Genomic DNA, 57,671 nt, shown 5'->3' on the forward strand with positions numbered 1-57,671 from the left:
CTGTTGCCGTACCGGACACAACAGGACTCTCCCAGACACACATTCCGTCCTGATAGTAGTATGCATGTTGTGATGAAAGATCTACTTCAACAAATGTATTGCCCCACTGAGGCATGGCGCCCTGAGCAGCCGCAACTGCATATACAGGCTGTCTCACCACCGCCTGAAGAGCCTGTATATTGGCCGTAAGAGCTGCAGTCTCGCCTGCAAGATCAATATAATAGCCATAGCTTGTCGTAAGGGATTTTTCTGTTCCGTCTGCGCTAATCCATGTCTGCAGACCCTTGGTATCATACATGTCCTTCAAACTCTGAACATATGCTGCCACCTGATTCTGGTCAACAGTCAGGATATTTCCTTCATTTCCTGTTATCCACGAAGCTATAGTCATGCTGTCAAGGACAACCGTTTCTCCGGTAGCCATCTGATATGTAACTGACATACCGTTAACAGATGACATTTTTTGACCTGCAGCCATAGCCTCTCCGGGTGACTGAGCTACTGCATTGATGGACGACATATCCATATTGGTATTGACGCCGTTTATCGCAGCCACCTGAGCCAGCCTTTCTTCATAGGACAACTCTTCACCGGATCCCGACTGTCCATTTGCCGGCATCCCCCCTATACCAATGTTACCACCCGAGACATTATCTGCAAAAGCAGTGATATTCACCATGGCGCTTACAGATAATGCAATAATGATTGAACGAAAAACTGATTTCTTCATTCCTGCCCCCTCTTATCGACATTACAAAACAAGCCTAGCATAACTCTTTTAAATCTCACTTGTCTATGGCTTTTAAGTATTCTTCTGTGGTCATAAACTCAACGTGCAGAGGCGAAAGTCCCTCCAGCACCTTTACCACTGCAGTTTCCGTCTCATCATCAAGTCCGGCACAGGCATCTGTGAGATAGATAAAATGATATCCCAGATCCGTTCCCTGGAAAAATGTCGAAAGCACACAGCATTCAGCCACCACACCTGTAAGCACTATAGCACCGCCGTGCACCATGGCCTTGTCCGCCGCAGCCCTTACATAAGGCTGTGAAAAGCAACTGTAAGTACACTTATCGTAATAAGGAAACTCTTCCACGTATCTGGCGATCTCAGGTATGAACTCGTTCATAACCGGATCCTCGTTTATTTCCCTGTTAATCTCATTGTAGTGAGACCATACTCCCACTGCATCCTCCTGATCTGCCGCAATGAACCGGGTCAGCATGGCTGATGGAGCATTATTCTCCATCTCTATCACTTTATCCAGCAATTTTGATATGTTCCAGACCGCTCCGGTCACATTTCCACACGCCCACGGCTGCCCCGACTCATAAACCTTCTGCATGTCTATAACAAGAATCAGATCCTCTTTCTTCACGCTATCCCCTCCAAATCATTTATTCTATCCCAAAATAATGTTAGCTCGTCCAAACATAAATATGCGCCTTTACACTGTTCTCTCACTAAAAAACACTCATATGACTATATGTCTTTACTTCAGTAAGCTTATTTACCCATATCCAGCTCTTCCATCAGAGCAACGAGATGCGGCGGTGTCAGTGCAGCCTTTTCGAGAACCTGATGATTTCTGAATATCTCATCAGGGGTTCCGTCGGCAAGTATCTCTCCATGCGCCATGGCGATAACCCTTTCAAACGACTTCGAAACAAAATCCATATCATGGAGAATGGCTATTACAAGCTTACCCCTTGAAGACAGGTCTCTGATGATCTCACGGATCTTTTCACGGCCCTTATAGTCCTGAGCGATGGTAGGCTCATCAAGTATGATAACATCAGTATCCATGGCAAGAACCGAAGCGATAGCCACCATTTTTCTATCCGAAAGCTCGAGATCATACGGATTCTTCCTTGATACCTCGTCAAGCCCCACTGTCTTCAGCGCTTCATGAGCTCGCGTCTCAGCCTCTTCTCTGGTCATGCCAATGTTTAAAGGTCCGAACATAACCTCATCCAAAACATTGTATTTAAATATCTGATCATCAGGATTCTGAAAAACATAGCCGACTTTTCCTGCCAGCTCGGCAACAGTTTTGGATGCAATATCCTGATCTTCAAAGCTTAGTCTGCCGCTGTCAGGCTTTAGCAGTCCCTTCAGGATACGGACAAGTGTGGTCTTTCCGGCGCCATTCTGACCTATTATCACAGTAGGTCTTCTGTCCAGTGAAAGATTTATTCCCTTAAATATTTCCCGTCCCTCGATATATGAAAAATGCAGGTCCTCTACGATAAAAGTCCGGTCTGATGATTCCGGACTAACGGCAGCCTCTGAAACCGCCCCCTCTATCAAATTCTGCTTTTCACCTGTGCCTTCCTCTAAATCACAAAACTCAGGTCCGGTGATTTTCCCGAGTGACGTCATAAGCTTTTTACAATCAAAATTACCGGTCTTTATCAGGTCCAATAGCTTCTTTATAGTCACAGGATAATTTCCGTCAGGAAGTCTCAGATCATTTTTTCTCGCAAATTCAGTATAGACCGGCGGCACTACTCCGTACTCCATAAGGTCTTCTCTTGAAAAGATCTTTTCAGGAGTATCGAAATCAATCAGCTTTCCATGATGCATAAGCATTATCTTGTCACAGTACTCCGCAAGCTTCTCCATTTTCTGCTCTATCATGATGATAGTAATGCCTGTTTCAGCAAGTTCATCAACTGTATGGAATACTTCCTCGGATCCTGCCGGATCAAGCTGGGATGTGGGCTCATCAAGGATAAGGATATCAGGATTCATGGCCAGGACTGAAGCTATGGCTACCCTCTGGAGCTGCCCTCCGGAAAGATCAAAGGGATTTCTGTCACGAAATTCCCATATTCCAAATCTTTTAAGAACATCTTCAACACGGGAGTGAATTTCAGATGGTTCGATACCCAGATTCTGTAGACCGAAGCCCACCTCATCATAAACAGTATCCTTTGCACCGCTAAGCTGATTAAACGGATTCTGGAATACAAGTCCGGCTTTACTGCAAAGCTCTGCCACCGGCGCAGTCTTTGCTGTAAGACCATCAACAACTACCGAACCTCCGTAAGCCCCCTTATAAAACTGCGGTATAAGCCCAAGAAGAGCCTGAGAAAGTGTGCTCTTTCCGGCACCGTTCTCCCCGGCTATTCCTATGAACTGACCCTTTTCTATGTTCAGACTGATATCATCCAGCGCAAGTTCCGTTGTTCCTGGATAACGATATTTAAGGTTATTTATTTCAATCAGAGACATTACAAGCTCCTTGATATTATGATATAAGTGTCATAAGTCTTCCTCCACTTGTGATTACACAAAAGTGGAGGATAGACTTCAGCATCCCCTTACAGAATACCGGTCACTCTAAGTGTGATGACCAGAAAAAGACAAAGTATACTCACCCACTTCATGATCTGATCTGCAGTGCTGTATGGATGGCTGTAAAGATATGTCTTTTGCATCTTTGACCCAAAGCCTCTTACTTCAAGAGCTATTGCCCTTTCCCGGGTTGATGTAAGAGCGGACATGACTACAGGGGAGATGAGCGGCAGAAATGCCTTGATTCGAGTCATCAGCCTGCCCTCGGTTTCCATTCCACGGCTCCTCTGGGCATCTGAAATGGTATGCATGGTCCCCATCATTTCCGGCACTATCTGAAAGACCGAATTAATGATATATCCAAGTTTCGGACTGAAGCCCTTCTTTTCCAACTCTTCAACCAGTTCAGACGGACTGGTCGACAGTACCAGTATCGAAAAGCTGAGCAGCATATTCAGGATATTGAGACCTATATGGGATGAGTATAAAAGTCCCTCCCTGTAAAAGCTCACAGGACCGAGAGAAAGCAGGAGGGAGTCATTGTCCTTATAGAAAATTCCCTGAATGATAAAAACAGTTAATATGATAGTGAAAGAAAATGCTATGAGCGGAAGTGCCTTTTTCAGCATACGGGCACTTCCAAGCATACAAATGCTTGCGAATACCGTAATCGCAAACATAAATATACGACCGGCGATAAGGGGAATAAGTATTGCCGCCACAAGATAGAACATCTTTGAAAATGGGTGAAGTTTTACAAGCCAGGAGCCATTGTCGGCATACAGTGATATAGATTTCATATTTCAGACAGATCCTTTATAAAAAAGCGGTCATGCTACACATGACCGCTTAAGTTTCAATGTTCGGTTATTATTTTAACAAAAACAATTCATTAATCAAGTGACTCAACCACTGCATTTGCATCATAAAGTAATGTGAGCTTCTCAGGAAGCTTGCTGACAATAAGGTATACGATAACGCCTGTGATGAGCTTATCAGGTACGTCAACCACCAGCTCGTCGAGGAGTGAACCTAACCATACAGGTAAGCCGCTGGCCTGAGTTGCCGCAAAAACCGCATCTCCCCACACATTTCCGGTCTGACCGCCCCAGTATATGATGTTGAGCGGTGTTGAAACTATAACTGCCGCAAGACCACCGACACAGGCTGTGATCATGGCCTTTGGAAAAGTCTCCATGAATCCGAGTCTCGCCATAACTCCAACAGACACTCCTATGAAAAGTGATGTAAGAGCATAAACCAGAGTGATGTTATCCCCTGTTGTGAATCCGTAGATCAGATTGTTGGCTGCACCGCAGATACCGCCGATGATAGGCCCGCCAAGGATAGCACCGATGCAAGTTCCGATACAATCAAGCCAGAGCGGAAGCTTAAGTACCTGTGCAAAAAGCTTGCCGATGTAGTTGATACCGATGCAGGCAGGAATCAGAACGATCACTGCAGTTGAGAAGTTAGTTTTGAAAAGCTTACCCATATTTTATCTCCCCTTCGTTTTAAATGATTTTCATTTTGAACATGGATAAATGAATAAAAACTGCCATTATTATATACTAATTTTAATAAAATGGGAGTCCTGTTTTCACTAATTACAGCATCGGATACAAAAAATCCGGAACGCAACTGGCGCTCCGGATTTGCTCTTCTTTTTTCAGGCTGACTGTTTCTGATACAGATCATCATTCACCATCTCAGTCTTTCGAAAACTCAATTGTTATGTCGCATCTTTTCTGGACACCCATTCTTTCTATATAGATATCCGTCTTCGGTATCCACTTATCGATATAATCATCAAGCTCAGAGGTTCCCTCCCTCTCGATGACATTCTCGATCTGCTGATCATACTCAACATCCATGAATATACGAAGATCATAGGGATCTCCGAAATAAGGATTAAGACAATATGTACCCTCTATAATATTCAGCCTCTTGGGCGGAATATCTCTGGCAAACTCGGCATCAAAATCCATCGTATGGTAGTTAAAAGGACGGTAGTGAACCACCTCTCCCCTTTCTATCACATCCAGAACTTCCCGTTTGAAACGCTCATAATCAACGTTTCCGCCAACTTCCAGCAAGCGTTCTTTTGTTCTCTGATGACTTTGAAGATAAAAATCATCCATGTGAAACAGGTTGCCGCCAAATTTCTCATGAAGATACTTGGAAATAGTCGTCTTGCCTGCTCCGGTTCGCCCATCGATAGCAATGATGATCCTGTCGTCACTTCTTCTGATAAGCTCCTCTATAGCTAACACTGCAGGCAAAAAACGTTTCCGGTTCTGCACCTGCTTCTGTCTCATATTATTCATTGGTTTACCTTGAAAAGCCGGCACACTCAATCTTCGTTTTTCCATGAATCCAAAGACTCATTCCTTATTTCCGAATACCTGCGCCGTTCTGACAAAACAGAGGTGTCCCTCATTTTGTACTTATTTTTGCACAATATGTGTTAAATCATAGAGGTTTGTCACAAAGATGTCAAGCTCACTTAAAACGTCTATATTCTGTTCTTCTTCATAATGCAATTTAATCCGATTATGATCATTCTCAAAACAGCTGTCCGGTAAGCTTAAGCTTTTCTTTATATGGGAATGAAGCTTCATATGATGCAAAACCTTCAGGATCCTTTTCACAGCAAAAATATCCCTCAGGATCAGCCCAGGTGCCGTGGACACCATCCAGATATCCCTTCTTTAATTCAAGAACGAGAAGGTAGTCTGCTTCGGGATCGTCAGCATATAAAATCCCTTTCGACTTTGCCTGAACAAATCCTGACTTACCGTAAAAATCGATGTTTCCTTCATTTATTATGGCACCGAATCCTAAACTCTTTGCCTTTTCGATGGTGGCATCCAGCAGTATCTTGCCATATCCCGTTCGTTTCTTATCATTGGCTATGCAGATAGGTCCCAATGTTATAGCCGGAAGTGTCTCGCCGCTATCCAGCTTTATCTCTGAACGGCAATACATGGCCTGTCCTATCAAAACTCCGTCTTCCTCCATAACGAAACCAAGTTCTTTTATATATGCCGGATCATTTCTGAAGCAGTGTACTACATAGTGCTCCATGCACCCCGGTCTGTAAACATTCCAAAATGATTCCCTTATCAGATTTTCAACGTTCCTGTAATCTCTTTCTTCTTCAATTCTAATTTCTATACTCAAGGCTTTATCCTCCTGCTTTAATGTATCTTAGGCCTTCCCTTAAACCTGTATTCCATTGTCTCCCGACAAAACACTTCCATATTTCTCTCCTATCCTTTCAAGCCGAGTATCTGTTTCTGAATTCTTCGACGATCACTTTCAGGTCTTCTCTTATCCTCTCTCTGTCTTCACCTCCGTCATCCAGCTGCAAAGCCAGAGAAAGTGCAGAAAAAAGCTCCATGGCAAGTCTTCTTGCCCCGATCCCCCTCGCCTTACTGTTAAGCATATTTTTTCTTATCATCTCTCCAAAAAGATTCTCTGAATACTTTACGGGTCCCTTAACTATCATATCCTGATAAAGCTGCATCTTTTCCGGGCTCTTAAACTGCTCAAGGATAAGCATCCTTCTGAATGAGGCCGCAAATTCGTCCCCACTCCAGAAGTCAAACTGATTGATCGTGAACTCACAAAACGCCTTAAAGTCAGTGCTTTCATACTCTTCAGGAGACTCTTCATAATCACTGACGGGGACGCTGTCTGTTTCAGCTCTTTCTCTGTCCAGCTCATACATCCTTTCGATGATACTGTCAAAAATATCCTGCTTGTCCTTAAAATGCCTGTACAGAGCGCCCTTCGTTATCCCAAGCTGTTCAGCTATCATACTCGTTGATACAGCGTCAAATCCTCTCTCTGAAAACAGCTTGAGCGCCACAATCAAAATATCCTCCTTAGAAGTCTTCATAAACACTTTCCTCCAACAAAATAAACGATCGTTTACCATAATTGTAAACGGTCGTTTATTTTTGTCAATATTTTTTTACAGCTCCATGGCCTTCAGCACCTCTTCTCTCAGCTTTGCGCGCTGATCCTTCAATAAAAGGTACTCATTGTACTTGTAGTATGCCTCATTTCCGCACTCGGATATGAACTTCAGACTGTAGAAGCCTGCATTGATGTCACTGAGGAAGATAACCAGCTCCTGCCCCTCACCGAAGGCACTATTTATAAAGGCAAAAGCATTGGTAAGATGTTCCCCTGTCTTCTTTATGGAAAGGGCTCTTGCAGCTTCCCTCTCTGTGAACCACTGCTTTGCGGTTCCGTAAAGGGCATCGTTACCGCCGCCCGTAAGAGCCATCTTGCTTTCAAGCTCTTCAAGTGCCAGAAGGGTCTTTTTCTGTATCCTTGCCTGATAACGACTGAGCATGTGAGCCTTTATGCTCTTCTCCATATGAAGCTTTATGGCATCATGATTTGTACGAAGCGCATCAAGCAGGTCGCAGGTTCCGCCAGTTTTTTCAGACAGCTCCTTCAGCTTCTTTACCTCCGAGAAAACTGTTCTCTGTATGTCAAGCTGCTCAGCATAATGTCTAAACTCGTGATTCAGCGTATCCACCATAAGTCCGAGAAGCGACAGCTTTTCATCGAAGGAAGCTGAAATGATCGCAGACAGATCCTTCGGGAAACTGCCCTCAAGTATAGCCGGAACCTGATATGTAACGCGATACTTGTTGTAAAGCTCATAGTAGGTGGCAAAGTCTCTTGCGATCTCCGGATCCCCTATATACTGCCCCACCAGATCCCTCGTCACAGGAAGTCCCATGTCCTCATAGACCTTAACTATACGGCTCAGGTCCTCCCAGCCTCTCGCGGTAACGAAATGCTTACCCTCGATGCCGGCCTTGACGGAATAGAAATTTTCCTTCTTTATCTCAAGGTATGCAAGGATAGCTCCGATGACATCCATCTTGTAGGCATATTCCTTCCATACCGAATAGTCCTCGGCTATATCGATACGCTTCACTCTGTCGAGAGTCACTATATCGAAATCCCTTACGGACTTGTTGTATTCAGGCGGATTTCCCGCAGTCACGATGACAAATCCCTCAGGAACCCTGTGGGAACCGAAGGTCTTGTACTGAAGGAACTGCAGCATGGTAGGTGCCAATGTCTCTGAAACGCAGTTTATCTCATCCAGGAACAGAATACCTTCGTTTACTCCTGATTTCTCAATCTGATCATAGATAGCCGCTATGATCTCTGACATCGTATACTCTGTAACGGAATACTCCTCTTCACCGTAATTTTTCTTACTTATATACGGAAGTCCGATGGCTGACTGTCTCGTATGGTGAGTTATGGTGTAGGACACCAGATTAATGTTAAGCTCCTCCGCTATCTGCTCCATAATCGCAGTTTTACCGATTCCGGGAGGTCCCATGAGAAGCACCGGTCTCTGCTTCTCTACAGGTATCCTGTAGGCACCGGTCTCATCCTTCATAAGATAAGCTTTGACTGTATTAACTACTTCCTGCTTTGCTTCTTTTATATTCATATTTTCTCCGCCTGTTATCTTTCAAGTCCGCTTTCCTGAACGGACTCTCTCATTTTAAATTAAAACTCTTCATTTATCCCGGAACTCAATTCCGGTTAATCAGAACTTAAATATTTATTCTTTCAAATACAGCTTCATGGCCCAGTCAGGCACATCCTTGTCATTGATATCAGAAAGAGGATCAAAGACAAATGCCGTATCATAGTCCGTCTGCTTCTCCGGATACTGACCGTATCCGTCTGTAAAATAGAGCATACCTTTCATCTCCGGAAGCTCTCTCTTTTTCCGAAGCTCCTCAACAAACTCAAATACCGGACGAAAATCCGTGCCGTAACCTCCCCGCATCTGGAAATTCCCGGCATACTCTTCAATCTCTTCAGGCTTATAGAGAGTCACATCACTCTGAATCTGATCATCACACTCAACTATGTGAACCCTTATCTGCTTGAAAAAGGTTGTCCTGTTCCTGAGAAGAGCCGCAGTTTCATTTAGAAACTTCTGAACCTGCTCCTGCTTGGTGGACGCCGAAGTATCTATGGCTATAACCAGATCCGAGATCCTTCTGTCCTCACAAAATTCATTCTCCTCTATAAGGGGCATGTTCCCGTAAAACTCCATACCATAATTGTAGTAGCCATAGTCGAAGCTGTCAGGATCCACCCTTGTTTCTTCTCTTACAACCGTAATCTTTCTGAGGAACTCCCTGAAGTCTGTTTCCTTGCGATACTGTGCCGACAGGACCCATCCGAGACTCCCCGTCTCATCCGATGCATCCTTTGAAAAAGTCTCAAGCTCTGTCTTTAATCTCTCTGCCGTATCCTTCCAGTTCTCGTCAAGCTCATCGGGAGAAATATTTTGAAGCGGAGGTCTCCTTCCACTATCCTCTTTCCGGTTTTCTCCGGAATTACCGGCAGCTTCAGGTGCATCACCTGAGGATTCTCTTCCATCATCTCCATGAGATCTTCCGGAAGCATCTCTGTCATCCTTCCGGTCATCGGATCTTCCATCGGAACCCATGGATGATTCATCGGAATCATCTCCATCAGAAGCATCTCTGTCATCCCTGTTTTCCGGTGAATTATTCTCCGGTGGGTTCACATCACCTTCCGGAGAAGCATTGGCATCCTTATCCTCATCCTCCAGTCTCTTCCAGAACTGATGGTCACATCTGTAGAATTCTTCGTGAAGCCTGAGCCTCGTGTCCAGATCTATGTTGTTAAGCTTAAAATAATTATATATCCTCTCAGCCGTCAGAACCTTGCATTCAGCCTTTAGCTTTTCGTACCACTGCTCCCTGAAGGGGTATGCCGGACGATTTATAATGTCATAATCCATGGAATCCAGCACCGACTCCACCTGTATATCCGCTGCAAGGTCCCAGAGCTCCTTGTCCTCGTACTGGTCCGACGTGAACATATGTCTGAATATACAGTGAAGTATGATGTGAAGATACAGCCTGTCCAGTTTCTGTGGACTCTCCACAAAAAGATGAAACACAAAGGTCGGATTATAATGTATAGTCCTCGCATCAGTTCCCATCCTCTGAGTGCTGAGATCCAGTGTATATCCCAGACTGTCCAGAGCTCTCCCCATAAAACGCATGGCGAGGTACAGCTCCGTACGGGCCTCCGTCAGTATTCTGTTTCCAAAATCGCTAAGGTCCTGATGGGCCTTCATCAGTTTTTTCTCTGCCATAATTTTTCTTAAAAAGTTGATCTAAATATAGTCAGATCACAGTCCGACCAAAATCAAAATTGCATAATGGTTATCAATGAATATTTTATTACAGCTCGAACAATTCCGGTCCAAAAGAAACATTGCCCGAATCTGCATTTCTGAAATGCCTGTTCTGGTAGTCCATCAGCAGCGCTGAGGTGGTCACCATACCTTCCTTTGCCGCTGTTTCAAGGGCAGGTGCCAATGCCTCTTCGGAGATCAGCTCCTGCTCCACCATAAACCTTATCCTCTCCTCAGTTCTGGTTCTATCCTGAGGAATCCATATGAGCTCTCCTTCACGTCCGAATCGGGGTGCATTGTATCCTTCTATGAGCTTCGGAAGTATCTCGGGACTCTTTTCTCTCAGATAATCCTCATACTGCTTCCTGAACTCTTCACCGAGTCTGTAGGGATACATAAGTCTTCCGAAGGCAGCATTGACAGCACTGGCAGGCTCATCATAGGTGAATCTCGGAAACAATCTGTCGTAACCCGTGAAATCAATATCCGTTCTGGTCACAAGCTGCCTCGTAACATAGCCGGAACCCTCTATATGTTCATGAAATGCTCTGCTGAAGGTATCCTCCTCATAATTATCCGCGTAGGACGGGAATGTCAGTGCCGCTGTGATTATCTCTTCATCCACCGGAAAATGAATCAGTACAGGAATCATGGCATCACCGTCGCCTATCAGCTCTTTCAAAAGTCTGAAGCTGTCCTTCTTACTAAAGCTTATTTCCACTTCCTGAAGCTCCTGACACTGACGAAGTGCACCATCGTAATAATCCACCACGCTGTCAGTCAGGCTCAGATAGTGAAGATGGTGACAGCTGTGAAAAGCATATGGTCGAATCTTTCTTATTTTGTCCGTAAGCGTTACTGCCTCTATATCGTTTCTTGATGCGAATGCTCTGTTATCTATCTCAGTGACCGGAATCTCTGATTCTTCATTGACCGTATATTCCGGGATGGTAAGGTTCTTTATACTTCCTTCATATCCCGTCACACATGCTATGGTATTTCCTTTATCATTTCTTATTTCGTAAGTTAAACTCATTTATATTTCACTGCCCTAAGATGAGCAGAAATCCTCTCGTATTTATAAAATATGATGTCGGAGAAGGACAAAATTCCAAATAAAGCCTCTTCATGTCCCCCTCATATAACGTAATACAATATTACATTTTGCGCAATTTAAATCTTTATAAATTATACATTATGCAGTTCTTCATATAATACCACCATATTTATTCTACCTGAACACGCATATAAACAAAATGAAGGAGGCCCCTGATGAACCTGATCATCAAAGTCCTCCTTCACTGTATTATTTTGAGATATTCTAACAATTCCTGTTCTGCAAGCCATATCTGACTTGTCGTAAATTATCGAAAGTTGCCTTCCTGCCGGAACTCAGTCCCAAAGTCCTGTGGTCTCGTAATCAGGATGTGCTGCAAGCAATGCCTTCAGCGCCCCGGCATTGGCTTCATCCCTCATAGCCTTTGCCTTCTCAGCTGCTGTAAAAAGTTGATTGTTCTCATTTATCACTTCCGCAGTTATGGTCTCCTCAGCTGCCTCGATAAATCTGACTCCTCCTATCTCAGTTCCCTGAGTCTGTCCCTTTACAGCAGATGCCACAAGGTCAGCAAGCTTTCCATAGAAGTTTCCATAGAAGTGTACCTTATCAGGCATGTAGTACTCCGGATGTCCTATAGCGAGATTATAGCTGTCTATGACAGTCGCACCAAATCTTCCGGCTAACTTAAGCGTTGCCTCAACAGCATTTCTCTGAAGTCCGAAATACTCATCTCTCGCCTCGGGTGGAATTATGAAATAAATCTTTCTTGCCTTATTGCTCCTTAAATAAGTCTCAACAACCTCAGCGTACTGGTTCTCGAAGTACTTGGGGGTCCAGTTATAGGCGCGGATATCATTGGCACCGAACATGAACACAAGTATGTCCGCATCATAGGCAACGCTCTTCGGATACATCTCAGTGTCCACATACTCGAGAGTTCCGTCATCGATAACATATGATGCAGTCTGTCCGAAATTCTTCACCTCATAGTCACTTCCCAGTGCCTTCTGAAGCTGTGCCGGATAGGAATCAGCTTCATTTTCGAGAAGATATCCTCTCGTCAGTGAATCTCCTATGCATGCCACTTTTGTGGATGCGAACGCTGTTGTCGCACAACCGGCTGCAACAGTGAGAACCGTTGCAATTACCACTGTCAGCTTCGCCATATTCTTTATCTTTTCCAAAAATGATCTCTTCATGCTATGCCTCATCAACACTTCATTCTGAACTATTACAGTCATTCTAGATTCATCTTCTTTTCATATCAAGTATTGATTCGCTGACACTGTCTTACGATTAAATGAATTACCTTTCCGTAGATTGAAGCTTTAGATTACATACACCCCAAAACTTCGTCTCCGAATTTTATCTTCATGGTTTCCTTAATGATCTGAACACACTTCTCCAACCCGAATCTCTCGCTGTTCAGCGTTATATCGTAATTCACCGGATTAGTCCAGTAGTTTCCATGAGTATAGTACTTGTAATAATCCGCCCTGTACCTGTCGGTTTTGGTGATGATCTGATCCGCTTTGTTCCCGTCGACATTCATGCGATTCATGACCATCTTCCTGGTAAAGCGTCTGGGAGCCTCTATGTATACCGAAAGCACATTATCCCTGTCCCTGAGCACATAGTCCGCAGCCTTTCCAACGATTATACAGCTCTCCGTATCCGCAAGACGGCGAATGATCTCAGCCTCAAACTCATAGAGCCTGTCGTTAGACTTAAAATGTCTCATTTCAGGATTGGGAAGCAGACGCTTCTCAAGTCTCCTGAGCTCATTTTGAAGATAGGAACCATCCAGCCTTTCGTCCAGCTTTTCAAAATCACACTCATCACGACCCGCGAGGTTCGCTGCCAATGTCATGATCCGGTTCTCATAACTGTGTATTCCCAGTTCATCTGCCAGCATACCCGCGATCTGCCGTCCACCTGTCCCAAAGCCTCTTGCTATGGTAATGACATAATTTTTCATTCAGCACCCCTTTCAATACAGTGACGAAAGTGCCACAGGCTCTATTTCCTCCGGTATAGGTATGTACTTCTGTCCGGCAGTCTGTTCCCTAAAGACTTCTTTCGCCTTCATAAGAAGTTCCGGATCCTCCATAAGACGCATCCCGGCAAGTGCCATGCTCTTTCCGGCGAACAGCATACCTTTATGGGCTACCGAAGATTTGCCCTGTGAAACTATCTGCCAGGAATGCCCAGGCGACATGGGTGCAAATGTTCCTGTCCTTATCTGGGCCGTCGGAGTCTGCCAGCTGCAGTCACCCACATCAGTAGAACCCGCCTCGGTTTTTACAGGATGTTTTTTCTCATACGGAATGATGAAATCCCATAACGGATCCGTCTTATGCTCCGCCATGAATTTACGGTTTTCAGGCTCAAGGCAGGCCGCTGTCAATGCCTCGTACTCTCTGTCCGAGCCCTCCGGTACAGTTTCTGTATATTTCTTTGCTAGATCACGCTCTTCGTCTGTATACTCAGGAACTCCTACATCCTGCATTGCCTGATATAAGACTTCCTCCATTACATTATTCAATACCGTATTGGCACAGGACTTTATGAACTGCCTGCTATGCTTACATCCCGTCATAAGCGCCGCACCCTTTGCTATATCGTCCACACGCGCCAGAAGCTCGAATGCCTGTTGCTGTTTCGGAGCACGCACAAGATAAAGGACCTTTGCATTGCTCTGAACCACATTTGGAGAAAATCCGCCGGCATTAACTATGGCATAATGCACCCTTGCCTCGTCAATCATATGCTCTCTGAGAAAATTGCAGCCCACATTCATGAGCTCCACAGCATCCAGAGCACTTCTTCCAAGCTCCGGACATCCCGCCGCATGGGCACTGATTCCCTCAAAACTGTAAAGCACCTGAAAGTTTGCAAGAGAACTCTGGGTAACTACGCGATTTCCTGTTCCCGGATGCCACGTCAAAGCGCAGTCCAGATCCTTAAAGGCACCGTTTTTAGCCATAAAAGCCTTTCCACTGCCGCCCTCTTCCGCCGGGCATCCATAGAAAATAACAGTACCCTTATGTCCATCCTGAAGATATGCTTTTATGGAAAGTGCCGCTGAAACTGAACCGACACCCAAAAGATTATGTCCGCAGCCATGACCGCTCTCACCGGGAATAAGCGCATCCTTTTCAAGAACACCCGATTTCTGACTTAGCCCTGCCAGGGCATCATATTCTCCAAGTATTCCTATGCGAGGGGAGCCCTCTCCGAACCTGGCTGTAAATGCTGTCTCGATTCCATAGGCCGGTCTCGTCACTGTGAAACCCTCTTTTTTGAGAAATTCTGTCATGGCTTCTACCGACTTTGTTTCGTTGTATGCCGTCTCCGCAAATCCCCAGATACTGTCTGCAAGTCCGCATAATTCTTCCTTTTTGTTATCTATCTCCTCTAAATACTTTTCAAAATCCATAGCCCATTCTCCTTTGTTTTTTCCCCATTTTAATCTCATTTGTAGCTATAGCTTTCTCTGTTCCATGTCAGCTTTACAGACGCAAGCCTGATTAGCTTTAAAACAATTACTCATCTTCAAAAAACTTCAGTATGCTGTCCATGGCAACTTTTAGCCCTTTTTCAAGAGAAGACCTGAGTACATACTCCTCTCGTGTGTGTGCAAGTCCCCCGGATACGACACCATAGCAGACACTCGGTATACCGAGGGATAGCGGTATGTTGCAGTCCGTTGAGGAAGGCTGACGTTTGGGCAGCTTTCCGTTATATTTGGATATCACTCCGGCAGCTGCCGAAATAAGCTCTTCTCGTATTCTTTCCGCCTCTTCCGAAAGGCTTTCACATGGTCTCTCACCGACCTGAGTCACTGTGACCTCTACACTTCCTCTGTGATACCTTTCAAAGATCTCCTGAAACTGTTCTTTCATGTAGTTAAGGGAATGTCTTGAATCAGATCTGTATTCACACAGCATCTCAGCATCCTGCGCTATGGTATTAACTGAAGTTCCTCCGGAAACGATACCTACATTGACGGTAGTCTTGCCCTCTTCCGGTATTCTTATTTCGTATATGTCCCGGATCATCAGAGACAAGATATGAATCGCGTTATTGTTCCCGAAGTTCGCATAGGAATGTCCCCCCTCGGTCTTAACATTCACCCTGAATCTGCTGGATCCTACAGCACGTTCCACTATCCCGTCCATGGTTCCGTCGAAGCTTGTAAATGTCAGAATCCTGTCTCTGTAGTCATCACATATCTTTCTGGACCCCTTCAGATTACCGAGACCTTCCTCTCCCGAATTAAGAACAAACAGTATGCCCGCATCCTTTGTGTGAAGCCTATGCTCAAGAAGGTACTTTATCACCATCAGTATGGCGACAACATTGGCAGTATCATCCCCGATTCCCGGACACATCATTCTATCCCCTGCCTCTTCATAGGGAAGCTCCGTCATGTCGGGAAACACCACATCTGTATGTGCCATGAACACATGGATTTTCTCATGCCTGTCCAGATCATAAGGATATACGACATTAAGTGCCGAATCGATATATACCCCTTCAGCTCCCATATCTTCGAGATAAGCCTTGATAAATTCAGCTCTCTTTTCTTCATGATTTGAAGGAGCCGGTATCTTTGATAGTGTCTTCAGGAGCCTGTATTCTTCCTCCTGATGGTTCGTTATATAGTTCAATATTTCACCTGATAACAATTTTTGCCTCCTCATCCTGTGTCTTCGGCTTTGAAGCCCTTCTGTCTCCGCCCATACCTGAGACCTACTGCCCCTGTCCAGCTCTGTGTTTCCGAACTGAACACTGACCATCAGTTTTCATACCTGAGACATGCCACCCTGTGTCCCTTTTTGACTTCTTTCAAGGTCGGCGTAACTTCCGAGCACCTTTCAACAGCGTATGGGCATCTCGTGTGGAACACGCAGCCCTTAGGAGGATTCATGGGCGACGGAAGGTCCCCCTCCAGCATTATCCTCTCTTTATGAACATGGGGGTTCACCTCCGGTACTGCAGAAAGCAGCGCCTGTGAATACGGGTGCAGAGTATCTGCGAACAACGCCTCTCCCTCTGCTTCCTCCATGAGATGTCCGAGGTACATGACCCCGATACGATCTGAAATATATTTTACAACACTCATATCATGGGCGATAAACAGCAGGGATATATCCTCTTTCTCTCTCAGATCCTGCAGAAGATTGATTATCTGTGCCTGTATTGAAACATCCAGTGCAGAAACAGGCTCATCACATACTATGATCTCAGGGTTCAATATGAGCGCTCTGGCGAGACCCACTCTCTGTCTCTGACCTCCTGAAAACTCATGAGGATAGCGGTAAAAATGCTCTGTCCTGAGCCCCATCTTGTGCATGATATCCATGGCGATCTCAAGTCTCTCTTCCCTTGTACCTATTCCGTGGATCTCCAGAGCCTCCATCAGGATGTCCCCTACCTTCTGTTTAGGGTCCAGTGAAGTGTACGGATCCTGAAAGACCATCTGTATCTTTCGTCTCATGTCCTTAAGTTCCCTGCCCCTGAGCTCAGCGACATTCTGCCCAAGTATCTCTATATCTCCTGCTGTGGGCTCCGTCAGCATCATAAGCGTCCTTCCCAGAGTACTCTTTCCGCATCCGGTCTCTCCCACAAGCCCGTATATCTCCCCTTTATGTAATTCTATATCAACTCCGTCTACGGCTTTAACGTATTTCTTTTTGCCAAGTCCTGCATTAGCCGCAAAATATTTTTTCACTCCTGTAGCCTTCAGCACTACCGGTGCCTCTGTGACATGACTCATACAGTACCTCCCTTTACTTTACCTTCTCCTGATTCACTGATCTGTCTGATTCCGATTCCATATCCTGTGATGTGAATGTCATGAAGTCTATCCTTCACTTTTGTGCAAGCACAAGTGGAGGAAGACTTATGACACTTATATCATCCTGTGACAGCGTGTCTTCTGTGTATCACTCACTTCATGGAACTCCGGCATTTTTTTCCTGCAAAGCTCTGTGGCATAGGGGCATCTGGGGGCGAATCTGCATCCTTCCGGAATCTGATTGAGAAGCGGAACTGTACCCTTTATCTGATGGAGTCTTTCTCCTGTCTTTGAATCAATCCTCGGCACCGATTCCATAAGACCTACAGTATAGGGATGCATGGGATGATCAAATATATCCGTTACCAGTCCTTCCTCAACTATCTGCCCGAGATACATAACTATCACTTTGGAGCAGGTCTCTGCCACGACACCGAGATCGTGGGTTATGAGCATTACCCCCATTCCGCGGCGTCTGTTCATTTCCACTATCAGATCCATGATCTGTGCCTGTATGGTCACATCCAGTGCCGTTGTGGGTTCATCCGCTATGAGAAGTTCCGGCTCACAGGCCAGGGCAACAGCTATCATTACACGCTGCCTCATTCCTCCCGACAACTCGAAAGGATACTGATAGAACCTTCTCACAGGATCCGGTATTCCCACATCCTTTAGAAGCTGTATAGCCTTCTCCTTGGCTTCTTTCTTTGTGATGGATTTATGGATGAGCAGGGACTCCATTATCTGGTTTCCTACTGTAAATACCGGATTCAGTGAAGATAATGCATCCTGAAAGATCATACTGATCTTTTCCCCCCTTACATGACGCATTTCCTTTTCCGGGAGATCCAGAAGACTTGAATCATGAAATCTTACTTCTCCCGTATACTTCGCCAGGGATTTTTCATCATAAAGCCGTAAGATCGACTGGGAGGTGACACTTTTTCCGCAGCCTGACTCACCTACGATCCCCAGCATTTCCCCCTTGTGAACTTCAAAGCTCACGCCGTCTATAGCTTTTAATCTGCCCCGTTCAGTGTTGAAGGAGGTACACAGATCTTTGACTTTTAAAATGCTTTCTGCCATAACTATCTCCTGTTTTCATTTTCACTTCGATGAGGGATCGATGAAGTCTCTGATCCCGTCTCCCAAAAGATTCAGACCGAGAACTGTAAGTGCTGTAAACAGTCCGGGGAAAAGCACGATCCACCATGCCTGATATATGACCCCCTTACCTTCATTCAGGATATTTCCCCATGACGGCAATGGAACAGGAACTCCCGCACCGAGGAAACTGAGTGCGGCCTCTGTAATGATGGATGACGCAAACACAAAGGTCACCTGAACGATGATAGGCGAGATAATATTCGGAGCTATATGTCTCCAGACTATTCTGAGCCTTCCGGCCCCAAGACACCTGAGGGCTTCTATATAGGTCTGCTCCCGTATAACGAGAGCTCTGGATCTGGCAAGCCTCGCCATATTCGGAATATTGACAACTGTCAGGGCAATGATGACATTTTTGAGATCTGCCCCCAGGACCGCCATAAGAGTGATCGCCAAAAGCGTACTCGGTATAGCCTTAAGTCCGTCACAGATCCTCATGAGAATGTTGTCTGCATAAGCATTGGCACTTGCATACAGCCCTATGCCCATACCAAAAAATCCTGACAGGATACCCACTGTAAATCCAACTGTTAATGAGATCCTTGCTCCGTACATAACCCTTGAGAACACATCTCTACCCATTGTGTCCGTTCCGAACAAATGCTCAGTGCTCATGGATTTAAGACGATTTACCGTGTCAAGCTCCAACGGATCATAGGGGCTTATTACAGGTGCGAAAAGTGCAAGAAAAATCACGGTACAAACGATTATCAGTCCAAAAACAGCTGCTTTATTTCCGAAAAATCTCCTGTACTTTATTTCCTGCTGCTCTTTCGAAAGCCTCTTCCTCAGCTGCTTTAACTCCTCACTTTTCATTTCTGTCCTGTCATCCGCATATACATTTTCAAAGCTTGAATCTATAGTCTTTGTCATGTTAATGTCTCCTTTCTCCGGTATCATCCGACCCTTACTCTCGGATCAACAACACCGTATAAGAGGTCCGCAAACATATTGATAACGACATTGAACACTGCTATCAGAAGTACTATCGCCTGTATGACATAATAGTCTCTTCTTCCGATGGAATTCACCATAAGCTGTCCGAGACCCGGAATAGCAAACAGGCTTTCGATAACAGCTGCACCTGATAAGGACTGGATCAATGCCTGACTGATGACAGTTATCACTGTGACCAGTGTGTTCTTGAAGGCATGTCTGGTTATGACTGAAAAGCCGCTCACTCCCTTCGCTCTGGCCATACGAATGTAGTCACTGTTCAGTACTTCCAGCATAGAGGCTCTCGTCATACGCATCATAAGTGCTGCATTCATGAACCCAAGGGCTATTGCGGGAAGCAGAATGGATTTAATATGAGCTGCAAATCCTGCATTCATTCCGGCATATCCCGATGAGGGGAGCAGCTTAAGCTTCACTGCGAAAATAAGTATCAGGAACAACCCGAGCAAAAAGCCGGGCAGCGATATTCCCAGAAGGGAAATGACTGTGACCGAATGATCTGCAGCCGTGCCCTTATTTGTGGCTCCTATCATTCCGAGAGGGATCGCCACCATAACCGCTATCAAAAGCGCCAGTAAGGTAAGATGTATGGTCGGTTCCAGATGACTTAGGATCATCCCGGTAACCGGCTGATGATTGGCTACACTTTCACCGAAATACCCGGTAAGTACGTTTTTAAGCCATATTCCATACTGTACAGGTAAAGGTCTGTCCAGTCCCAGTCGCGCATGAAGTGCTGCTATATCCTCCTGGGATGCCATATCTCCGAGCATAGATGCCGCAGGATCTCCAGGTACAAGATGCACTAGCATAAAGACTACTATAGAAACTATAAACAGTACTGGAATAATTGACAGCATTCTTTTAACTATAAAGCGTTTCATAATTACCTCCCCGGAATGTCCTTAATATCAAATCTCTTCGTTTCTTAATCCTCGAAATGCAGTTCTGTATCTTCAGGTTCCTTCACTCCTTTTGCTATCCCTGATATCTGTTCATGACCTCCCTGAGATGCACGCTTAGTTTCTCATTCTCGCTGTAATCAACAGGGCAGTCGATAACCGCAGGGCCCTCACAGCTGAACGCCTCTTCCAGCGTCTCTATGAGATGCTCGGTACTTTCTATCCTGAATCCCTTTGCATGCATGGATTCAGCCAGCATTACAAAATCGGGATTTGTGAAATCAACACAGAAGCTTTCATTGAAGCGGTCATTCTGCTTCCATTTGATGAGTCCGTAGCTGCTGTCATTAAGTATCAGAACAACTATGTTAAGTTTCAGGCGCACAGCTGTTTCCAGCTCCTGAGAATTCATCATAAATCCGCCGTCTCCGGTTATGGCTATGACCCTGTTTTCCGGATGTACCAGCTTAGCGGCGATTGCCCCGGGAAGAGATATACCCATGGTGGCAAAGCCGTTTGATATAATGCAGGTGTTAGGCTTATAACATTCATAATGTCTCGAAATCCACATCTTATGGGCTCCCACATCCGATAAAACTATGTCATCGGGACCGAGGATCTTTCTGATATCACTTAAAAGCCGCTGTGGCTTCACAGGGAAGGAATCGTCTGTCTTATACACGGCATTTTCTGCTTCAAAGGACTTTTTTATATCGAAGAAGGCTTCCGGTTTTTTCTTCGCATCCACATAGAGAAGCAGCTCCTCCAGTGAATTCTCTATGTCTCCAACTACCTCCACCTCTGGCTGATACAATTTGTTTACATGAGCAGGTCTTGAATCCATATGAATGATGGTATGCTTCCCATCCACGTTCCACTTTGAGGGCGCAAGCTCAACTATGTCATAGCCTACACATATAACGAGATCCGCCATGTCGAGACAGATGTTGGGGTAGTCTCTCTGGGGAATTCCAATAGTTGAAAGAAAGTACTCACTTGTATATGAAATGATTCCCTTTGCCATCATGGTATTTATGACAGGTATATGAAGTTTTTCCGCAAATGCCGTCAGAGCCTTCTCGGCATGGGAACGTACCGCCGAATGTCCCACAAGGATAACAGGTCTCTGAGATCTGTTAATTATGGCTGCGGCCTCTTCCAGCTCATTTTTATCCGCATACTCCTTTCCCTTCACGGGTCTGTGGAGAAGCTTCTGTGAAACGCCCTCAGGAACCTCTTCCTCCGCCACATCCTGAGGTATACAGATATGGGAAGCTCCCGGCTTCTCTCCTTCTGCATATTTAAAAGCAAGACGGACGATCTCATTTACAGAGTTTCTGGACATTATCATTTTGGTTCTCTTGGTAATAGGCTGGAACAGCGCCTCCAGATCCAGATACTGATGAGAAGTAAGGGGAATCTTGTCCGTTGATACCTGTGCTGTTATGGCAACCAATGGTGCACCGTCGCCGTTTGCATCTGCCACACCTGTAATCAGGTTGGTGGCTCCGGGGCCAAGGGTAGAAAAACATACTCCTGCCTTTCCTGTAAGTCTTCCGTACACATCAGCCATGAAAGCAGCTCCCTGTTCATGACGGACTATGATGGTCTCTATTTTTTCAGACTTATCCAGCGCCCTGACGAGATCCAGATTTTCCTCTCCCGGAATACCAAAGGCATATTCAACCTGTTCATGTTCAAGGGCTTTTACTACCATCTCTGCCACGTTCATATCTATCCTCCAAATTACTCTAATTTTTTTCTATTCATCGCAAAAAAGGAGCAAATGATCAGATCATTTGCTCCTTTGCATTCATTATCAATATATATTTTTAACTCTCTCTGAGTGATGATCCGCCTGAACTCTTTAATTGCCTTTGCCATATCTCTTTATTTCCGAGCTACCGGATCAACAGCTTGTCTTCTAACACCGTATCACCCTGTTTTTCAATTCACAACTGCCTGTTTTTAATGTCAGCTATAACAGAAATTCATTTGTAAGCTTCAAATAATCGAGTTATGTTATGGCAAACAAATCTATTTGCAACGAAGCAGATTCCTTAAGGAGTCTGCTTTTTTTGTTTTCATGACAATCAGCTCTTTATCCTTTCGTCATTAACTGTTGTTGCAAAATATTATCGGTCCTTATATAAAAATTCGGACCGCCAAAAGGAGGTTATTATGAAAAAGAAGAAACTGATCACTATGCTTTTAATGCTGGGGATGCTTTCAAACCTGGCTGCCTGCGGTTCCGGCAGTGCACCGGAAACACCGTCCCCTGCCACATCGGCATCTGAATCCGCATCTGCAGAAGCAGATGCCCCCTCAGCCACAGCTTATCAGGACACGCTCCATATAGCTGTCACACAGCAGGCTCCTTCTCTTGATCTCCATAAGAACAGTTCTCTTATCGCAAGGCAGATAATGGATGGTTCTGTATTTGAGAAACTGGTGACTCTTGATAAGAACGGTGAAGCCGTTCCGGAATTATGCGAAAGCTTCTCACTTAGTGATGACGCAAAGGAACTGACCTTCACACTGAGATCAGATGTAAAATTCCATGATGGCAGTATCATGACAGCGGATGATGTTGTTGTATCCATGAACAGATGGATAGAAGGCTTCAGCACGGCAAAGACCATGCTGGGAGACGCAAGATTCGAGAAAGTTGATGACAGCACTGTGAAAATCAGCTCAGACAGCTCACTTTTGCTTCTTCCCGAAATGATAGCGGGATCTGCTCAGCCTGCCGCCGTCACCACAGCCGCCGCCTGTGAAAGCGAGGATGAGAACGGTTTCCTGAAGGAATACATCGGAACAGGTCCATATGTATTCACGGAATGGGTACAGGATCAGTACATAAAACTTGATCGTTTCGACGACTACTCCTCCTATGGTGATGAGACGAAGCCTCTGGACGGTACAGCAGGCTATAAAGCCGCTTTAACAAAGACACTGGAGTATGACATCGTTCCCGATCAGTCCACATCAACTGCCGGTCTTGAATCCGGTCAGTACGATCTTTGCTTCAATATTACATCCGATGACCTCCCGAGACTGGAATCAAATCCATCCCTTTCCGTTACCTCCTCACAGCAGGGTCAGGTGGCTCTGGTATTTAACCATAAGCAGGGACTGGGTGCTGAACAATATTTCCGTACTGCCGTAAACACTGCCCTCGACTGCGATGAGATCCTTACTGCAGCCTATGGCGCAGGTTATGAACTCGGAAGCTGCTACATGGATGCCGGACAGGACGCATGGCTCACTGACGCAGGAGCCGAAAACTATAACCTGAAGGATCCTGATAAGGCAAAGCAGCTGCTTTCCGAAGGCGGCTACAGCGGTGAAAAATTCACCATACTGGCAGCAACTCTTAACCACATGGATCAGATGGCCGTAGCTATGAAATCCGAGCTTGAATCCATCGGCATAAATGTCGAGCTCAGTATCGTTGATTGGGCGACCCTCACGGACTATAGAAAAGATCCAGACAAATTCGATCTCTATATCACTTCCTTCGCAACCGTTCCGACACCATCTCTCAAGTTATACTATGGCAAGGAATATCCGGGCTGGTCAGACGATGCTAAGCTTACTGAGCTTTTTGATTCCATGACAGGAGCCGTTACAAAAAAAGATGCACAGGATGCATGGGTAGAGCTTCAGAAATACAGCTGGGATTACCTTCCTATCATTTGTCCGGGACATTATCTTGGAAACTACGCATGGAAGAAGGAGCTTACAGGAATCGAAATGGTAGGCACCGGTCCAAAGTTCTGGAATGCAGGAATACCTGTTACCTGATACCGATTATTCATTTAAAAAAACTTTTAAAAAAAAACAACAGGCGGAACACGTACCCCGGGTTCTCGCCTGTTATTTTTATGTTTCACATATGATTATTCCATTTTTTGCCTGACTTTTATTCAACAGGTCTAAAATAATCACTTATCTTCCTCTGTAACAATTCCTGCAGCCTTGAGTACTTCCTCAACGTACTCTACAGGTATTATCTCCAGCTTGTCCTTTACCTCTGATGCCACATCTCGAAGATCTTCAACATTATCCTTCGGGATAAATACCTTGGTGACTCCGGCGCGTTCTGCCGCCATGAGCTTCTCCGGAAGTCCGCCTATGGCATTGACGGTTCCCTCAAGGGAGATCTCTCCTGTCATGGCGATGTGCGGAGAAACCGGACGTCCTGTCACAAGAGATGCAAGCGCAGTCGTCATTGTGATTCCAGCTGAAGGACCATCCTTCGGAGTTGATCCGTCAGGTACATGAATGTGAAGATCGTTCTCCTTGAACTTTGAAGCAAGCTCAGGAAATTTCGACTTCACCAGTGACAGAGCTATCTGAACAGACTCCTTCATCACATCTCCAAGCTGTCCTGTGATCATGGTCTTTCCTTCACCCTTTGTGAACAGTGACTCGATGTAAAGAATCTCTCCTCCCACCTGAGTCCATGCAAGACCTGTCACAACACCGGGACGAGCCTCATCCTTCACCTTGTTGTGAGTGAGGGCATGCATATCGAGATAATCTCTCAGTTCATCCTTTGTTACCACTATCTTCGGCTCTGCTTCGCTGCACAGAGATGCGTCTTTCCTTGATTCAACTGAAGCAGTTTCTCTTGAATCAGAACCGGTCTTTACCTCTTCGGAAGCTTCTGAAGGAACTCCTTCAGTTAATTCCTCCTTAACTTGCGGCTTCACACCGTTCTCTCTCACAAACTTCACTGCAGCGATACGGCAAAGGGTATCCAATCTCTTTTTGAGTCCACGGACGCCACCTTCACGGGTGTAGTCTGAGATAATGGTCTCCATGGCTTCCTCTGTGACCTTTATATCGCCCTTGCGAAGACCTACGGCATCAAGAGCCTTCGGAAGCAGATGCTTCTCTGCGATCTGGAACTTCTCAGTCGGTGTGTATCCCTGGAACTGGATCACCTCCATACGGTTGAGAAGCGGTCCCGGAATAGTATCCAGAGTATTTGCCGTACAAATAAACAGTACGTCACTGAGATCATACGGCACATTCATGTAATGATCGGTGAAAGTGTTGTTCTGCTCAGGATCCAGCACCTCAAGAAGTGCGCTGGCAGGATCTCCGTTGTAGGAGCTGGAGAGCTTATCGATCTCATCCAGCACCATAACAGGATTCGATACTCCTGCCTTACTGATTCCGTCCATGATACGTCCCGGCATGGCACCGATATATGTACGTCTGTGACCTCTGATATCAGCCTCATCCTTGACACCGCCAAGAGAAACTCTCACATACTTTCTGTGAAGCGCCTTGGCGATGGACTTTCCTATAGATGTCTTTCCGGTTCCCGGTGCTCCCACGAAAACAAGTATGGAACCTGACTGTTTTCTTCGGAGATTCATGACCGCGATCTGCTGAATGATTCTCTCCTTCACCTTCTTCATACCGAAGTGATCCTCGTCCAGAATCTTCTGCGCCTCATCGAGGTCAATCTGCTCAGGTTCTTCTTTCTTCCATGAAAGTCCTGTAACGAAATCGAGGTAATCGTAAAGCATACCTGATTCGGCTGAATTATCACCATCATTCTTGAGACGATTGAGGACCTTGCCGGCCTCCCTTCTCGCCTCTTCGTTCATTTCCGATTCCTGGATCTTCAGTTCGAACTTACGGACCTCAGAGACCTGCTCAGGATGCATCTCATCCAGTTCCTTCTGGAGGTAGTCGATCTGCTTCTTAAGGGCATTCTCCTTGTAAAGCTTCTGATAGTCCTCCTGCTGGGATAATTGTGCATCTGTAGTGACTCTGGTCACCTCCGCGTACTCATAGATTATCTTCTCGAGGGCCTCAAACCTCTCCTTCTCGGAATCCATCTCCAGTACGGCATATCTTTCCTCGTTGGTGATAGATATCCATGAGCTGAGAACAGCTGCAGCTTCCTCGATGGAGGTATACTGATCTATGTGGCTCTCCATGATGGAACCCCATCGGAATCTGGATACCAGTTCCTTCAGATCCACCTTGATCTTCAAAAGTCTCTGGCGTGCTTCATTGACATCCAGATCCATGATGCTCTCTCTCTTTACAGTCTCAACAAATATCTCATGCTGATCATTTACAGCAACCTCTTTAACATCCACACGGTCCTCAGTCTTTATGATCACATAACCTTCACCGCTTATTTCTTCTATCTTTCCCTCGACTCCGATAGGATAAAAACTATTCTCAGTTACCTGCTCCCGGGTCTGCTGCTCCTTCATAACGAGAAGGGTCACAGAATCTCCCTGATAAACATTGTTCCCCGCTATAGCACGAAATGCCTGAGTCTGAAAATAAATATTTGAATTTGGTAAGACCAACACGTTATAGAGTGGTAATACTTTCATTTATACTCCTGTCTGTTCCTCTCAGGAACTGCGCCTTTTCAGGCTAATGCTTACATCTGTTAGCAATCAATTAAATTGAGTGCTAACGAATAAAAAAAGAATAACACCGGCCTAAACCGGTGTCAATCCATATAGTCTGAGTTCACAAAAAGTTTAGAAAAAATTTTTCAGAATCCAAGCTCCTTTACCAGCTCCGGAACCGTGGTCATACCTGTCAGCTTTTCGACATTGGAACCTGTGAAGAAAAGCCCCTCTTCATAGTTACCCTTTACCGCCTCGATCAGCGCCTTGGTAATACAATACGGCACCTGACCCGGATTACAGGTCTTGATACAGCGCGAACAGTGCGTCGGCGGGATCCTTCCGGACTCTTCAAGCCTTTTTATAAGCGGCGTGAACAGTGCCCTTCCTGGCATCCCTACAGGACTGTGAATGATTCTTACATCCTGAGAAGATGCATTAATGAGAGTATCCTTGTATTCCTGTGAGGCATCACACTCCTCGGTAGCTATAAACCTTGTGGCCATCTGTACACCGGAAGCTCCTAAGTCTCTTGCCTCATCTATGTCCGCCTTATCCCAGATTCCACCTGCTGCAAAAATAGGTATCTTTCTTCCTATAGCTTCCTCATAGGGTTTAACCGCCTCAACAAGCTTTTTCAGAATGTCAGTTACATTTCCGCAGCTTCCCTCCAGAAGCTCCTTTTCCTTAAATCCCAGATGTCCTCCGGCCTCAGGTCCCTCGAGAACAACGAAATCCGGATAACGATTATAGTTCCTCTCCCATGATTTCGCTATGACCTTGAAAGCCCTGTCGCTTGAAACTATAGGTGCGATAAGAGCCTCTCCCAGAGGTACATGTTCAGGCAGATCCAGCGGAAGTCCAGCACCGGAAATGACTGCATCCACACCATTCTTTACTGCTGTCTTAACAGCTTCGGCATACTGCTGTGTCGCTACCATGGCATTGATGGCGATGAGTCCCATTCCCTCGGAAATTTCCTTTGCCTTCTGTATCTCCTTCCTGAGAGCTCTCAGGTTGGCCTCCTCGGGAGCCTTCATAAAATCCTCTTCCCTGTAGCCGCAGTCTGCTGTACTGATGCAGCCGATTCCTCCGCACTTCGCAACAGCACCGGCAAGCTTTTCGAGAGAAACTCCGACTCCCATTCCTCCCTGAATGAGGGGGATCTTTATCTCTTTTCCGTGAATTTTCAAAAGTGACATATTATCTCCGTTTGCTCATAAATTTTAGCTAAAATTTTTTAACCATATCGTTTTATAGATTAGTTTCTTTTCATATATAAGTCAAACGGATTTTTTAATTAAAGCTTCTCTTTTATCTTTTCTATATTTATTCCCGCCATGGAAATCCTGTAGTCATTGTCGATGAAGATATATTCGTATCTGTCTGTAAGCTTGCAGAGTATCTCCGCAAAGCGCTGATCCACGTTGATTCTCCAGTCGGAGGTCACTATCTCTTCATGACTCTCGGCACCCAGCTCAAAGCAGTCAAGCAGGAACTTTTCCTTGGTATAGTCTCTTCCAACCCAGTACTCTCTGGAGCCGGTATTCAGATTGTCATAGCCTTCGATGAAGAAGTCCTCACCCAGATCATACTTTATGTAGTTATGGAAAGCAGCCGCTTCAACTACCTTTGCTTTACAGCTGCCACGCAGATCCAGACACCTCACGATGTCGAAACCACGGATAATCTCAGAATCCTTCCCCGATCTATCCTGAACGGGAATCTCATTCATATCCGTCTCTTTTGTAATGTTTCCTATGGCCCTGTAGCAATCCTCATCCTGCTGCTGGAAAATTCCGTATACCTGTATATTTCTCTTGCAAAGCATCTCTCCGAGATCGTAATACCTGAAGATCCTTCCGGTCCTGCCTTTACTGTCTATATATGAATACGCATTATTCTCGATATCGCCGTCACCTGTGTACGCAACACTGACAGCTCCGTCCAAGTCGATAAAACACACCGCAATACGTTTGAATGGATAAATAAATCTGCCGTATTTTGATTTTCTGATGAGCAGATGGAGTACTTCTTCCATGAAATCCACTCTGCTCTTTCCTCTCATATTATGCAGTTCTGTGCCTGCAGCAAAGGCGGATCTGCCTCCCAGCAAGCCGCAATCCTCATATGTTATTGGGTGAACATGAATATATATATCTAACATCCTTGTTTGATCTCCTATCTATCCTTGATTAACTATACACTCATTCCCTGTAATTCTTTTATCGACAGATTTTTAAAAAAGTTTACCCCCTTATAAAAATTCTCTCAGCGGCTTAATGCTTACACCCTCAGCTGTGAGCCCTTCTCTCAGCTTTTTTACGAACCGGAGCGCCTTTGCTCCGTCTCCGTGGACACATATAGAATCCACTGTTATATCTATGTCCTTTCCGCTTATCGCCGTCACCTTATGTTCCTTGACCATGCGGATGACGCGTCTCAGAGACTCGTCCTCGTCTGTTATCATGGCACCGGGTTTCTTTCTGTTCACGAGAGTCCCGTCCTCTTCGTAGGCTCTGTCTGCAAAGACCTCTGCTGCTGCTCTTAACCCCATATCCTTTGCAGCCTTGTAAAGCTCACCTGATGGAAGCGCCATAACTATGAGTTCCGGATCATAATCCCTGATGGCTCTGCAGATAGCCTCAGACTGGCTTCTATCCTTCGCAGCCATATTGTAAAACGCCCCGTGAGGCTTTACATGCTGAAGCTTCATGCCCCGGGCCTTCAAAAATGCATCCAATGCTCCTATCTGATACATGGTATAGGCATAGGATTCATCATCGGAAACCACCATGTTCCTTCTTCCGAATCCCATAAGATCCGGATAACCCGGATGTGCTCCGACCGCTATACCGGAAGCCTTTGCCGCTTCAACCGTTTTTTTCATGACCAAAGGATCAGACGCATGGAAACCGCAGGCAACATTGGCACTGGTTATAAGCGGGATGATCTCACTATCCTCTCCCAATGTATAACGTCCGAAACTCTCTCCCAGATCACTGTTTAAATCTACCTGCATTATCTGCCACCTCCTGTAAACACCGCTATGAACCCTGTATCGGCTTCGCCATTCACGAAGGTAGGGTTATTCATTATCTTGTATTGAAAATCCAGATTCGTATCCACTCCCATGATGAGAGTCTCGTCCAATGCAGCCTTCATCTTCATGATTGCCGCCTCTCTGGTCGGTGCATGGACTATGATCTTTGCGATCATGGAATCATATTCTGACGGAATAGTATAACCTGTGTATACCGCAGTATCCACTCTCACGCCGTTGCCTCCCGGAAGCAGCAGATTTGTGATCTTTCCGGGGCTGGGCATGAAATTCTTCTCAGGTATCTCAGCATTAACACGACACTCTATGGTATGGCCCCTGAGCACGATATCATCCTGAGTAAAGCTTAGTTTCTCACCTGCCGCAACTCTTATCTGCTCCACCATAAGATCTGTACCGGTCTCCATCTCAGTTACACCATGCTCAACCTGTATACGGGTATTCATCTCCATGAAGTAATACTCACCGCTCTGATCCACGATAAATTCAATGGTTCCCGCGCTGTTATAGCCCACGGTCTGTGCCGCAAGGGTCGCATCCTTATACATTTTGTCGCGGGTCTCCTGACTGATGGCAGGGGAAGGTGACTCTTCAATAAGCTTCTGGTGGTTACGCTGTACGGAACAGTCTCTTTCACCGAGAGTGACAACATTACCGAAATTATCCCCTATAAGCTGAACCTCCACATGCCTCGGGTGTACCACCAGCTTCTCGATGTACATAGTGTCATCCCCGAAGGCATTGGCTGACTCTCGCTGTGCCGTGTTAAACGCATCCTCGAAGTCGTCCTCGGAAAAGCATTCTCTCATGCCCTTTCCTCCGCCGCCTGAGCTTGCCTTTATCATAACAGGGAAGCCAATGCTTCTGGCTTCCAAAAGTGCCGCTGCCGAGTCATATACAGGCTCCTTCGTTCCGGGAACCACGGGAACTCCCGCTTCCATCATCTTCTTTCTTGCAGCTGATTTGTTTCCCATTTCATCGATTATCCAGGGCGCCGGACCTATAAATACCAGATTGTTCTCTTCACATCTTCTCGCAAATTCACTGTTCTCGGAAAGAAAGCCATAGCCAGGATGGATAGCCTCGCACTCCATGTTGAGAGCTGCCGATATTATGGCATCCATATTTAAGTAGGAATCCCTCGCAGGTCCTTCACCTATACAGACTCTGAGATCAGCCAGACGTACATGCAGTGCATTCCTGTCTTCCTTTGAGTATACCGCAACAGAAACTATGCCCATGTCCCGGAGAGCGCGAATGACTCTGACTGCTATCTCTCCGCGATTTGCGACCAAAACTCTTTTAAACATCTAAACCTCCATAGGAAACGAATGTTTACAGCTTCTTTACTCTGAAAAGCGGCTGACCGTACTCAACCTTCTGCTCGTTGGAAACCAGCACTGCCTCGATTTCACAGTCATAATCAACTGATATCTCATTCATCATCTTCATGGCTTCAACGATACAAACGGTCTCTCCTGCCTTAACCTTGTCTCCCACCTTTACATATGCCGGGATATCCGGTCCAGCTGCAGAGTAGAAGGTTCCTACTATAGGAGAGGTGATGTTTACCTCTGTCTCATCATCAACTGAGCCGTTACCGGCCTGAGGCGCTTTTCCGTCTTCTGCCGGTCCGGCTGAAACAGCCACGGGAACAGCTGCTGCTCCTCCCGAAATAATAGGCGGATTATCCAGCTTACTCATGGTGATCTTGAACTCTCCGTCTCTCACTGACATGGTCTTCAGTGATGAATTCTCCAGTATCTTTACAAGTCCCTCTATCTTCTCTAAATCCATCATCGGTTCTTCCTTTCCATCCATTTTTATCAGATTCTTTTTAGAATCCTCAGCCCGCTGTCATTTTTTCATATCTGATATCATATGCTCACGAATCCTTTAACCCGGATTCATTCACCCCGCTTTATATTCAAACAAACAGCTTCTCAAGTCTCTGGGCTGTAAGTCTCACTTCCAAAACCTCTTTACACGGTTTATGAATACGGTTTCTGAATTCCTGATATTCATGCTCCTCCACCTTGATGAGATGCTGAGCCTCTTCAACCGTTATACTCTTGAATCTTATCTTATCGTCTATCCGTCGCTGAACGACCTTAGGCAGATCGACACTTGCCACGGTTCCTATCTTTGCATATCCTCCGGCGGTCTGATGATCTGCCAGAAGTATGATAGGCTTTCCGTGAGCCGGTACCTGTATCGCACCGAGAGCTATACCGTCGGAAATGATATCCGACCCCATCTTGCTCTCAACGAATGGTCCATCCATACGGACACCCATTCTGTCGAAATTACTGGATATGGTGAACTCACTGTTCAAAAAGGTCTCTATCCCTTTGGAAGAGAACATATCATCCTGTGGTCCCATGATTACTCTTATCGTCTCTGTACTGCTGTCAAATTCATGAAGAGGGAGTGATCTCGAAAGAAAGAACGGCAGATACTTCCTTCTTTTTATTCTGGTGGAAATATAATCTCCGTCATTCAGCTTTCTTCCCTTGAATCCCCCTATTCCGCATTTGAGATTTGTACTGCGGGAACCCATGACCACCGGAATCTGAAGATAGTTTGAAAAAGCTATATAACAGGTTCTCCCTGTTCTCGCCGAGCCAACCTTCAGAACATCACCTTTATTTACATATATGGCAGTATACATAGGAACAGGATCATCATTAAGTTCAGGTCTGAAATCCCCTCCTGTGATAGCGATGATCTGACTGGAAGTGAATTCCAGTGTGGGTCCTATGAGCGTACACTCCAGCACCGCTTCATTTTCCGGATTATCCAACAGAAGATTCGCTATACGGAAGGATCTCCTGTCCATGACGCCGCCCACATTAAAGCCCTGGCTCTGATATCCGCTTCTTCCCAGATCCTGTACAGTTGTGAGCAGTCCGCCCTTTATAACTCTGAAGCCCATTTAGTTTCTCCTTTACAGTTTTCTGTGAAATCTTTACCCCTCTTCTACACTCACCTTGTATGTCCCGGCTTCCACTTCCTTCTTTATAGAAAGATATTCCTCCTCTGATACAGGCACAAATCTGATATAGTCACCTGCCTCGACAAGTATGGGAACTTCTCTTGCCGCATCATAGGTCTTTACGGGGGTCATACCCATAAGCTGCCAGCCTCCCGGCGAATCCATGGGGTAGATACCTGTCTGGGATCCTCCGATCCCCACTGAACCTGCCGGTATCCTGACTCTCGGCGCTGCAAGTCTCGGCGTATGTATCCTTTCATCGAGCCCCCCGAGGTACGTAAATCCCGGCAGGAAACCCAGCATATATATGAGATAATCCTGACTTGTATGTATCTTTATCACTTCTTCCTGAGAAAGACCTGCATGCTCTGCTATGGTCTCGAGATCCGGCCCGTAGGCACCTCCGTAGACCACAGGAATCTTCCAGACTTTTTTTCTGCCTCCCTCAGTCCTTGATTCCATCCGCACTATAGAATCGACCCTGTCTCTCAGAGACTCATAGCTTATGACCAAAGGATTGTAATTTATAAGTAGGGAACAGTAGGTCGGGATCATGTCAATGATTCCCGATATCTGCTGTGCCTTTATCAGCTTTGCCGCAGCCGCTATTTTTTGATTGACCTCCGGACATATGGTCTGATCGAACACCACGAGTATCGAAGAATCTCCCTCCGGCACGATTTTTATCTTCTGCATAGATCTGTATTTCTCCTAATCCGAACAGGCTGAGATCTTACCTGTCTTATATAAAATGATCCGTTCAGGCAGGAAACTTCTCCTACTTGAACGTTAGCCGCCGAATGAAAAACGCATGATCACATGCTTCAGCATTCGACGGCTTAACCCTGCCAAACACTCACGGAACCTTTCCGTGAATATCTGTATCTATTTTACATTTTACATTCATGAGCCACACAGATTTAATTAATTTATCTCCGAATATGACTCATCTGTTAATTTTACACTTAGCCTTATCCTCAGCTGAAAAGCTTGCTGAAGTTACCAAGTGATGTAATGCCTACATAAGCTGAGATGATAACAACAAGTATTCCCAGTACAAGGAGAACTGTAGGATGCTTGTAGTCTGCTCCCATGATGGACTTCTTCTGAGAAGCTATCAGTGAGATACCGAGAGAGATAGGAAGTATAAGTCCGTTTACAGCACCTGCTATGATAAGGAGCGCTGCAGGTGAACCGGAGATGATCATAACCAGTGTTGAAACTGCAATGAATCCTATTACCCAAAGGTTTTCATGATCTGCTATCTTCTTATTAAAGGTCTTAAGGAAAGAAACTGATGTGTAAGCTGCACCTATGACTGATGTTACTGCTGCACAGAGAAGAACCAGTCCCGCAAATCTGTATCCAATCTCTCCTGCTCCCTGTCTGAATGCATCCGCTGCAGGGTTTCCACTGTCAAGAGTAGCTCCCCTTGCTACTACACCGAGAACCGCAAGGAAAAGAAATACTCTAACCAGCGCTGCAATGAGGATACCTGTAACTGAACTCTTGGTTACCTCATTCATCTTGCTCTCGCCTGTCATTCCTGCATCTATAAGTCTGTGTGCACCTGAGAATGTGATGTATCCGCCCACTGTTCCCCCAAGGAGTGTAAGTATAGCCGGGAATAATGCCGCATAACCTGTCGCAGGAACCACAGTATTCTTCACTGCATCGCCTACAGGCGGCTTTACGATGAGGATAACGATGAAGATAACCGCGATCATGATACCGCCGAGTATCTTAACGAGAGTATCCATAACTCCCTTGGCATTCTTTGAAAGGAATACAGCGATTGCAATGGCACCTGTAAGCACGTAACCAACCGTTGTAGGGATTCCCAGCAATGTGTTGAATCCGAGAGCTCCTCCGCCGACATTACCGATATTGAATACCAGACCACCCAGAACTATAAGCGCTGAAAGGAAATATCCGAGCCCCGGAAGAACCTTGTTTGCAATGTCCTGTCCTCTCAGTCCTGTAGCACAGAGCACTCTCCAGATATTGAGCTGCGCGATGGCTGCCAGAAGCACCGATGCCAGAATAACGAATCCGAAGCTCGCCTGATGCTGTCCTGTAAAGGAAGATGTCTGTGTCAGAAAGCCCGGACCTATGGCACTTGTAGCCATCAGGAACGCCGCTCCCAGCAGGGCTCCACTGCTTTTCTTATCCTTAGCCTTTACCTCTCCACTAAGTTCATTTGCAGAACCGTCTGCGCTTAAAGCCTGTCCGTCATATTTAAGGACATGATTAAAGACATGATTTCCTAGTTTCACTTCGTTTACCCCCTTTTTTGCTTATATCTTTTCAAATCATTTTTGAATCATAGTTATATAGTAAGTTCAAACCATCGCAAAATCAACCTATTTTTTGCCATTTTTTCAAAAATATTAAAAATACAATCCCGCAGCTTATAACAGACATGAAAATTCACGTCCGTTATAATTATAGGTATTCGCACTTATAAACATAGGTAATTCCTATTTTCTTTTATACTATTATGTCTCTTCATAACCTCTCGTGATCAAGAGCGGTCCTCTCGGTTTCCAGTCATCACAACGAGTCGGCATCCTACACAAAAAAGAGAGACTCCATCAGCAGAATTCCGCCATTGGAGTCTCTCGTATTATTCATATATATGCTACGGCTGCAAGATATATCGTGTCATTTCTCTGTATACCCGCCTTATTTATATCTCTTTTCTTCTGTTAAAATCCACAGGCAGGCTTACCGCACCTATACCATGTATGCCTCAATCATTTCAGATAGCTCATTATAGTATCTTCTCGAACACGGCACCTCAATCCCGTATTTCTCAGCCTTTCTGATCACAGCTCCCAAAAACGCATCCAGCTCCGCCTGTCTTTTCGCTTCAACATCTCTCTTGAGCGAAGAAGTCGCTTCATCATTCTGGTTATCCATACAGTAGTTAAACTTATTCTCGGCAGTTCCTTCAGGGATATTCACACCTTCCCTAAGTCCGACAGCTTCCGCCTCATGCATGAGATCATGAAAATCTTTTGTCCACTCACTGTTTCCGCGTACGCCTCCCGTGTTAGTGTGATACCTAGCGGTTATAACATTAAACCCGCAATTCAGGATAAACTTCTGCCATATCTCAGACATGATGTCATCAGTATATCTTGCATCAAATCCCACCTCCTTAAAAAGCTCATACACTTTTTTCGAAGCCTCAACATGACGCTCATCTCTAAGCTTTGATCCGATGAACATGTGAGTGTAGGGACCTGACTGTTTAGCAGAATGCTCCGAATCCTTAGCCGTAATGGTATAAATAAGGGAATCTATACATACAGCCTCAGGAAACTTCTCGCGAATCCTGTCTCCGGGCTCAACGCCGTTCATTACAGGCATGACTATGGTTTCTGCTCCGATGCAGGGACGTATCTGCTCACACAGTTCATCCAGCGAGTAATTCTTACAGCAGATCAGTACCAGATCCTGTACGGGAATATCCTCTCCCCTTTCCGCAACTGCAGCCGGTCTCATAGTGCTGTCACCGTAAAAATCACTTTTCAGTGTAAGCCCCTTCTCTCTAAGAGCCATCGCATGGTTTCCTCTTGCAACGAGTGTAATACTGTCTTCATATTTTCTTCCCAGCATAGCTGCAAGCAGTCCGCCGATCGCCCCGACTCCCGCAACCGTTATTTTTAAATTTTTCATATTTTGATAAAATTTTATACTTTCTTTATTTGACTTTCACTAATTTAATATTAAAATCATAGACAGTAGGATCTAACTTGTAGACAAATCCCCCTTTGTCCATGAGCTGGATCCTTACTATTTTTCAGAGGATCCATAAAGCATCAAATTAACCGGGCTTATGCTCATCCTTCATTATTTCTGGTTTTCTTTTTTATCCTGTGAAGCTGTGGTCTCACCACTATCTCCGGTACGCAGGTTCCTTCTCTTACGCTCAACGCGTATTCCACGGCATCAGCAACATCTTCCGGCTCAAGGTGCGCATCCACAGAGTCATCAGCTTCAAAATCAGCATTACGATAAAGGGCTGTATCTGTCATATCCGGCAGGATAGCAGTAACTCCCACACCGTATTTTCTCACCTCATCAAACAGGCTCCTGCTGAAGCTCATCAGCCCCGCCTTAGTCGCGCCATAAGCAACGCCATGAGGATTGCTGGATATGGCCGTGACAGAGGAAATGTTTATGATATTACCCCTGTTCTCTTTCAGAGTCCTGAGAAGCTGCTGGGTAATGATCATCGGCACTTCCAGATTGACCCTCACCATCTCCTGGATCTTTTCAGGATTCTGTTCCTCATGAAGACCATAGTATGCCGCCCCCGCATTATTTACGAGAAGCTTCAGCTCAGCATCCGGAAGCTTCGCTATCCGCTTTACAGCAGAAAGCATCTCTCCCGTATTCCTTAGATCACAGACGATATGATGAAGTCCCGGTTTCTCGCCATCATCAAACTTTCTTCCGATGCCATACACCTCATATCCCATTTCCACAAGCCTATAGGCTATAGCTTTTCCTATACCTGATGATGCACCAGTCACTATGGCAGTTTTCTTATTTGTTATCACACTCATACTATACCCGAATTTCCTTCATAAGATTCATACCAATTTCAACATAGCTGGTATATCGTTTATTTTATATTGAGCAAGCGTCTTAAGCGCGTCTCACTCTTATATCCAAGCAGAAGTGAAACGCATACATGACATGGCTCACAGGTCGTATATTTATCTATCCTGTTCTTCCCATCGAAAAATACGTTCTTCCGGAACAAACTCCTTAAGGCGGCACACCATCCAGTTTTCCATCTCCTCTGTGAGCTTATCGCTGTAATGATAAACTCCATGATCATTCTGATAAGGATACTGCACCACCGCACTATCCGGCATGTTCCGCCGCATGGACTTGAGATACTCCTCCGACAGCCTGAAGCTTCCTACACTGACATCATTTATCCTGTCCATGAAAATCTCCGAAGTGAGCCTGTCCATCATTTTTCCATACTCTGTTTTCCAGTCCGGGCAATAGATCATGGGGTCAAAGCACAGTCTCACAGTGAATCCCATACTCACGGCTCGTTTAATGCTTTCGATCCTGCCATCGAGACTTCCGGTCCTGTGTTCATAGTGCTCCACCACATAATCAGGAGACACTGTAAATGCAAAAATGGTTCTTCCGCTTCCGTCTTCAGGAAGCCTTTCAAAGTCGATATTTCCTGCCTTCGTCCTCACCTCTATGGTAAGATCCGGATGTGCTTCAGTGAACCTTATCCATTCACTCACGTACCCGGTAAGCGACTCTATGGCGAGAAGATCAGTATCATAGGAAACACAGAGATACACAGGATGTTTCGATAGAAGCATTTCAACCTCTTTAAATATATCCTGAAGATTCAGAAATATCACCATATTTCCGGAAGGGTACATCCCCTTAAGATAACAGTATTCGCAATCAAAAAGGCAGTTCATCATACACGATGTATAGTAAAAATGCTTATGCCCCATGTTCTGACATACCTCTGCCCCCGGATAGACCAGAGTACCCTGCTTTACCGCAAGTATCAGCGCCTGAGATTCATGCTGTTTCACATAATTCTGTCTGTGTCTGTTGAACACGTCCTTGTAATGATCGATCTTTATTATTTCAGCCTTCGGAAAATGCCCCATTATCTCCTCTGCTTTTTCCCGAAAAGTCCTATCTAAAAAAACCTTTTCCTCTACATAAATATGAGAAAATGGCTTATTCCGAAATGACGTTCCTGACAACATCAAGCACCTTCTTTCCCGTACGTTTATCCACAGTGGGAAGAACCCCGGACTCATATAGCTTTTCCACTTCCGCCATCCAGTTGATCCCGCTGAGAGTTCCATATTTCACATATTGAATGAACTGATCCTGCATCACCTTAGAAAAATGTGCATCTCTGATAACTTTTTCCACTGTTTTTTTCTCGAGATCCCCGAGAATATCCACTCTTTTCTTTTCCCCAAAGGAAATCAACCTCAGCTTTTCCACATAATCCAGAATCTGTTCCACATTCCGTTCCACAGAATCCGAGACATGTTGAGCCAATGTTCTCACGTCGGAAACATTGGCAGAAATGCCGCTGTCGGTAACAACGCGTAGAAAGCTCATCTGATGAGGTCCAACATAAAATACTCCAGCCTGATACACCGCCGCCGCTTCCATATCGTAAAGATCATAGTCCTCAGCAGCCATATCAAGGAATCTGACAGCCCTCTCTGTGAGGACCACACTTCCCGTCACAGCTGACGCCTCAGGAATAGATGTTCGCACCAGCATGTCAGGATAAAAGCATCTGTCGGTATTCTGATCCAACAGTTTATTCAGGAGGAACAGTGTCTCCCTTTTTTCTTCCCATTGCTGTTTATGTAGCGCCGCTGCAGTACCGAAAGACAAAAGCTGATCAGAATGTGACGCATCATACTCAGTAAGAACTGAAGAAACGACTGCCGCCGCATTGACCGGTCCCACCCCTGTGACAGTAAGCACTATTTCAGGTCTGATTCTTTTTTCACCGGACTCGTCCCTGGCGCCATCATTATCTCCCGCCATAAGCTTTATATAATCTTCAGGCACAAACTGCTGAAACCTCGTCCTGTCCGTCCTTTTTTTTAGTCCAAATATCTTTATAAGAGGCTTTGCCTCCGGATACAATGCCGTAAAAATGAAAATCATTTATATTCTCCACCAACTTCAGGAATGCCTAAACGCTGATAACATTCCGTTTTACTGTATCGTCACATTATGCCACATATGACTTACTTTTGCGAGCATCATAGCAGCATATTACACGCCTGATAGAAGCAGGGCCCTCCTACGGTAGCCGTCCGCTCACCGGTGCCCTCGACCGGCCCCACAATAAAAACCCTGAGGAGAATGTCAACTCAGACTCCCAGGGTTTTCATGATTTAACTTAATTTACTTCAATATCAGATATTTCCGTTCTGTTGTGCAAGCATGTTGTTATATGCCGCATTTATCGCATTTGTATTCTTGATAATGATATTAGCCGCAATAAACGGACCTACACCGCAAAGGAATGATCCGAAGATCCACCACAGAAGAATCGTAGTACCACCCTCCTGGAAGTTCATACCATAACGCTGAGAATTATTCTGAAGACGATTTCCCAGGTTGTAAAGCCAGATATAATCATAAATTCCACAGGTAAGGATACCAAAAAGAATGTACTCGAGGATTCCGGCTGTCTTCTTTCCGTCACCTGCACAGGTAATATTTACATCCTGCACTATGCAGTGAAGCATGTAAAGATCATAGATACCGCAGGTCACGAGACCAAGCAGTATATAAGCCACGATACTCCTGTCTGTAGAAAGCATCACTCCGCCAAAATTATTAGGCTGACCGTTCACAGGGTTTCCGTTTGCGTAGCCGTTAGTCTGATTCACATTACTGTACGCGCCGGCATTGGCAGTATTTCCTGTATGACCCTTTCCTGACTGAAATTCATCCTTTGCTTCCATAGCCATGTCCGAAACTGTTTTCAGATCGTTTTTAAGTGCATCTCCAAGATTACCGCCCTGAAGTCCCGCTAACGGATTTATCTTTTTCTCATTAATGAGAACATAAGTCACAACCATCATTGCGATGGAGAATATGAGGCTCAGGAATGCTCCGGAGAACATACCCGCATATGAATATCTGAATATCAGTCCATTAAAGATCGCTGCAAGAACAATGCGGACAAGAACTGTAAGGATCACGATAACACCGCCCGCAAGAGCTCCCACCATAAGAGGCTCTGCCTTGCTGTCATCCCATTTCTTCCATACGAGATACATAATGAGCGCAGAGCCCAAAAGGCCGCAGAGCTTGATCACATGTACAAGGAAGCTGATCACACCGAATGCAAATCCAAAGAATCCTTCATCATTGATTCCACCGAAAATCCCGAAAAATCCACCCAGAACGTAAAATACCTGGAAGAACGAAAGAATCAGTGCGATGATGCAGAGTACCATACCTGCAGTAACGATACCGCTCTTAGGCTCGGCAGGTGTCGTAAACTGAGGATTACTGTATCTTGTGCCTGCATAACCACTGTTTGTCTGTCCCTGATTGAACTGACCGTTCTGAGAATTGAACTGCGCTGTCTGACCGCTGAACTGACCCTGCTGCGATCCGTACTGCGGATTCTGATTTGCAGTTGTATCGTTATATGATCCGGTATATGCAGCTTTCTGCTCCTCAATTCGTTTTGCGTACTGATCAGTTATATTTCCGCTTTCCTGCTGAGTCGCTTCAGAAACTGTATTTCCAGAAGCTTCCTCCGTCACACTCTCAACAGCTTCAGCAACAGTGTCCACTGCTTCATCAGCAACTGCCGAAGAAGCATCTACCGTATTCTGCGCAGCAGCACTGACTTCTTCGATCGTTTCCTGTGCTTGAGCCGAAACTTCTTCCGCCGCAGCTTTCATGCTGTTCTGAAATTTGTTCTGAGCCAGCAGATCAGCCCCACAGTTTGGACAGAATTTTGCTCCATCATTTACTTCGGTTCCGCAATTCGTGCAAAACATAATTACCCCTCTTCCGGCAACCTCCCCTTACAGAAGACGCCCATAAATAATATTTCGCAAACCACAATCGACTCTATGCCTCTCACCACAAACGAAAAACTCCGGTGCGGTGCAGTCTTTATTGTGTATGCAAGTCACTTCGTAAAACCGGAGATGAACCGGACAGTTCTCCATATAAAACCTTCACTGGGTCTGAAAACCACGATATCCTGATCAGGCATAAAGAACATACGGTACAGATAAACTATGATAAAAGCTGAAACAAATATCGTGACCAGTATCCTATACACTCTTACCGGAAGCTTACCCCTGATGACAAAAACCAACACTGCCGGCACCGGCAGCATCCACAGCGGATGATAGTAAAAAGCTGTCTTGAAATCCATTCTCAGCACGCACATCCACGCACGGCTCATGCCACATCCGGCATCGGATACACCCGTCAGGAATTTGATCGGACAGGTGATTCCGAGGACCATCTCCAGAACCAGATAAAAACATATAATGATTACTATTGCTTCAATATCCGATTTCCACTTTCTCAATGTTCCACTCCATTCTTTTCTCATAACGATCCTTATGCTTATTCAAAATCCACCTAAAGCATAAAGATAGCTACGATAAACTAATTATACAACTTTAATTTTGGCATAGCGATTATTTAATTTAAGAGTTTTATTGTTTTTATCAGAAATACAAATATTACTATGGAAAATTCGGCATCAACATATTATAATGCTCATTCGTTAATCAGAAAGTCAGATTCGGAAGGTCTATCACAGCCCTTCCGAATTAGTTTTTACTGTATAAGTTCCACCTTCATCCATGCATGAAGGTATACATTAATTCAGGAGGTCTTATGGAAGTTACCATGACAAAGGGAAATCCCTTCCCTATAATACTAAAATTTATGATTCCGCTGTTTATCGGCAATGTTTTTCAGCAGCTCTACAACATGGCCGACACCATCATCGTAGGCCGATATGTAAGCGCGGATGCATTGGCAGCAGTAGGAGCAACAGGAAATATCATGTTTCTTGTCCTTGGATTCTCTCAGGGTCTCTGCACCGGATTCACCGTTCTCACCTCACAGGCTTATGGTGCAAAAAACTATAAAAGAGTAAAGCGCAGCGTTGCCAACGGCATACTTCTCGCACTCATCGTCATAGTGATCGTAACCATACTGTCCGTTTCACTGATGCGTCCTTTACTCCACATAATGAACACACCTGTAAACATTTTCCACGATTCCCTCACTTATATAACCATCATCTGTCTCGGAACCGTTGCAAGTGTTTATTACAACCTTTTCTCAGCATTTATCCGTTCAATAGGAAACAGCCGTGTCCCTCTTTACTTTTTGCTCTTTAGCGCAAGCCTCAATGTAGGGCTCGATCTTCTTTTTATAATCGTCGGAAACATGGGGGTTGCCGGTGCCGCCTGGGCCACCAATCTTTCACAGGGAATATCCGCCATACTTTGCATGATCTATATTCATTCAAAAGCAAAGGTCCTTTGGCCTGACCGCTCAGACTGGCGCATCAACATAACAGATACACAGCATCAGATGGCAGTTGGCGTACCTATGGCTCTTCAATTTGGTATAACAGCATCAGGAACCATGGTAATGCAGTCGGCAATAAACCTTTTTGGCTCCACCGCCGTTGCCGCCTACACGGCAGCCAATAAGCTTAACAGCCTTATGCTTCAGGAAATGCTGGCCATGGGACAGGCAGTTGCAACCTACTGCGGTCAGAATTATGGCGGAGGTGACAGCGACAGGATAAACAAGGGGGTTCACACTGCGATAATTATCGAGGTAATTTATGCAATAATTGCAGCTCTTCTCTGCAACGTCCTTTTACGTCCCGTAATGTCCCTTTTCTTTGCAGGGTCAGGAGCTGCCGGAAGTCCCGACACCATCTCCTTGATGATGCCGTGGTCAAGCACATATATCCATATCGTGACCTTGTTCTACATCCCTCTCAGCATGATATTCATATTCCGTAATGCCATGCAGGGATGCGGACATGGATTTCTGCCTATGATGGGTGGAGTTGTCGAGTTTTTTGCGCGACTCATAGTTGCTCTCATCGCCATGCACATTATGAGCTTTCCACTCGCAGCTTTCTGTGACCCCGCCGCATGGATCGCGGCCGCTACCTTCACCGCAGTTTCATATACTTTCGTGATCAAAAAGGTACGTAAAGAACTTCGCAGAATGCATTGATTGTTTTATATATACAAAAAGAAAGGGGTCGCCTCACGGCAACCCCTGTTTTTATAGCTTAACCCTGGAACTCAGTAATGCGTTCCCTTACTTAATTGTACTTCGGTTTGTACCTCTTTTCTTAGATTTCTATTTAAATTCTATAAATATCTCTTCGATAAATCTTTTATATCTTATGGATATCATCTATAAATAGATTATTTCTTTATTCAGTTTTGATATTCAATTGTAAAATCGACATTTTATTTTATTAATTTCTATTATAATCTTTCAAAGTATTCTTCTTTTCAGATTTTTTATGACCCTCCTTAAAGGTCTTCAACTAATTTATTTTCTGAACTTTCAGTTATTTATATCATTCGATAACTATTTATATGTCGATTTCTCTTTTGCAATAATATCATCTGGGCTTTAGTAAGAAATAATCCGAAGATGCACTTCTCTAATGATTCGAACTGTTTTTCATCGAATGTACGGTTCGATGCCGTTCTCACGATTTTCTTCTTTTTAAGTGGTCCAGAGGATACTATCGACTAACTGATCTGGTGTCATGTCTTTGTACCTCTTACTTTCTACGATCTTGTTTCGCAGGTTCATCTCCTGCACTTTTGTCAACCGGCCCTTCACCCTTTCTCGTCAAGTGAACTTTTCTGTTGACTTAGCTTTTTCTGTTGTATTCATCATAACAGCGGATGAGTAATTTGTAAAGCTGAATTTTGCGAAAAATATTTTTATTTTAATGCATTTTATAATAGCTTTTGAGCGAAATTTCTTCTTTTTTGTGATTTATGTATATAAAAAAGGATGCCCGACCGAATCGAACACCCCCTTCTATATCATTTTTCATAATACTTATTTTCCAAAAAGCTTCATGATACGGTTTGTCAGCATCACCGCAATATTCTCTTCCTTTACCTTATCAGTCGGAATATCATCCCATGTACGTACATAACCGGTTTCTTTTCTGGTAAATGTTATCACCTCTGAATCAGCAGGGGCAACCATCCCATAAAGCTGTGTAGCCTCCTGATAAATTACATCCGGATTTATCGCACTGTTTATCGCCGCTTTAAGCTCACCGTTCTGAAGCTTGAGGTCTTCCAGCTCGGATCTTCTCTGCTCGATATTGGAAAGTCTCGTAGCAACCAATGTATCAAGCTTAACGCACTGATAAGATGAAAAGAAAATAATCACCAGAGAGAACACCAGCGCAGTGTAACATATCCTGTCTATAATAACTGCAGGAATACAACGGAGGATCGGCTTTATGACGCTTTTGTCCTCAGCGTATTCAACCTGAAGCTGACCTGTTCTGGTTCTGTAAAGATGAAGCTGATTTCTGTGCCCCTTCTGCTCGATGACGACAGTACTGTTAGCAGTCTTCAGTTCTTCTATATCTACAGATCTTACTGTATTGCCATGAACGACATACTGTTTCACTTTACTGATCTCCTTGCATAATTCTGACTTTTGAAATCTTTCATCCAAAACTTACACTTATATCCACGATCACTGTTACATATAACTTAGCAGAGCTAAAATGTAACTTTCCAGTAATTATTATACATTTTTTTTGGACAGTTTAAACCATTTTTTGCAGAAAACCGTAATTATTTTTTATCTTTTGACACATCACGACACCAACGTATAAATGGTGTTAAAATTACATGATTCTGTGATTTGCGGAAGAAATATCTTATTTTGCATTATTTTTAACTCTTTTTATACGTATAATCCTATGATTTTTCAAAAAAATTAAGACTATAGCCAAAATGCAGTTAATATTTTACTCTTATCAGCAAAAAATCATGTGCATTTAACTATAGTCTTTTCTAAAAATTCCAAAATTATTACTTTTGAAAATTTTTGTTTTTAATGCTTTTTATACATAGAAACTATCAGAACATCCAGTACGGAATCTGAATCCTGTAAATATTATTCATCCATGTAGTCCTGTTGGCTCTCTGTATATCCAGTGTGTTGATGATCACAGATCTTACCCTCATGGTACCATTTCCGTCAAAGCTTCCTATGGAGCTTGTCGCACTGACAACATAGTACTTGCCATTGATCATCCCTAGATACATCATTTCGTGGCCTTTAAAGAACAATACGGTTCCTATAGGCATATTATTCAGTATCGCAGCTTTCTGCTCATCCGACTGATCCGTAACATCAAACCCGAAAGCATCTGAAGCCGCCTGCCATGTTGTATTTCTCGGAAGCACGAGTCCGAAGCATCTGTATACATCAGTCATATATCCCGAGCAGTCATTGGATGAAAGCATGCCTCCCCAGCCATAGGTCTCTCCAAGCATGTTAAAGGCCACGGTGATGATATTTCTTGCGGTAAGAGGCAGATAACCTTCATGAACTCCCGATCTGGCACTTATGAGCGCAGGCTCCTTTATATACCTTCCATCTGCCCCTCTGACAGGTATGTAGACAACATGATTACCTAACGCTGAACGATTGGTGATTCTGGTTCCGTAGGAGCCCGCAGGAGCCCGTTCAAGGACCGTTCCCATCGTGAGCACAAGATTTGACAGCTCAGGGTTCGTATTGGACTCAGCAAGCATTATTCTGGCCTTTGTGACCACCAGACAGCGATCCGATGGAATATCCCACGCATTTAACCATTCAGTCCTGGAAGAACATATAGCCACATCAGAAGCCTTTACCCAACCGTAGCAGTTGGCAGACAGAGCATAATACCACTGTCCGTCCATGGACACTGATTTTATAATGAGCGGTTCATTCACCCTCACAGATGACAAAGCATTGTAATCAAAATTCAGATCCCCCTGCTCATCGGTTATTATGGCATCTGTCGGAAATGCACACAGCAGTGACCTTTTGACAACTATGCCATACATAGGCGCCAGATTCTTGATTCCCATCTGATTTTGTGTATTCAGTGCTATCAGAGCTATCAGATCATCACTTAGAACGTTTCCATATCTGTCAAAATAGCCTTTTTCCTGATATTTTTCAAGGTCCTCTCTCGCCGTCTCAAGGAGTTTCGAATTAAGGCTAACTATATCTGTAGACTCGCTGTAATTTCGAAGATCGTTCATGTTCGTTTTAGCATTGGCGATATTAGCAGCATTTATCTTTTGTATCATTCCGGCGTCCGCAAGGACCGTATCTACATCACCGCCTCTCAGCATCAGCCAATACTCCGGACTGTTCATCTCTGCAGTCACATCAGGCATGTACTGAACTGCTGCCAATGCCTCTGCCGGATGCACACAAAGCATAACCGCAGCGACAACGCACGCCGCAGAAGCCTTTATCATCATTTTCACCTTCGCCGCCATAAGACCGTATTTCGATATCATAGTGCCCCCCTTTCTTTTATAACCATCCTTCATCGCTTAATATTATACTCGCTTCCATCAGCCTGAAACATCTTTTTGTCAAACAAAAAAACTCCCAAAGGATTTCCTCCAGGAGTTTAGAAGCGCGAGACGGGGGCGCTGCATGCCCTTTGGCATGCGCTTAGCGCCGACCGAGGCGGTAGCCGAGACGAACCGTAGGTTCGATTCCTGGCGAACGCGAAAAGAGCTTCAGGATTTTCCTGAAGCTCTTGAGAAGCGCGAGACGGGGATCGAACCCGCGATCTTCGCCTTGGCAAGGCGACGTAGTACCACTCTACTACTCGCGCATATTATGTGAGAGCAACTCAACGACCTCAGTCATTGGTTCAAATCTCTCTGAGTGCCCAGAACCGGAATCGAACCAGTGACACGAGGATTTTCAGTCCTCTGCTCTACCAACTGAGCTATCTGGGCAACGCAGCGGGTGATGGGAATCGAACCCACATGTTCAGCTTGGAAGGCTGACATTCTACCATTGAACTACACCCGCAAAGGTCTTTCGCGTCGCTCATTTGTGACGCGAGTGTTATATTACACTAGAAAAACCTCTTTGTCAACAAATAATAAAAAATTTCTAAAAATGTTTTATCTGCTTCGTGTTGCCAGATTACAGTAGTAAATTTTACCTGTATAAGGACGGCAGGTACATTTATACATGCCCTTTTCGATATAGTGCTTCGTCTGTCCGGCATTGTATCTTTCCCTCTCGGTAAGAAGCACTCTGATCATCTGATTATTGTCTTTTATTCCGGTACGCCATACAGGAAGCTGAAGAGTGAACTCATCCTCTCCGCAGTTAATAACTATGATGGAAACCTCATTTTTATAAATCCGGGCATAAACCACGTAGTTATATCCTGCCATGAGCTTCATCACAGATCCATACTTGAAAACATCATATCTCTTATGTACTTCCGAAAGATAATGATGAAAATCTATAAGCTCCAGATCCTCATGCCCCCATGGGTATGGGCGTCTGGAATCAGGCTCAGTCCACCCGGTCATACCTGCCTCATCACCGTAATACAGCGTGGGCGCTCCGGGCCATGTCATCTGCATCATGGCTCCCAGTCTGTACAAAGCCACATTTATGCCCTGATCCGCCTCATATGAACCGCAGGTAGCGATCCTTCCCACCTTCATACTGGTTCTGGTCATAAAACGGCTGTGATCATGATTTGAAAGCTGATTCATGGAACACAGAACCGAGATTTCCGGCATACGCGACATATGATAGGTCATGGAATCAAAAAATCTCTTTCCATCTCCCTTCAATCTGTCATCTCTTGAATCCGAATGCTTCTCCATTCCTGTCAGGAACCATGTTATAGGCTCCATAAAGGCATCGTAATTCATGATGGTATCCCATTCATCGCCCTGAAGCCACCAGAAGGGATCTCCGTAATGTTCCGCCAGAATGACCGCATCAGGATTAGCCTCTTTCACCGTTTTACGGAACCGCTTCCAGAACAGATGGTTGTAATCGCCGGTATGTCCGAGATCCGCCGCAACATCGAGACGCCATCCATCTACATTATACGGAGGACTGACCCACTTCTTGCCTACAGCAAGGATCTTGTCTTCCAGTTCCTTGGAGCCTTCATAATTAAGCTTAGGCAGGGTATCATTACCCCACCACTTCTCATAGGTATTGTTCTTGGGCCATGCCTCGTCAGAATTATCACCGAAAGCAAAATAATTATGATACGGACTGTCCTTTAACTGATAGGCTCCCGCCTGATAATCATTTGACTTATCCTTGTAATTATAGAAATTGGACTTGTTCATCCATTTGTTGTAGGAGCCACAATGGTTGAATACTCCGTCAATGATGACTCGCATCCCCCTCTTATGACACTCCTGAACAAATTTAAGGAACAGCCTGTCACTTGCCTCCAGGTTATCCAGATGCGTAGTACGTACCGAATACTTTGTGGCACGGGCATTATCCGTTTCCCAGTCTTCAACTACAGAACCGCCGTCTTTAACTATCTTTCCGATGTGCGGATCTATGTGGTCGTAATCCTGTATATCATATTTGTGATTGGAAGGAGACACGAATAAAGGGTTGAAATAAATGACCTGAACCCCCAGATACTGGATATAATCAAGCTTATCCATTACCCCCTGCAGATCTCCGCCATAGAACCTGTGAACATCAAAGGGCTCCACCGGAGTTTCCCAGTTCTCAATCCCCTTTACAGCTCTCCCGAGATAGATATACTCGTTGTTCTTTACATTGTTGCTCTTGTCACCATCATAGAATCTGTCGATAAAGATCTGATACATGATGGCTCCCTTGACCCAGTCGGGAACATGAAATCCCGGCATGAGATGAAAAGCCAGCTGGGGATTCATATCCGCCGAAACTCCGAGCTGATTATAATGCAGCTCCTCCCCCTGCTTCTCAATGAAAAAGCTGTAACTGAGCATGGCATTGCCCACGACGATCTGATACTCATAAAAATCGAAATAATCGTCGCTGAAAATACGGCGCATACGATCTTTGGTATCACTCTCGTGGAAATAAATGTAAACCGAGTCTACATCCTGATATTTAGTTCTGAATCGTATTTTCACGGTATCACCGGGATTCTGTTCCGCAGGAGAACGATAGTCATCTGTTCCCGCAGTGTAGAGTGAATCCCAGTTGATTTCACTCATTGCCATGAAGCTCTATACTCTTCTTTCTCACAAATGCTGGGACCGAGTGGGACAAGACATGCCCACAATGCTACATTTATTTATCGAACTCAACCACTCCGATATAAGGAAGGTTACGATATCTCTGATCATAGTCAAGACCATATCCAACTACGAACTCATCAGGGATCTCAAAACATGAATACTTTACAGGAACTTCCTTCTCTCGTCGTGAAGGCTTGTTGAGAAGTGTACATATCTCAATGGTCTTTGGATTTCGATCCATGAGGAGCTTGCTCAAATGACTGAGTGTGTGTCCTGAATCGATGATATCCTCAACTATCATAACATTCTTGCCTTCCAGAGGCTCATCAAGATCCTTTACGATCTTTACGATACCGCTTGATGTGGTTCCTGAACCATAACTGGAAACAGACATGAAATCAAAGGAAACGTCCACATCATGTATTCTCTTCGCAAGCTCGCACATGAACATGGCTCCACCCTTAAGTATACATATCAGATGAAGTGACTTTCCCTTATACTCCTCTGAAATCTTCTCAGCTATCTCAACGATCTTCTCCTCGATTTCTCTCTCAGGAATCAGTACTCTTACATGCTCCGTCATTACTCTTTCTCCTTTTAATGCTTATAATCTCCTGATTTATCTTCAAAACCAGATGCTTTTTTCGATAATCGGCACTCATCCTGTAGGGAAGATCCAAATGAGCATTACCCGGTCCGTAGATCAACCGGTCCATATCCCGAAAATGAACCGCTCCCCAGTCCTTAAGCGGAGTACCTATGCGTTTGATCAATTCTATCATGACATACTGTCTGACCAGTTCAGGATAGCTCTTCAGTTCAGTGACAGGTATGGATATCTCCATCCCTGTCTTCCCTATCATGTCAGGATCCTTCAGCTCAGCATATTTATCGACATATTCAGAAGCAAGCCTTACGAAAAATCCATCTGCCTCCCTGAGGATGTCAGCCGTATGTGCAATATGAGCACTGGCTTCCGGATTTATCTCCCTAAGTCCCGGGAGTATCTCACTTCTTATATGATTTCTTGTGTACTGAGTATCCAGATTAGTCGAATCAATGACATAGGAAATGCCTTTTTCTTTAAGCTTACTCAGTATATATTCTCTCCTGACCGAAAGCAATGGACGAATTATAAATCCTCTCCTGGGCTCCATACCGGACAGACCTCTTATCCCGGAACCTCTAACGAGATTATGGAGCACCGTTTCTGCCTGATCCTCCATATGATGCGCTACTGCGATGAGACATCTGCCACGCTTTTCGCATCCCTGTTCTTCCGCTTCGAACCTATCCTCGATTTCTTTTCTTGTTTCCTCAAATACTTCGTATCTCAGGATCCTCGCCGCCTCCTCAAGGCTCATTCCCTTTTCTTTGGCAAGTCCGGGAGCGTCGACAAAAACCTTTTTAAAAGGTATCTCCCAGCTTCTGCAGAGCTCCTCAGAGAAATGCATATCCCTGTCCGCCTCTTCTCCCCGGATGCCGTGGTGAACATGTACCGCATAAAGCTTATATCCCAGATATTCCTTAAACCTGTTCAAGGCATATAAGAGAAAAACCGAATCAGGTCCTCCCGAAAGCCCTACCAGTACTTCATCCCCCTTTTCTATCAGATGATTACTCAGAATATAATTACGGATATCAAGCATCTGCCTGTCCATCTTTGTATCTTTTTTCATGAAATGTTCAATTCCCATATCTACTATTATACCAACAAACTATTATTTCATTAACCTTAAATATACAACTAATAACATTTTTCTTAAAATTTCAGACAAAAAAAGAGGGTATACACCCCCTTCGTTGCGGAAATCACTTATCTGAATCCGGTTTTATGATAATCTCATCCGGCAATTTAAGTCCAAAAATCTCTCTGGCCTTCTCCATAGTGAACTCTTTTGTCTTTACGTATATCTTTTTCTGCTCCAGTTCTTCCGACAGCCTCTTCTGTTCATCTATATCAGCCTGTAAGCTTTCTTCCTGAAGCTGATATTCGTGAGCCTGCTCCCTCAGAGTCACACTACGCACATGTATCGCAAAAGCGATAAACAAAACTACTATCGTAATTCCAATGATTGCCAGACGGTTCGATGTTGCATTTTTATTTCTTCGTCTGTTTTTCATAATTATTATCCTCTGTTTGGATTATAAACTTTTGAATTTCAAATAGCAAGGAGGGCAGCCTGTACAGCTTCAAATCCGGCTTTAAAGATACTCATACATATCCTTTGAATCTTCCTTATGAACAGTTTCCTGGATGGCAGTAACCTTCACCTTTACCGACTTGGTACCAAATGATACTTCGATAATGTCTCCGATCTTTACCTCTGTGCCCGCCTTAGCCACCTTATCGTTGATCATTACACGACCTGTATCGCAGGCTTCATTGGCAACAGTACGTCTTTTAATAAGTCTTGATACTTTGAGATACTTATCTAAACGCATAAAACTCCTATCTTTTTTCGCTATATGTCCAAAAAAGGATGGCTGCCATGCAACCATCCTTAACGTTAACTTAAAAACATGTTTTGATAAAAACCTAAAACTTAGTTAACCTTATCCTTAAGAGCCTTACCAGCCTTGAATCTTGGAGCCTTTGAAGCCTCAATCTTCATTGTTGCACCAGTTCTAGGATTTCTACCCTCACGAGCAGCTCTCTCAGCAACATCGAATGTACCAAATCCAATAAGCTGAACCTTGTCACCGTTAGCAAGTGCATCTGAAATAGCATCGAAAATGCCCTTTACAGCAGCCTCAGCATCCTTCTTTGAAAGATCAGCTCTCTTAGCAACCTCTGCTACTAATTCTACTCTATTCATGTTATTTTCCTCCGTAATACCATCAGATTTAAATTACCTGCCAAAGGCAGACTTCCGATGTATCTTATACTTTGTTTCACGCTAGAAATTATATATTTATATATCACTCATGTCAACTAAGAACCGCAGAATCTCGTGGTTTTTAGCCTTTTTTGCAACTTTTGCAAACATATTTTCAGATAAAAGTAATTTTCAATTAAACAGATGTCTGTTTTCTTATCCGTCTGAGGGTACCTTCAAGATGTTCTATGGTTTCATTTATACTCCAGGTCTTCTCTCTGGTGCTCTGACGGAATACCATCATAGGCGAAGTACCGTTTGAAAATCTTAACTGCCCGTAATTCTCTCTGATAACCTCCGGTATCGCATCTACATTGATATCTGCCTTTTTATCAAAAAGAATCTTGAACATACCCCTGTCAATATCCGCTTCCGTCACATAGCACTGATGTGCAAGCGCCTTAAGCTTTGCTATATGAAGAAGATTCTCGCACTCTACCGGAAGCTCTCCAAAACGGTCTATGAGCTCGTCCTGCATATCACTGTAATCATCATCACCAGTGATAGACGATATCCTTTTATAAGTGTCCAGCTTCTGCGCCTCACTGGATATGTACGAATCCGGGATATATGCATCTATATCGCAGCTTATCTGTGTATCAAAATCCGGAATCTCCTCTACATCTCCCTTTTCTGCCATGACAGCAGTATTAAGGAGCTTGCAGTAAAGATCGTATCCAACCGCTTCCATGTGCCCATGCTGCTCCGCTCCCAGAACATTACCGGCGCCTCTTATCTCCAGATCTCTCATGGCGATTCGGATACCGGATCCGAGCTGTGTGAACTCCTTGATAGCCTTTAGCCTCTTCTCGGATTCTTCACTGAGCATCTTTCCACGACGGTACATAAGAAACGCATAGGCAGTACGGCTTGATCTTCCAACTCGTCCTCTCAGCTGATAAAGCTGAGACAGTCCCATTCGTTCCGCATCCTGAATGATCAGGGTGTTCGCATTGGGAATATCCAGTCCCGTTTCTATAATGGTGGTTGATACAAGTACATCTATTTCACCATTTATGAACTGAAGCATTATATCTTCCAGCTGACTCTCCGACATCTGCCCATGAGCATAGGAGATTCTTGCATCAGGACACAGCTTCTGAATATGGGCCGCTATATCAGCTATATTGTTCACTCTGTTGTAGACATAGTATACCTGCCCGTTTCTCAAAAGCTCTCTAGTGATGGCCTCTCTGATAAGCTCGTCGTTATACTCCATAACATATGTCTGTATGGGCTGACGATCTATGGGCGGTTCCTCAAGGACAGACATATCTCTCATCCCCGCAAGTGACATATGCAGTGTTCTCGGTATCGGCGTGGCAGAAAGCGTCAGAACATCAACATTTTGCTTCAGGTTCTTTATCTTTTCCTTATGAGTTACACCGAATCTCTGCTCCTCATCTATGATAAGAAGCCCCAGATCCTTAAACTGTACATCCTTGCTCAAAAGCCTGTGGGTACCTATGACAATGTCTGCCCTCCCGGCCTTTATGTCTTCTATGGACTTCTTTATCTGCTGAGGTGTTCTGAATCTGCACAGAAGTACAATGTTGACAGGGAAGCCTTTCATTCGTTCCACAAAGGTATTGTAGACCTGCTGCGCCAATATGGTCGTAGGGACCAGATATGCCACCTGCTTTGAATCCTGTACTGCTTTGAACCCTGCTCTTAATGCAATCTCGGTCTTACCATATCCCACGTCTCCGCAGATAAGACGATCCATGATCTTATGACTCTCCATATCAGCCTTTGTGGCATCTATGGCCAGCTCCTGATCAACCGTTTCGTCATAAGGAAACATTTCCTCAAATTCCTTCTGCCATACAGTGTCTCTTCCGAACTTGTATCCGGAGGTACTCTGTCTTGCCGCATAGAGCCTGACGAGATCCTTTGCAATCTCCTTTACCGCATGCTGAACACGACTTTTAGCCTTCTGCCATTCAGATCCCCCAAGCTTGTTCAGCTTGGGCGCCTTTCCTGCATCCTGACTTGCATACTTCTGTATACCATCCAGCTTTGTAGCAGGAAGATACAGATTTCCACCGTCACCGTATTCTACCTTGATATAATCCTTGGTTATCCCCTCGGATTTGATACGTTCTATACCCTTGTAGATTCCTATTCCATGATCTATGTGTACTACATAATCGCCGACAGAAAGTTCACTTAGCTTAGAAATCTTCTGTCCATCAAACTTCTTCTGCTTGCGCTTCTTCTTTACCGCATTGGCATTGCCGAACATGTCACCTTCAGTAAGGAGAACAAACTTCTCTTTGGGGAACTGATAGCCACTGTTAAGTACACCGAATCTTACCTGTATGGCTCCCCTCTCGGCTTCCTCTCTTGCCGCATGAAGGGCACCGGAACCGAATACTCCTGACCGGTCTGTGCTTCCTGCACCGCTCGATCCGCGTGTTTTTTCACCGCTTCCCCCTTCTGTTATATTTCCGGGATAGATCGCTCTTCCCTCTGATGATATATTACCGGAATCCCTTTCAGAATCGCTCTTTGTGTCGGGGCAATATGCCCTGAGATCATAATCTCTGAGATCCTGTGCAAGTCTTGAAGCTCTGGTCCTCGATGGACTCAGAAGCACTATTTCATAGTTTTCTTTCTGCCAATGCTTAAGATCCTTTATCAGAAGCTCAAAGCCGGATTTATAAGGAATAACTTCCGTAGTTTCAAAATGAAATGACTGCTTGGAATCCAGCTCTTTCAGATTTGTACCAAGGGTACTGAATGCAACCGTTCTTTTATCACAGAGCCTCTCCATAATCTGATCTATGCCATAGATAAGCTTATCAGGATCCTTCTCATCCTGAACTCCCATACCGTTAGCCTCAAGCACCGCAGTGAGCTTTGCATGCTTCTGCATCTCACCGAGACGTGCTTCAAAGCTCTCTCTGAACTCTGCCTCTACCGCCTCGCCACGTTCCTTAAGTCTGTCAGGTTCATCCAGGAAAAATACATCATCCTCTCCGAAATAGTCGAGAAGACTTACTTCTTTCCCTTCGCTGCTCTTTCCGTTTGCTCTGTCAGATGCAGGATATATCTCAGCTTCTTCCAGAGAATCTATGGATCGCTGGCTTTCCACATCAAAGCTTCGTATATTATCGACTTCCGTATCCCAGAACTCTATACGAATAGGATTCTCAGCAGTAAAGGGATATATATCCGCTATTCCGCCGCGGACCGAATACTCCCCCATGGCCTCAACTTCAGTCATGCGCTCATATCCGAGATCCGCAAGCTTTCTTGTCAGAGCTTCCATCTCCATGACCATACCGGGTCTTACAGTGAGAACCGCTTCCGAGAAATTCTCTTTTCCCAGCACTTTATCCATAAGGGCATCTATACTCGCAACAATCACCCCTCCCTCATCTTCCATGAGGTGCTTCAGAACCTCCACTCTCTGCCTCGTTATAAGAGTTCCCTGAGTGTCGGCCTGATAAAAAAGGAAATCCTTTGCCGGATAGTACCAGGCATTTTCTGAAAAAGCATGAATATCCTTCACAAACTGCTTTCCGGTAAGCTCATCCTTTACAACCATAAGTTTCCAGTTTTTCCCGGATTTGAATCCTGCGTTTTTTGCAGATACCTGTCTGGCGCTGTCCAGAGACACCAAAAGCTGTGCCTTCACAGGATCCACAGTTCCGGTGACGGTTACGGGTCCTTTGCCTGCTGCTAAAGCCTGCTGCAGCTCTTCATAGTCTTTTGTTCTTAAAAACGGATTAACCATGTACCTTCCTTTTTGTCTTGTCCAATCAAAGCTTCATCGGATTATACTTGTTCATCGCATGTTCAACTCCGTTATCGATGATATCCAGAGCCGCTGATGCAGCCTCTTCATATACTTCTTTCATTATCTTTTCGTCAGTCTGGTTGAACTTTGCAAGAACGTGTACCGCCAGATCCATATTGTCCGGCTTCATACCTACCCCAACACGTATTCTTCCGAATTTATCAGATCCCAGACTCGAAATCATTGATTTAAGCCCGTTGTGACCACCGGCAGATCCTGACGATCTGATACGCATACGTCCTACGTCAAGATTGATATCATCAGAGAATACTATAATGTGCTCTGGTTCTATTTTATAAAAATTGGCTAAAGGCGCAATGCAGTTTCCCGAAAGATTCATATATGTCAGCGGCTTTACCACGATCAGCTGTTCAAGTCCATGAGCACTCTGATAACGAAGCCTGGTATATGCTCCGTTAAACTTTGTTTCATTAAGCTTCTCTCCACCCATTTTATCAAGAAGAGCATCTATTGCCGCAAATCCTGCATTATGACGTGTGCCTTCATATTTTCTCTCCGGATTTCCGAGACCTGCTATCAAATACATGTAATATCCTCCGTTTGTTTTTTCATATTCACCATTCGTTTAATCAAATTATGTATACATAAAGCGTTTGATCCTTTGCAAACTTACTCATCCGCTGCGAAGCAACACCTTTATTTCATTTTGACTTTGTGCATTTTATATTTTTTATATCTCAAAAGCAAGCAAAAGGAAGTTTTCATCACATGGAAAAGGAGCCGCCGTAAAACAGCGACTCCAGATCATCTTTTTATTATGTGTCAGGAATCAAAATCCCTCAGCTTCAGAAATCATCTCAGCCTGATACTTGTCCAGGATGATGCTCTGAATTGCGTCTCTTGTTGAAGACTTGATAGGATGAGCGATATCTCTATACTCTCCATCAGCAGTCTTTCTGGACGGCATGGCAATGAAGAGACCCTTCTCACCTTCAATCACCTTAATGTCATGAATTACGAACTCGTTATCAAATGTGATGGATACGATGGCCTTCATCTTGCCTTCCTTATCCACTTTACGAATCCGCACGTCTGTTACCTGCATATTGCTCCCTTCCCTGACCCCGGTTGTCTTCACTTCGGTCACGTATTTTGCTTAGTTTATAAAGAGAAAACGCCTTCAATGCGCTTTGCGCATGCATTTTCAATTGAATCCTACTATCTCTGATACTCAGATGATCACATCTGGTATCTCACGTTTTTCTCAACCACTATCTTTATATCATCCGGTTTAC

Annotated in this window: 50 protein-coding genes and 3 tRNA genes (2 of these 53 cut by a window edge); 2 read left to right on the forward strand and 51 right to left on the reverse strand. The window is 44.7% G+C overall.

What is annotated here, in order from left to right; translation table 11 throughout:
• From BXO88_RS02345 to BXO88_RS16410, 21 genes are all read right to left on the reverse strand, one after another.
• Nucleotides 1–730 carry the 5' portion of a L,D-transpeptidase gene (locus tag BXO88_RS02345; RefSeq protein ID WP_078036166.1) on the reverse strand. It extends 293 nt beyond the left edge of the window, so only the first 730 of its 1,023 coding nucleotides appear in the window; the start codon lies at nucleotides 728–730; the stop codon falls past the left edge of the window.
• 55 nt (nucleotides 731–785) lie between these two features.
• Nucleotides 786–1,379 carry an isochorismatase family protein gene (locus tag BXO88_RS02350; protein ID WP_078036167.1) on the reverse strand — a complete coding sequence of 198 codons (594 nt, stop codon included), beginning with the start codon at nucleotides 1,377–1,379 and terminating at the stop codon, nucleotides 786–788.
• A 128-nt stretch (nucleotides 1,380–1,507) separates the two neighbouring features.
• Nucleotides 1,508–3,238, reverse strand: coding sequence for an ABC transporter ATP-binding protein (locus BXO88_RS02355; RefSeq protein WP_078036168.1), 1,731 nt, complete (start codon nucleotides 3,236–3,238; stop codon nucleotides 1,508–1,510).
• 89 nt (nucleotides 3,239–3,327) lie between these two features.
• Nucleotides 3,328–4,101 carry an energy-coupling factor transporter transmembrane component T family protein gene (locus BXO88_RS02360; protein WP_078036169.1) on the reverse strand — a complete coding sequence of 258 codons (774 nt, stop codon included), beginning with the start codon at nucleotides 4,099–4,101 and terminating at the stop codon, nucleotides 3,328–3,330.
• A 92-nt stretch (nucleotides 4,102–4,193) separates the two neighbouring features.
• A complete protein-coding gene (locus tag BXO88_RS02365) occupies nucleotides 4,194–4,796 on the reverse strand; it encodes an ECF transporter S component (protein WP_078036170.1) in 603 nt (200 codons plus the stop codon).
• A 214-nt stretch (nucleotides 4,797–5,010) separates the two neighbouring features.
• Complete coding sequence (locus BXO88_RS02370; protein WP_242945131.1) at nucleotides 5,011–5,628, reverse strand: uridine kinase family protein; 618 nt, start codon at nucleotides 5,626–5,628, stop codon at nucleotides 5,011–5,013.
• Between the two features lie 238 nt (nucleotides 5,629–5,866).
• The gene (locus BXO88_RS02375) at nucleotides 5,867–6,484 is read right to left on the reverse strand and encodes a GNAT family N-acetyltransferase (RefSeq protein ID WP_139355480.1); all 618 of its coding nucleotides are present in this window, start codon (nucleotides 6,482–6,484) and stop codon (nucleotides 5,867–5,869) included.
• 97 nt (nucleotides 6,485–6,581) lie between these two features.
• Nucleotides 6,582–7,205 (reverse strand): TetR/AcrR family transcriptional regulator, encoded by a 624-nt coding sequence (locus BXO88_RS02380; RefSeq protein WP_168171591.1) that lies wholly within the window; start codon nucleotides 7,203–7,205, stop codon nucleotides 6,582–6,584.
• Between the two features lie 75 nt (nucleotides 7,206–7,280).
• Nucleotides 7,281–8,795, reverse strand: a complete 1,515-nt coding sequence (locus BXO88_RS02385) for an ATP-binding protein (RefSeq protein ID WP_078036172.1) — start codon at nucleotides 8,793–8,795, stop codon at nucleotides 7,281–7,283.
• 114 nt (nucleotides 8,796–8,909) lie between these two features.
• Nucleotides 8,910–10,490 (reverse strand): vWA domain-containing protein, encoded by a 1,581-nt coding sequence (locus BXO88_RS02390; RefSeq protein ID WP_078036173.1) that lies wholly within the window; start codon nucleotides 10,488–10,490, stop codon nucleotides 8,910–8,912.
• An 88-nt stretch (nucleotides 10,491–10,578) separates the two neighbouring features.
• Nucleotides 10,579–11,568 (reverse strand): leucine-rich repeat protein, encoded by a 990-nt coding sequence (locus tag BXO88_RS02395; protein ID WP_078036174.1) that lies wholly within the window; start codon nucleotides 11,566–11,568, stop codon nucleotides 10,579–10,581.
• A gap of 356 nt (nucleotides 11,569–11,924) precedes the next feature.
• Nucleotides 11,925–12,788 carry a GDSL-type esterase/lipase family protein gene (locus BXO88_RS02400; protein ID WP_168171592.1) on the reverse strand — a complete coding sequence of 288 codons (864 nt, stop codon included), beginning with the start codon at nucleotides 12,786–12,788 and terminating at the stop codon, nucleotides 11,925–11,927.
• A 134-nt stretch (nucleotides 12,789–12,922) separates the two neighbouring features.
• Nucleotides 12,923–13,567, reverse strand: coding sequence for a cytidylate kinase-like family protein (locus BXO88_RS02405; RefSeq protein ID WP_078036176.1), 645 nt, complete (start codon nucleotides 13,565–13,567; stop codon nucleotides 12,923–12,925).
• 12 nt (nucleotides 13,568–13,579) lie between these two features.
• On the reverse strand, nucleotides 13,580–15,028 hold the full coding sequence (locus tag BXO88_RS02410; RefSeq protein ID WP_078036177.1) for a M20 family metallopeptidase: 1,449 nt from the start codon (nucleotides 15,026–15,028) through the stop codon (nucleotides 13,580–13,582).
• A 106-nt stretch (nucleotides 15,029–15,134) separates the two neighbouring features.
• Nucleotides 15,135–16,280, reverse strand: coding sequence for a M20/M25/M40 family metallo-hydrolase (locus tag BXO88_RS02415; RefSeq protein WP_256363630.1), 1,146 nt, complete (start codon nucleotides 16,278–16,280; stop codon nucleotides 15,135–15,137).
• 110 nt (nucleotides 16,281–16,390) lie between these two features.
• Nucleotides 16,391–17,371, reverse strand: a complete 981-nt coding sequence (locus tag BXO88_RS02420; RefSeq protein WP_078036178.1) for an ABC transporter ATP-binding protein — start codon at nucleotides 17,369–17,371, stop codon at nucleotides 16,391–16,393.
• Nucleotides 17,372–17,506: 135 nt separating this feature from the next.
• Entirely contained in the window at nucleotides 17,507–18,478 is a 972-nt protein-coding gene (locus BXO88_RS02425) for an ABC transporter ATP-binding protein (RefSeq protein ID WP_078036179.1), read from the reverse strand.
• Nucleotides 18,479–18,499: 21 nt separating this feature from the next.
• The gene (locus BXO88_RS02430) at nucleotides 18,500–19,432 is read right to left on the reverse strand and encodes an ABC transporter permease (RefSeq protein WP_242945132.1); all 933 of its coding nucleotides are present in this window, start codon (nucleotides 19,430–19,432) and stop codon (nucleotides 18,500–18,502) included.
• A gap of 23 nt (nucleotides 19,433–19,455) precedes the next feature.
• Nucleotides 19,456–20,400 (reverse strand): ABC transporter permease, encoded by a 945-nt coding sequence (locus BXO88_RS02435; protein WP_078036180.1) that lies wholly within the window; start codon nucleotides 20,398–20,400, stop codon nucleotides 19,456–19,458.
• 94 nt (nucleotides 20,401–20,494) lie between these two features.
• Nucleotides 20,495–22,150 carry an acetolactate synthase large subunit gene (locus BXO88_RS02440; RefSeq protein WP_078036181.1) on the reverse strand — a complete coding sequence of 552 codons (1,656 nt, stop codon included), beginning with the start codon at nucleotides 22,148–22,150 and terminating at the stop codon, nucleotides 20,495–20,497.
• A 14-nt stretch (nucleotides 22,151–22,164) separates the two neighbouring features.
• Nucleotides 22,165–22,302, reverse strand: coding sequence for a hypothetical protein (locus BXO88_RS16410; protein WP_168171593.1), 138 nt, complete (start codon nucleotides 22,300–22,302; stop codon nucleotides 22,165–22,167).
• A 297-nt stretch (nucleotides 22,303–22,599) separates the two neighbouring features.
• On the opposite strand from BXO88_RS16410, the gene BXO88_RS02445 reads away from it, so the two are divergent.
• A complete protein-coding gene (locus BXO88_RS02445; RefSeq protein ID WP_078036182.1) occupies nucleotides 22,600–24,225 on the forward strand; it encodes an ABC transporter substrate-binding protein in 1,626 nt (541 codons plus the stop codon).
• A gap of 140 nt (nucleotides 24,226–24,365) precedes the next feature.
• On the opposite strand, the gene lon is transcribed toward BXO88_RS02445, so the two are convergent.
• From lon to BXO88_RS02520, 15 genes are all read right to left on the reverse strand, one after another.
• Nucleotides 24,366–26,792 (reverse strand): endopeptidase La, encoded by a 2,427-nt coding sequence (lon, locus tag BXO88_RS02450; RefSeq protein WP_078036183.1) that lies wholly within the window; start codon nucleotides 26,790–26,792, stop codon nucleotides 24,366–24,368.
• A 167-nt stretch (nucleotides 26,793–26,959) separates the two neighbouring features.
• A complete protein-coding gene (locus BXO88_RS02455; protein WP_078036184.1) occupies nucleotides 26,960–28,015 on the reverse strand; it encodes an NAD(P)H-dependent flavin oxidoreductase in 1,056 nt (351 codons plus the stop codon).
• A 98-nt stretch (nucleotides 28,016–28,113) separates the two neighbouring features.
• Nucleotides 28,114–28,980, reverse strand: a complete 867-nt coding sequence (locus tag BXO88_RS02460; protein ID WP_078036185.1) for a hypothetical protein — start codon at nucleotides 28,978–28,980, stop codon at nucleotides 28,114–28,116.
• 90 nt (nucleotides 28,981–29,070) lie between these two features.
• Nucleotides 29,071–29,835 carry a LamB/YcsF family protein gene (locus tag BXO88_RS02465; RefSeq protein WP_330395058.1) on the reverse strand — a complete coding sequence of 255 codons (765 nt, stop codon included), beginning with the start codon at nucleotides 29,833–29,835 and terminating at the stop codon, nucleotides 29,071–29,073.
• Nucleotides 29,835–31,184: an acetyl-CoA carboxylase biotin carboxylase subunit gene (gene accC, locus BXO88_RS02470; protein WP_078036187.1), complete on the reverse strand. Its 1,350-nt coding sequence runs from the start codon at nucleotides 31,182–31,184 to the stop codon at nucleotides 29,835–29,837. Before accC ends, BXO88_RS02465 begins: the two co-directional genes overlap by 1 nt.
• Before the next feature lie 25 nt (nucleotides 31,185–31,209).
• Nucleotides 31,210–31,671 carry an acetyl-CoA carboxylase biotin carboxyl carrier protein gene (gene accB, locus BXO88_RS02475; protein ID WP_078036235.1) on the reverse strand — a complete coding sequence of 154 codons (462 nt, stop codon included), beginning with the start codon at nucleotides 31,669–31,671 and terminating at the stop codon, nucleotides 31,210–31,212.
• A gap of 130 nt (nucleotides 31,672–31,801) precedes the next feature.
• The gene (locus tag BXO88_RS02480) at nucleotides 31,802–32,809 is read right to left on the reverse strand and encodes a biotin-dependent carboxyltransferase family protein (RefSeq protein ID WP_078036188.1); all 1,008 of its coding nucleotides are present in this window, start codon (nucleotides 32,807–32,809) and stop codon (nucleotides 31,802–31,804) included.
• 33 nt (nucleotides 32,810–32,842) lie between these two features.
• Entirely contained in the window at nucleotides 32,843–33,565 is a 723-nt protein-coding gene (pxpB, locus tag BXO88_RS02485; RefSeq protein WP_078036189.1) for a 5-oxoprolinase subunit PxpB, read from the reverse strand.
• A gap of 281 nt (nucleotides 33,566–33,846) precedes the next feature.
• The gene (locus BXO88_RS02490; protein ID WP_078036236.1) at nucleotides 33,847–34,998 is read right to left on the reverse strand and encodes an NRAMP family divalent metal transporter; all 1,152 of its coding nucleotides are present in this window, start codon (nucleotides 34,996–34,998) and stop codon (nucleotides 33,847–33,849) included.
• 607 nt (nucleotides 34,999–35,605) lie between these two features.
• The gene (locus tag BXO88_RS02495; protein WP_078036190.1) at nucleotides 35,606–36,553 is read right to left on the reverse strand and encodes a ketopantoate reductase family protein; all 948 of its coding nucleotides are present in this window, start codon (nucleotides 36,551–36,553) and stop codon (nucleotides 35,606–35,608) included.
• 164 nt (nucleotides 36,554–36,717) lie between these two features.
• Nucleotides 36,718–37,446: an SDR family oxidoreductase gene (locus tag BXO88_RS02500; protein ID WP_206099949.1), complete on the reverse strand. Its 729-nt coding sequence runs from the start codon at nucleotides 37,444–37,446 to the stop codon at nucleotides 36,718–36,720.
• A 153-nt stretch (nucleotides 37,447–37,599) separates the two neighbouring features.
• Nucleotides 37,600–38,538: an SPL family radical SAM protein gene (locus BXO88_RS02505; RefSeq protein ID WP_242945133.1), complete on the reverse strand. Its 939-nt coding sequence runs from the start codon at nucleotides 38,536–38,538 to the stop codon at nucleotides 37,600–37,602.
• A 73-nt stretch (nucleotides 38,539–38,611) separates the two neighbouring features.
• Complete coding sequence (locus BXO88_RS02510) at nucleotides 38,612–39,571, reverse strand: 5'-methylthioadenosine/S-adenosylhomocysteine nucleosidase family protein (RefSeq protein ID WP_078036192.1); 960 nt, start codon at nucleotides 39,569–39,571, stop codon at nucleotides 38,612–38,614.
• 254 nt (nucleotides 39,572–39,825) lie between these two features.
• Nucleotides 39,826–41,433 carry a DUF4234 domain-containing protein gene (locus BXO88_RS02515; protein ID WP_078036193.1) on the reverse strand — a complete coding sequence of 536 codons (1,608 nt, stop codon included), beginning with the start codon at nucleotides 41,431–41,433 and terminating at the stop codon, nucleotides 39,826–39,828.
• Between the two features lie 134 nt (nucleotides 41,434–41,567).
• Entirely contained in the window at nucleotides 41,568–42,002 is a 435-nt protein-coding gene (locus BXO88_RS02520; RefSeq protein WP_078036194.1) for a DUF2752 domain-containing protein, read from the reverse strand.
• 290 nt (nucleotides 42,003–42,292) lie between these two features.
• Here BXO88_RS02520 and BXO88_RS02525 point away from each other — a divergent pair, with 290 nt between their 5' ends.
• Nucleotides 42,293–43,663: an MATE family efflux transporter gene (locus BXO88_RS02525; RefSeq protein ID WP_078036195.1), complete on the forward strand. Its 1,371-nt coding sequence runs from the start codon at nucleotides 42,293–42,295 to the stop codon at nucleotides 43,661–43,663.
• 852 nt (nucleotides 43,664–44,515) lie between these two features.
• Here the strand turns inward: BXO88_RS02525 and BXO88_RS02530 are convergent.
• From BXO88_RS02530 to glgD, 15 genes are all read right to left on the reverse strand, one after another.
• Nucleotides 44,516–45,103 (reverse strand): hypothetical protein, encoded by a 588-nt coding sequence (locus BXO88_RS02530; protein ID WP_078036196.1) that lies wholly within the window; start codon nucleotides 45,101–45,103, stop codon nucleotides 44,516–44,518.
• A gap of 458 nt (nucleotides 45,104–45,561) precedes the next feature.
• Complete coding sequence (locus BXO88_RS02535; protein ID WP_168171594.1) at nucleotides 45,562–47,004, reverse strand: SH3 domain-containing protein; 1,443 nt, start codon at nucleotides 47,002–47,004, stop codon at nucleotides 45,562–45,564.
• Between the two features lie 254 nt (nucleotides 47,005–47,258).
• Nucleotides 47,259–47,330: transfer RNA gene (locus BXO88_RS02540), tRNA-Gly, on the reverse strand.
• A gap of 54 nt (nucleotides 47,331–47,384) precedes the next feature.
• Nucleotides 47,385–47,457: transfer RNA gene (locus BXO88_RS02545), tRNA-Phe, on the reverse strand.
• 5 nt (nucleotides 47,458–47,462) lie between these two features.
• Nucleotides 47,463–47,533: transfer RNA gene (locus BXO88_RS02550), tRNA-Gly, on the reverse strand.
• Between the two features lie 95 nt (nucleotides 47,534–47,628).
• Nucleotides 47,629–49,713, reverse strand: a complete 2,085-nt coding sequence (locus BXO88_RS02555) for a glycoside hydrolase family 13 protein (RefSeq protein ID WP_078036198.1) — start codon at nucleotides 49,711–49,713, stop codon at nucleotides 47,629–47,631.
• 70 nt (nucleotides 49,714–49,783) lie between these two features.
• Nucleotides 49,784–50,314 (reverse strand): hypoxanthine phosphoribosyltransferase, encoded by a 531-nt coding sequence (gene hpt, locus BXO88_RS02560; protein ID WP_078036199.1) that lies wholly within the window; start codon nucleotides 50,312–50,314, stop codon nucleotides 49,784–49,786.
• A complete protein-coding gene (tilS, locus tag BXO88_RS02565) occupies nucleotides 50,283–51,410 on the reverse strand; it encodes a tRNA lysidine(34) synthetase TilS (protein WP_168171595.1) in 1,128 nt (375 codons plus the stop codon). The genes hpt and tilS overlap by 32 nt, the downstream gene beginning before the upstream one ends.
• A gap of 133 nt (nucleotides 51,411–51,543) precedes the next feature.
• Entirely contained in the window at nucleotides 51,544–51,855 is a 312-nt protein-coding gene (locus BXO88_RS02570; RefSeq protein WP_078036201.1) for a hypothetical protein, read from the reverse strand.
• An 81-nt stretch (nucleotides 51,856–51,936) separates the two neighbouring features.
• Nucleotides 51,937–52,176: an RNA-binding S4 domain-containing protein gene (locus BXO88_RS02575; protein WP_036606816.1), complete on the reverse strand. Its 240-nt coding sequence runs from the start codon at nucleotides 52,174–52,176 to the stop codon at nucleotides 51,937–51,939.
• Nucleotides 52,177–52,277: 101 nt separating this feature from the next.
• On the reverse strand, nucleotides 52,278–52,550 hold the full coding sequence (locus BXO88_RS02580) for an HU family DNA-binding protein (protein WP_036606814.1): 273 nt from the start codon (nucleotides 52,548–52,550) through the stop codon (nucleotides 52,278–52,280).
• A 196-nt stretch (nucleotides 52,551–52,746) separates the two neighbouring features.
• Nucleotides 52,747–56,352, reverse strand: a complete 3,606-nt coding sequence (gene mfd / locus BXO88_RS02585) for a transcription-repair coupling factor (RefSeq protein WP_078036202.1) — start codon at nucleotides 56,350–56,352, stop codon at nucleotides 52,747–52,749.
• Between the two features lie 25 nt (nucleotides 56,353–56,377).
• Nucleotides 56,378–56,962, reverse strand: a complete 585-nt coding sequence (pth, locus tag BXO88_RS02590; protein ID WP_078036203.1) for an aminoacyl-tRNA hydrolase — start codon at nucleotides 56,960–56,962, stop codon at nucleotides 56,378–56,380.
• 243 nt (nucleotides 56,963–57,205) lie between these two features.
• A complete protein-coding gene (spoVG, locus tag BXO88_RS02595; protein WP_036606809.1) occupies nucleotides 57,206–57,481 on the reverse strand; it encodes a septation regulator SpoVG in 276 nt (91 codons plus the stop codon).
• Between the two features lie 134 nt (nucleotides 57,482–57,615).
• Nucleotides 57,616–57,671, reverse strand: the end of a protein-coding gene (gene glgD / locus BXO88_RS02600; protein WP_044993758.1) for a glucose-1-phosphate adenylyltransferase subunit GlgD. 1,066 nt of this gene lie beyond the right edge of the window; the window shows 56 of its 1,122 coding nt (coding positions 1,067–1,122); its start codon lies off the right edge, out of view — the gene reads right to left on this strand; it ends in the stop codon at nucleotides 57,616–57,618.

This window comes from Oribacterium sp. C9, assembly GCF_002007235.1.
In the GTDB taxonomy this organism is placed as follows: Bacteria; Bacillota; Clostridia; order Lachnospirales; family Lachnospiraceae; genus Oribacterium.

Excerpts from the sequence above, each read along its gene's own strand:
- BXO88_RS02355 (WP_078036168.1), bottom strand. The coding sequence starts at position 3,238 with ATGTCTCTGATTGAAATAAATAACCTTAAATATCGTTATCCAGGAACA.
- BXO88_RS02360 (WP_078036169.1), bottom strand. The coding sequence starts at position 4,101 with ATGAAATCTATATCACTGTATGCCGACAATGGCTCCTGGCTTGTAAAA.
- BXO88_RS02365 (WP_078036170.1), bottom strand. The coding sequence starts at position 4,796 with ATGGGTAAGCTTTTCAAAACTAACTTCTCAACTGCAGTGATCGTTCTG.
- BXO88_RS02370 (WP_242945131.1), bottom strand. The coding sequence starts at position 5,628 with ATGAATAATATGAGACAGAAGCAGGTGCAGAACCGGAAACGTTTTTTG.
- BXO88_RS02380 (WP_168171591.1), bottom strand. The coding sequence starts at position 7,205 with ATGAAGACTTCTAAGGAGGATATTTTGATTGTGGCGCTCAAGCTGTTT.
- BXO88_RS02385 (WP_078036172.1), bottom strand. The coding sequence starts at position 8,795 with ATGAATATAAAAGAAGCAAAGCAGGAAGTAGTTAATACAGTCAAAGCT.
- BXO88_RS02390 (WP_078036173.1), bottom strand. The coding sequence starts at position 10,490 with ATGGCAGAGAAAAAACTGATGAAGGCCCATCAGGACCTTAGCGATTTT.
- BXO88_RS02395 (WP_078036174.1), bottom strand. The coding sequence starts at position 11,568 with ATGAGTTTAACTTACGAAATAAGAAATGATAAAGGAAATACCATAGCA.
- BXO88_RS02400 (WP_168171592.1), bottom strand. The coding sequence starts at position 12,788 with ATGAAGAGATCATTTTTGGAAAAGATAAAGAATATGGCGAAGCTGACA.
- BXO88_RS02405 (WP_078036176.1), bottom strand. The coding sequence starts at position 13,567 with ATGAAAAATTATGTCATTACCATAGCAAGAGGCTTTGGGACAGGTGGA.
- BXO88_RS02410 (WP_078036177.1), bottom strand. The coding sequence starts at position 15,028 with ATGGATTTTGAAAAGTATTTAGAGGAGATAGATAACAAAAAGGAAGAA.
- BXO88_RS02420 (WP_078036178.1), bottom strand. The coding sequence starts at position 17,371 with ATGAGTCATGTCACAGAGGCACCGGTAGTGCTGAAGGCTACAGGAGTG.
- BXO88_RS02425 (WP_078036179.1), bottom strand. The coding sequence starts at position 18,478 with ATGGCAGAAAGCATTTTAAAAGTCAAAGATCTGTGTACCTCCTTCAAC.
- BXO88_RS02430 (WP_242945132.1), bottom strand. The coding sequence starts at position 19,432 with ATGACAAAGACTATAGATTCAAGCTTTGAAAATGTATATGCGGATGAC.
- BXO88_RS02435 (WP_078036180.1), bottom strand. The coding sequence starts at position 20,400 with ATGAAACGCTTTATAGTTAAAAGAATGCTGTCAATTATTCCAGTACTG.
- BXO88_RS02440 (WP_078036181.1), bottom strand. The coding sequence starts at position 22,150 with ATGAACGTGGCAGAGATGGTAGTAAAAGCCCTTGAACATGAACAGGTT.
- BXO88_RS16410 (WP_168171593.1), bottom strand. The coding sequence starts at position 22,302 with ATGGCAAAGGCAATTAAAGAGTTCAGGCGGATCATCACTCAGAGAGAG.
- BXO88_RS02445 (WP_078036182.1), top strand. The coding sequence starts at position 22,600 with ATGAAAAAGAAGAAACTGATCACTATGCTTTTAATGCTGGGGATGCTT.
- lon (WP_078036183.1), bottom strand. The coding sequence starts at position 26,792 with ATGAAAGTATTACCACTCTATAACGTGTTGGTCTTACCAAATTCAAAT.
- BXO88_RS02455 (WP_078036184.1), bottom strand. The coding sequence starts at position 28,015 with ATGTCACTTTTGAAAATTCACGGAAAAGAGATAAAGATCCCCCTCATT.
- BXO88_RS02460 (WP_078036185.1), bottom strand. The coding sequence starts at position 28,980 with ATGTTAGATATATATATTCATGTTCACCCAATAACATATGAGGATTGC.
- BXO88_RS02465 (WP_330395058.1), bottom strand. The coding sequence starts at position 29,835 with ATGCAGGTAGATTTAAACAGTGATCTGGGAGAGAGTTTCGGACGTTAT.
- accC (WP_078036187.1), bottom strand. The coding sequence starts at position 31,184 with ATGTTTAAAAGAGTTTTGGTCGCAAATCGCGGAGAGATAGCAGTCAGA.
- accB (WP_078036235.1), bottom strand. The coding sequence starts at position 31,671 with ATGGATTTAGAGAAGATAGAGGGACTTGTAAAGATACTGGAGAATTCA.
- BXO88_RS02480 (WP_078036188.1), bottom strand. The coding sequence starts at position 32,809 with ATGGGCTTCAGAGTTATAAAGGGCGGACTGCTCACAACTGTACAGGAT.
- pxpB (WP_078036189.1), bottom strand. The coding sequence starts at position 33,565 with ATGCAGAAGATAAAAATCGTGCCGGAGGGAGATTCTTCGATACTCGTG.
- BXO88_RS02490 (WP_078036236.1), bottom strand. The coding sequence starts at position 34,998 with ATGGCTACAAGTGCCATAGGTCCGGGCTTTCTGACACAGACATCTTCC.
- BXO88_RS02495 (WP_078036190.1), bottom strand. The coding sequence starts at position 36,553 with ATGAAAAATTTAAAAATAACGGTTGCGGGAGTCGGGGCGATCGGCGGA.
- BXO88_RS02500 (WP_206099949.1), bottom strand. The coding sequence starts at position 37,446 with ATGAGTGTGATAACAAATAAGAAAACTGCCATAGTGACTGGTGCATCA.
- BXO88_RS02505 (WP_242945133.1), bottom strand. The coding sequence starts at position 38,538 with ATGGGGCATTTTCCGAAGGCTGAAATAATAAAGATCGATCATTACAAG.
- BXO88_RS02510 (WP_078036192.1), bottom strand. The coding sequence starts at position 39,571 with ATGATTTTCATTTTTACGGCATTGTATCCGGAGGCAAAGCCTCTTATA.
- BXO88_RS02515 (WP_078036193.1), bottom strand. The coding sequence starts at position 41,433 with ATGTTTTGCACGAATTGCGGAACCGAAGTAAATGATGGAGCAAAATTC.
- BXO88_RS02520 (WP_078036194.1), bottom strand. The coding sequence starts at position 42,002 with ATGAGAAAAGAATGGAGTGGAACATTGAGAAAGTGGAAATCGGATATT.
- BXO88_RS02525 (WP_078036195.1), top strand. The coding sequence starts at position 42,293 with ATGGAAGTTACCATGACAAAGGGAAATCCCTTCCCTATAATACTAAAA.
- BXO88_RS02535 (WP_168171594.1), bottom strand. The coding sequence starts at position 47,004 with ATGATATCGAAATACGGTCTTATGGCGGCGAAGGTGAAAATGATGATA.
- BXO88_RS02555 (WP_078036198.1), bottom strand. The coding sequence starts at position 49,713 with ATGGCAATGAGTGAAATCAACTGGGATTCACTCTACACTGCGGGAACA.
- hpt (WP_078036199.1), bottom strand. The coding sequence starts at position 50,314 with ATGACGGAGCATGTAAGAGTACTGATTCCTGAGAGAGAAATCGAGGAG.
- tilS (WP_168171595.1), bottom strand. The coding sequence starts at position 51,410 with ATGAAAAAAGATACAAAGATGGACAGGCAGATGCTTGATATCCGTAAT.
- BXO88_RS02570 (WP_078036201.1), bottom strand. The coding sequence starts at position 51,855 with ATGAAAAACAGACGAAGAAATAAAAATGCAACATCGAACCGTCTGGCA.
- BXO88_RS02575 (WP_036606816.1), bottom strand. The coding sequence starts at position 52,176 with ATGCGTTTAGATAAGTATCTCAAAGTATCAAGACTTATTAAAAGACGT.
- BXO88_RS02580 (WP_036606814.1), bottom strand. The coding sequence starts at position 52,550 with ATGAATAGAGTAGAATTAGTAGCAGAGGTTGCTAAGAGAGCTGATCTT.
- mfd (WP_078036202.1), bottom strand. The coding sequence starts at position 56,352 with ATGGTTAATCCGTTTTTAAGAACAAAAGACTATGAAGAGCTGCAGCAG.
- pth (WP_078036203.1), bottom strand. The coding sequence starts at position 56,962 with ATGTATTTGATAGCAGGTCTCGGAAATCCGGAGAGAAAATATGAAGGC.
- spoVG (WP_036606809.1), bottom strand. The coding sequence starts at position 57,481 with ATGCAGGTAACAGACGTGCGGATTCGTAAAGTGGATAAGGAAGGCAAG.